A 57,671-nucleotide genomic window follows, 5' to 3' on the forward strand; every position below is an offset into this window, starting at 1 on the left:
GAAATAAGTTTGATTTTAGTTCTTGGAATTCTTTAAGATTAAAAATTTCAAAAGCTATAGACGATGATAAGGAAATTAGAATAATTCACAATAATAAAAAAAACTTATTAATTCTGAATATAGTTACTGTTGATGATTTCAAAAAAACAAGAAATGAAATTCAAGTTTTAGATGAATACATTAAAATAAAAGGCAAAGAAACAGCAATTTATAAAAATAAAAAAGAATGACTTGAATTTCAAATAGATATTAATTTGAAATTTATAAAATTCACAGATAATTATTTTGATGAAACAATTGAAACTTTTTTAACTTACATAAGAAAAAATAAAATTATATTTAAAAACTTTTTAAAATATGCAAAAATATAAAATTAAAATAAAAGGAAAAGAATAATGAAAAGTAAAATAAGAAAATTAAAATTATCAATAGGTTTTTTATTAGGTTTTGAAGCATTAATCATATTAGCAATGGTTATACTATCATTTAAATGATCATGATTAATCTTTTTAACAGCTGGAGTTGGATATATATTATTTGTATTACATAATTTAGTATTTGTAATTAGAAGAAAAGTTATTATAAAGAAATTTAATAATACAATTAAAGAAAATTTAATATTTAAGTCATACATAGAAAAAAGAAATTATATTCATAACTTTTTAATATTTTATACATCATTTTTTATATTAGTATTTGTAACTATTGCAACAATAGTATTTTTATTTGTAACTGATACAGATAATAGTATTGCACTAGATTTATTAAGTTTAATTTCTGCTGCTTTAGTAATAGTTTCTCCATTTTTAGGAGCATTTTATAAAAAGATAACAAACATAACACAAACTGAAGGTGATATGAAAAATGATGCGCTTAGAAAAGATATCAAATATGTAATAACAGGTAATACAAGTTTAAATAAGGCAATTAATGATATAAACTTAAATACTAAAACAATTGAACTATTAAAAAATGAAAAAGAGATTAATTCACAAAAAATAGTAAAAAGATTAAATAATCGTATTAACAATATTAATGAACAAATTTCATTATTTGAAGTGTATTTATTATTTGAGGCTTTCTTAAAAGAAATCGATGAAAAGGCTAAAATTAAAGAATTTAAAAACAATATTTTAACTAAAAAGAACTTATCTGAAATAGTAGTTATTTTAAATAAATAAAAGAAGGGAAAAACTATCATGAGCAATAGAGTGAATGACAAAATAAAAATGTCAGAACAAGAAATTAAGTATAGAGATTTAAAAATTCAAAAATACGTTATTAAAGATATTTTGCAAAAAGTTGTGAAAACTGGTTTTGACAAAACAAATCTTTATTTTGTTTCTCTTGGCTCTAAAGCAAGACAAGCATATAAATTTGTGATGTTTACTAAACAATGAGTAAGTTCTATTATTAAAGATGTTGAGTTACTACCAATAAAAGAAAAATATAAAATTAAAGCTATAAAAAAACTAATTAAATTAGAAAACTTTGAAATAGTTAAAGAAAAAAGATTAAAAACATATGAAATAGATCAAAAATATTTAGATTTAGTAATTCAAAAATTGCTATCAAAGAATAAATTAATAGCAATTAGAAAACTTAAGAAAAAACTTTTTATTTTAACTGATAATCGTAAAAAACAATATACTAATAATTTGAATGTTTTAAATACTATTAATTTTAAAACAGTAGAAGATCAAAAGAAGATGTATCAAAATTTATGAGATAAAGAAGTTAAAGAATATTTAAATGAAAGAGAAATAGCTTTAACTAGACTAAAAGACCCTAAAAGATACAATTTCTTAAATGATTATTATAAAAAAGATCCTAAGAATACATTATTAAAAGATTTTAAACCAGATAAAGAAAAATATGATATTTTTAAATCAATCATTAAAGGTGAGATAAATGTTTAGATATTTTGTTGAAATTAAAAAAGATAATAATTTTTTTATTATTAATAATAACGATGTACATCATATAAAAAATGTTGTAAAACTTAAAAATGATGAAATTATTGAGTGTGTTTATGAAAAAGAAGTTTATCAAACTAAAATTATTGATTTAACTATTGAAAATAATGTAATTGTTGAAATTATTAATAAAGTAGAAACAACAATAAGCAATGTTAAAAAAGTTTTAATAGCTGGAGTTTTAAGAGAACAAAAATGAGATTATTTATTACAAAAATCAACAGAACTTGGAGTTGATGAAATAATACCAGTTATTTTTAAGAGAAATGTAGTTAAAATTGATGAAAAAAAGATTGATCAAAAACTGCAAAGATGACAAGCAATTTGTGACACAGCTGCTAAACAAGCAAAAAGGACAACAATCCCTGTTGTTAATAATTTAATAACTAATCTAAAAGATTTAAAAAACAATTTATGTGATTTAAATCTTGTGGCTTGAGAAAAAGAAAAAAATATTGAACTTAAAACATATTTAACACAAGACTTTAATTCAATTAGTTTCATTATTGGGTGTGAAGGTGGAATTGAAGTTAGTGAAATTAAAATTCTGCACGAAATAGGTTTTAAGAATGTTAGTCTAGGAACTAATATATTAAGAGCTGAAACAGCACCAACTTATGTATTAAGTAGTTTAATTTATGAAAATAAATAATCTTAGTATTTAAATTAAAAGTCAATAAGTATATAATTATAACGTGTCTGGCACCGCCTTTCCTTAATTATCAATTATATTTTAGCCAGACACATCACCCTAACCGGTGATTTTTTTATGTTTAAAAGAAGGTGCGCTGTTTTTAAAAAATAAAACTGTTATAATAATTTTATGCAAATAAAAAGGGGTATTCATGGAAAAAATAAAAGTTTTCGAAACGTTTTCAGGTATAGGTGCTCAACATAAAGCTTTAGATATTTTAAAACAAAATAATTATATAAATTATGAAGTTGTTGGAACGAGCGAATGAGATATATGAGCCAATATAGCGTATAATGCAATTCATAATAAAAATATAGATCATACAAAAAATATTAGTGAGAAAGAGATTAATGACTTTTTAATTAAATTTACACATTCAAGAGATTCAAAAACTCCGCTTACAAATGAACAAGTAATCAAATTACCGATAATAATAAAACAAAATTTATATAACTCTATTAAAAATTCAAACAATTTAGGAAGTATAGTTGGCGTTACTGGCAATATGATATCATCTCAAGTAGGTAAGATAGATTTATTAACTTATTCATTTCCATGCCAAGATTTATCTACTGCAGGAAGCTTTCATGGGAAAAATCAAGGAATGAAAAAAAATAGTGGAACAAGATCAGGTCTTTTATGAGAAATTGAAAGAATATTAAAAGAACTTAAAGCAAAAAAAGAATTACCAAAATATTTGCTTTTAGAAAATGTTAATAACATGATTTCGGAAAGACATAAAGATGATTACTTAATGTGATTAGATTTTTTAAATTCAATTGGATATAATACTCAAACTTACGTATTAGAAGCAAACAAATATGGTTGCCCACAAAATCGTAAAAGAGTTTTTGCGTTGAGCGTTAGAAAAGATGTAACTAAAGAATTTAAGGATACTTTTTTAGAAAGTAAAAGAACAAGCATTAAAGAAGAAAAAACACCATTTGATATTTCTAAAGAAATAGGCATATATAAAAAAACACATGAATTGCTGAGAGAGGATTATTCAATAGAAAAATACAAAAATGAAGCAATAAATGCAATTCCTAATAGAACTGATAGTAGAAAAAGAATTTTTTTAAATAATAAAATGCTTTCAACACAGGAAAATACAAATATTGAAAAACATTCTAAAAATATATATATCCAAAATGGAAAAACGTATTCAAATTTTTCTTCAACTATAACAACTAAACAAGATAGAGATCCTAATGGCGGAATCATAAACTTAAAAGGTACAGATTTGCAAAATAGATATAATGAAAAAAAACAAATTAGGAAAGCAAATTTTAGACTTTTAACGCCTAGAGAGTGTTATATGTTAATGGGTTTTTCAGAGAATGATTTTGATAAAGTTTTATCAAAAGCTGAGCAAATTAATTTTAGTGTAAGTGTAAGAAAAAAAACTTTTACTGACAGTATACTTTACAGACAAAGCGGGAACAGTATATCTGTCAATGTTTTAACTTCTATTTTTAAAGTAATTGCAGATATAGAAAATAAAACATTTAAAGGATAAAAAGATATAATTTTAAAAAAGGGGTAATATGAAAAAAAGAATATTTAATAAATTTCAACCATATTTAAATGAATTTGAAAAAGAAAAAATAGCATTAGTAGAGGAAAAAATAACAGGTGATAATGAAAGAATAGCTAATGACGTTTCAGTGGATTTAATAATTATATTAGAATCAAAAATGATGAGCATATTAGAAAAATATGATATTTATTGTCCATTAGATGAAAGAGGAGCTAAAAATCTATTTGATAAAATAAGAAGTTTATATATACGAGAAAAAAAACTTGAGTCAGAAAAGTTTACAAATGTTAACATACCTAAAATTATATATTCAACTTTTGAATATATAAGAAATTGAAGAAATAATGATGGTGGTCATGCGTCTGAATTTGTCATAAACAGAAGTTTTATGGATACAATACATTTACTGAAGTGTTTTGATATAGTTTTATCATTTTTAATTAATTTTTTTGATGATTTAGACTTTGAAATAAATGAGTTTGATGAAAAAGGTTTACTTTCTTCATGAAATAAAAGGGGTCATTTTATAGATGAAATTTTAGAGGAAGATAAAAAATTAGATACAACATCTATAAAACTAGGGAAAATAAATTTAAGTTCTTTTGTTTTAAATTCAGAAATAAGTTTTTTTATACCATCGTATCAAAGAAAATATAGATGAGAATCAGAAACTTGCTTAGAGCTTATAGAAAATATCATTTCTAAAATTGATCAAATTGATGACGAATATTTTGGAACTATAGCAGTTACTATAGAGGAATCTAAACATAATGAAAAAATAAGAACAATAAGATTAATAGATGGGCAACAAAGAGTAACTACCTCTTTAATTATATTTAGAGCAATATATGATGTTTGAAATGATAAAAAAAATAATTCTTATGAAGAAACAGTAATGGATACACCTTTAGAATTAGAAAAAACTTTCAAAGAAATTGGGTGTGCAGAAAAATATAAAAATGTTACAGGAGTTAAAGAAGAAAATGAAGCTCTTAATTTTATATTAAATTCTAATGTTAGTTACGTCGAAAGATTAAAAACAATAAATTCTTTTGAGCTACATAATAAATCATTAGCAGCTAAAAATTACAATGCTATACACGATAGAATTAAAGAATTGAATCAAGATGAATTACTTTCTTTTTATAATAGATATGCATATAAGTTTCTAATTTCATGTGTTGATTTTAATAAAACTCCAGCAGAAGAAATGGAAATTTTTGAAACACTTAATTCTAAAGGGACTGAATTAGATTCGTTTGATATGATAAAAAACTTTTTATTTAATTTAGTAGATAAAGAAATTTATATAAATAATGAATTAGAAATAACTAGAATATTTAATGATTATATTTCTTTTAATGATATGAAGTTAGATGAAGCTAAAACGAGAAAGGTACAAGAAAACTTTTTATTTGGTTTTTGTGAATATAAGATGTTAAATTTTAAAGCATCAGATAATACTTTGAGCAAAAATAAAAAATCAATTTTAAAGCATTTTAAAAAAATTTATGAAGGTAAACAAAACTTATCTTTAGAAGAGTATAAAAAAATAGTATCAGAGATAGGTAAATATGTTTTTATAACTAAATCATTTATATCAAAAAGTTATGAAAATGACACAAATGATATTTTATACCCAATAAGATATAATGTTTCAAATATATCGCATAAAGAAGTTTCGATTTTTATTTTGTATTATTTTATTGACTTATATGCTAAAAATAATTGAGATTCTTATAATAAAACATTAAATTATTCAGAAAAAGTGAATTTAATGAAAGATACTTTATTTGAATTTGAAAGATGATTGATAGCTCTACTTCAAGTTTATGGAACTGGACAATCTTTAACAAAACCAATATTGAGATTATTTAGATTTTTAAATACATTCGACATTGATAATCATTCTGTACAAAGTGAAATACCAAATATGATTAGAAAATGATTAAATTTAGAAGCAACTGATGCGTTTGCATTTTTAAATAATGACCAAAGAAGATTATTATTAGAAAACAATGAATTGAAAATGCCTAATAAAGATTTATTTTTTGAAAACTTAATAAACAAAAAAGTTCAAGATAAAAATGTGGCAATGGTAATTTTAAAAAGATTGGAAAGTTTTTTAATCAATAATTGAGAAATTAAAAGAGATAAAAACTCTCTTGAACATATAATGCCTAGAACTATAAAAAAAACAAAATGAATTGAATACTTAAAGGAAAATGAAAGTTTGACTGAAAAAGATATTTTAGAAAAACATTCAGTTTATTTAGATAAATTGGGTAATTATATGATATTAGACAAAAGTAAAGAAAATTCAAAGATTTCTAATAATGATTTTGAAGAAAAAAGGAAGCAATATATACTTTGAAGTAATCCATTAGCTGAATTAATATTTGATTATAATGAAAAGAAAAATTTAAATAATATCAATAAGTTTGGTTTTGATGAGATTCAAGAAAGAACCGTTGCATTAGCTAAAATAATTTCTGAAAATATTTATTATAAATAATAGGAGTAGAAAAATGTCAAAAAATGTAACTTTAATACTTATAGCTGGTGGAACAGCATCAGGAAAAACAACTGTTGCTGATAGAATAGCTAATGAAATTTTAAAAGGTAAATCGGTAACTCATATTTCAATGGATAATTATTATAAAGATTTTGGTGAATTGACTTTAGAAGAAAGAAGGAAAATAAACTTTGATCATCCAAATAGTGTGGATACTGAACTACTTTTAAATGACTTGCAAGCTTTAAAAGACTATCAACCAATCAAGGTGCCGGTTTATGATTTTAAAACTTCTTCAAGAACCAAAGAAACAATTACAGTTAAACCTAGTGATGTTGTAATACTTGATGGAATTTTTGCACTAGCTATTAAAGAGATTAGAAAACTTGGAGATATCAAAATTTTTATAAAAACAGCTAATGATTTAAGGTTTATTAGACGTTTACAAAGAGATGTAAATGAAAGAGGGAGAACTTTAGAAAGTGTTGTTGAACAATACTTAAATGAAGTTAAACCAATGCATGATGCATTTATTGGGCCAAGTATTGAATACGCTGATTTAATAATTCCTTATAAAGAGGGGAATGAAGTTGCAGTTGATTTAGTAGCAACTAAAATATTAACATTGTTAACAGAGTAAAAAAACATAGATGTCTTTTTAAATAAGGCCTCTATGTTTTTTGATTAAAAATGAAATTGTTTTGCGATTTAATCAAAATGCTTGAAATGTTAAATTAGAATTTTCATATTTATTTTTGGCATTTGAATTTTTTGCTTTAGGTCTTAAATGAAAATCTTTGTCTTCTTTTTGTTTAGTTAGAATAAAATCTTCTTTTTTACCTTTATTTATTGTTTCAAAAGAAAGTTTTGTTTGCTTTCAAATGTTCTCTGCATTTTTATAAATTCTTTCATTAATATCTTTTTTTGAAATAATACCATCAAGCAGAACGACATCTTTAATGATTTTTTTACTAAAAATATTTTCATCTATTGTAACTATAATATATGGTTTTGTAAGCTCTTGATAAAATAAAGAATCCTCAAATTTGTTTTCTTTTAATATTTCATCAATTTTAATGTGATGAGACGAAATTGGCATACTTTCCTGTGTTATTTCACCAGATTTACTTAGTCTCATGGTTCTTACTTTTATTTGATCTTCACTAATTAGTTCTAAAATTGAATCATCATATTCTTCTAACATCTTTTTTAGAATTATTCCGTTTGCTTGTTTTGCAGAAGTATTGATATTATTTTTTTTAGCATAATCAGATAAATCTGCGTTTATAAAATTCTTTAAAAAGTTATAAGCTTTTAAACTAGAAGTATTAAAATAAGCATTTATACTTTCAAAATCACTTCCTGTTAAAATGTAATTTACATATCACTTTTTTAAAGCAAAAGCTCTACTTTTTGCTTTAAAATCACTATTTGGTTGATTTCTTAAATCTTTATTTTTACCTTGCCCCTTTGTTGTCGCTTCTAAAATTTTAGTGTCTGAACAAGAAAGCTCATGAGCAATTCCATTTTGTATTTTTTGATAAATTATTGAGTAATCATTTTCAATAATTTTTTTTTCATTTTCAGAAATATTTTCATACTTTCATAGTATAGATTTTATGATTTTTAAATTTTTACGATTTTTGTCCTTGTTGTATTCGTGACCTATTAAAAGTATATTTTTATTTTTATTAAGAACCTTTGAATCAGTAAAATCTTTTTCTATATTATTAAAATCAATCATTGAAAGAGAAACTCTTTCTTTTGCAATTCACTGTTTTTTCTTGTTTTGTTTTAAACCAGTAACTTTTAATTCTAAATCTAAACCTAACTCTTTAAAATCGCTTTCAGATCTGTTATTTATGTCAATATTGAAATAATACTTTTGAATTAAATTTCCTATTCTTCCTTTATCTTTAAGTTTATAATCAATTTCATCAAAATTAATTATTTCTCCTAATTGTTTATTTTCCGCTTCTTTTGCTCTACGAAATATATCATCTATTGTCTTATTCATATTATATTTTCTCTTCCTATTTTAGTGTATAATTTATTAATGTTATTATAAAATATTTTATGAAAGAGTGTGAAATAATGTCTGATAAAATCAAAGTCGTTGAATTATTTGCAGGAGTAGGTGGATTTTCTCTTGCATTGAAGAAATCAAAAGGTAATTATGAAGTTATTTTTTCAAACCAGTGAGAACCTTCAACTAAAAATCAATTTGCTTTTAATGCACTTAATAAAAATTTTAAAAAGCACATTTTATCTAATGAAGATATTCAGTTTGCAAAAGAAAAATTACCAAACGATTTTGATTTACTTGTTGGAGGATTTCCTTGTCAAGATTATTCGGTAGCAACTACAAACTCAAAAGGTATTGAAGGAAAAAAAGGTGTGCTTTGATGAGAAATTTCTTGAATTTTAGAAAAGCATAAACCAAATTTTGTTTTTCTTGAAAACGTGGATAGATTATTAAAGTCTCCCTCAAATAAAAGAGGAAGAGACTTTGCAATAATACTTAAAGATCTTGACGAAAAAGGTTATAACGTCGAGTGAATGAATATAAATGCTGGTGATTATGGCTATGTTCAAAGAAGAAGAAGAGTATTTATTCTTGCTTGAAGAAAAGAAAAATTAAATATTCAGAAGGAATTAAATATTTCAGATGCATTTCATAAAGGAATATTCAGAAAAGGTTTTAAAGTTAAAAAGTTTATATTAGAAAAAGAAATTGACTTAAATATTTTTTCAGATAAAGTTGATGTTACTGAAAATTATAATTATGGAAAATTTTTAAATTTTGGAGTAATGATAGACGGAAAAATAATTTCAGGAGATTTCGTTCCACTTTTTAAAGGAAAACAAAAAAAATTAAAAGATATATTAGAAGATAAAGTTGATGATTCATATTTTTTAACTGAAGAACAAATACAAAAAATAAGTATTTTAAAAGATAGCAAAAAAATTCCTAGAACAAAACCTAATGGTGAAAAATATTTTTACTCTGAAGGTAAGATGTCAATACTTGAAAATATAAATATGCCATCAAGAACAATGTTGACATCTGAAGGAACAATAAATAGAGCATCGCATTTTATTGAAGATACTAATTCAAAAGGAATTAAAGGTATTAGAAGGATAACACCATTAGAAGCTGAAAGAATAAATGGTTTTACCGATAATTGGACTTCTGACGTAATGACAGAAAGACAAAGATATTTTTGTATGGGAAATGCTCTTGTGGTTCCATTAGTAGCAAAAATAGCTGATTGTTTAAGTGAAAAAAATAACGAAATAAAAAAATAAGGAGATTATTATGGCAAAAGAAGTAAAATATGATGAATCGGCCATTCAGGTCCTTGAAGGTTTAGAAGCTGTTAGAAAACGTCCAGGGATGTATATTGGTTCAACTGATGTTAGAGGACTACACCACTTAGTATGAGAAATTGTAGATAACTCAATCGATGAAGCTTTAGCAGGATATTGTACAGAAATTAACGTAACTTTAGAAAAAAATGGAAGTGTTACTGTCGCTGATAATGGTCGTGGAGTTCCAATTGGGATGCACTCAACAGGAAGACCAACACCTGAAGTTATTTTTAGTGTACTTCATGCTGGAGGAAAATTTGGTGGAAGTGGTTATAAAACATCTGGAGGACTTCACGGAGTTGGGTCATCTGTTGTTAATGCTTTATCTAAAAAATTTAATGTTACAATTTATCGTGATAAAAAAGTTAATGAAATTGAATTTACTAATGGAGGAAAATTAAATATTCCTTTAACAGAAGTTGGAACAACTAACAAAACTGGTACTGTTGTTAACTTCTTACCAGATGATTCAATTTTTAATACTACAAAATTTAACTTCACAACAATTAGTGAAAGATTAAAAGAATCAGCTTTACTAAACTCAGGTTTAAAAATTACAATATCAGACAAAGTTAATGATAAGTTTGTTGAATATCAATTTGAAAATGGTTTAGTAGAGTTTGTTAAGGAATTATCAAGTGAATTTACTCATATTACTGATCCTGTTGTTATTACTGGAGAATCAAAAAGAATTGCTTCAGAAATTTGTATTCAATATACTGAAGATTTTAATGAAACTATTTTAGGTTTTGCTAATAATGTTAAAACTGGAGATGGTGGAACACACATTACTGGATTTAAAACTGGATTAGTTAGAGCAATTAATGATTATGCTAAAAATAATAAAATCTTAAAGGATAAAGATCCAAGATTAGATTCAAATGATTTAAGAGAAGGATTAGTAGCTATAGTTACTGTTAAAATTCCTGAAGACTTAATTGAGTATGAAGGGCAAACTAAAGGTAAGTTAGGAACACCAGATGCTAAAACAGCTGTTGAACAAGTTACTTATGACTTTATGAACTTCTGATTAATTGAAAATAAAGTACCAGCTACAAAAATTATTGAAAAAGCAATGTTGGCAAGAAGAGCTAGAGAAGAAGCTCGTAAAGCAAGACAAGCAATTCGTGATTCAAAAGGTAAAAAAACTACAAGAGCAATGCTAGGTAAATTAACTCCAGCTCAAGGAAGAAAAAAAGAAATTAATGAATTATATCTTGTTGAAGGGGATTCAGCTGGAGGAAGTGCAAAATCAGGAAGAGATCGTACATTCCAAGCTATTCTACCTTTAAGAGGAAAAGTTATTAACTCTGAAAAAGCTAAATTAACAGAATTAATGAAAAATGAAGAAATTCAAACAATTATTACTGCAATTGGTGCTGGAATTGGCCAAGACTTTGATGTTAGTGACATTAACTATGGAAAAGTAATTATTATGACCGATGCTGATACTGATGGGGCACATATTCAAACCTTATTATTAACATTCTTTTACAGGTATATGAAAGATTTGATTATTAATAAGCATGTTTTTATTGCATTACCACCACTATATAAATTAACTTTTTCAGATCGTAAATTTATTTATTTATGAGATGAACAAGAATTAGCTGATTTTGCTAAAACAGCTACTAAAAAATATGAAATCCAACGTTATAAAGGACTTGGGGAAATGAATGCTGATCAATTATGAGAAACAACAATGAATCCAGCACAACGTAAATTAATTGTGGTAACTATTGAAGATGCATTAATGGCAGAAAAATCATTCAGAACTTTAATGGGTGAAGATGCTGAAAAACGTAAAGTATGAATTCAAGAAAATGTTAAATTCACTTTAGAAGATAATGATGATGCAATCATCTTAAATGAGAAACAAGAAAATAACTAGAAAGGAGAAATATACATGGCAAAAAAAATAGATAATTCAAATATTGAATCTGAAAAAGGAATAATTAGTTATGCTTTAGAAGACTTAATGGGTGAACGATTTGGTAGATATGCTAAATACATTATTCAAGAACGTGCATTACCAGATGCTAGAGATGGTTTAAAACCAGTTCAAAGACGTATTTTATATGCAATGAATGAATTAAATCTAACTTATGATAAACCATATAAAAAATCAGCTAGAGTAGTTGGAGAAGTTATTGGTAAGTACCACCCACATGGTGATACATCAATCTATGATGCAATGGTTCGTATGAGTCAATGATGAAAACTAGGAATGCCTTTAATTGACATGCAAGGTAATAATGGTTCTATTGATGGTGATAATGCAGCTGCAATGCGTTATACTGAAACTCGTTTAGCTAAAATTAGTGATTTAATGTTAGATGACTTAAATAAAAATACAGTTAAGTTTGCGCCTAACTTTGATGATAGTGAAAAAGAACCAACTGTTTTACCAAGTTATTTCCCTAACATTTTAGTTAATGGATCAACAGGGATTGCTGCTGGATATGCTACAAATATGCCTCCACACAACCTTGGTGAAATTATTGATGCAACAATTAAATTAATTAGAACTCCAAACACTAGAATAGACACTATTTTAGAAATTGTTAAAGGACCAGATTTTCCAACTGGAGGAACTGTTCAAGGACGTAATGGAATTAAAGATGCATTTACAACTGGTAAAGGTAAAGTTATTGTTAATTCAAAATGACATGAAGAAGATAATAATATCATTATTGATGAAATCCCATATGAAGTTGTTAAACAAGATTTAGTTAAAAAAATTGGTGATGTTATTGATGCTAATCCCGGTTTAGGGATCTTAGAAGTAAGAGATGAAACTGATCGAAATGGATTAAGAATAGCAATTGATTTAAGTGATAAAGCTAATTTAGATACAGTTAGAAAATTCTTATTCAAATCAACTCCATTAAGTATTTCATATAACTATAACAATGTGGCTATTGTTGATTTACAACCAAAACAATTAGGAATTATTGAATTAATTCATGCATATATTGCTCACTATAAAGAAGTATTTACATTTAGAACTCAATTTGATTTAAATAAAGCTGAAAAACGTTTAGAAATCATTTTAGGTTTAATTAAAGCAATGAGTATTTTGGATCAAGTTATCTCAGTAATTAGAAGTTCAACAAACAGAAGTGATGCTATTGAAAACTTAATTTCAAAATTTGTATTCTCTCAACCTCAAGCAGCAGCTATTGTTGATATGAGACTATATCGTTTAACTTCAACTGATGTGGTTAAACTACAAAATGAAAAAGAAGAATTAGATGTAAACATTGCTAAATTAAAAGCTATTTTAAATAGTGAAGAAGTAATGGATAATGAAATCATTAACCGTTTAAGAGAAGTTAAAAAACAATTCCCAACTCCAAGAAGATCAATTGTTGAAGATAGTATTGAAAACTTAGATGTTGAGCAAAAAGAAGTATTAGTTGAACATGAATATAACTTATGAATTTCAAAAGATGGATATTTAAAAGCTATTGAATCAAAACTAATTAGTAAAAACGATCCTGCTGTATTTGGAAGAAAACCAAATGATATGTGAATTGCAGCTGGTGAAGTAAGTAACTTACAACATTTAATCTTAGTTACTAACAAAGGAACATATTATTCAATTCCTTTATATAAACTACCAATGAGTAAATGAAGAGACATGGGAGTTCATGTTAACACTATTGCTACAATGGATCCTAGTGAACATATTGTTAGTGCATTTGTAGTTAAAGATTTTGCTGAAGCTTTACAACAAATCTTAATCACAAGTAAAAATGGAAACATTAAACGTATACCAGTTAAAGATTTAGAAACAAAAATCTTTACACGTGCATTTAGAATAATGAAATTAGATGCAGTTGATGAAATTGTTAGTGCTAGTCTAATTACTTCAAAAACTAGAACTTGTGGAATTATTACAAGAAATGGTTATGGAGTAAGATACCATATTGAAGATATTCCAGTTCAAGGAACTAATTCAAAAGGTGTTAAAGCAGCTAATCTAAAAGAAGATTACATAGTTGCTGGTTTAGGATTAACAAGTGAAGATACTATTATGTATTTAACTGAAAAAGACGGAGTTAAAAAATTCAGAAATGAAGATTTACCAATCTATATTAGACCAAAACGTGGAATAAGAGTATTACCAGAACGTAAACGTGGAACAGAATACATTACATTTGCATTTAACTTTAATGCAAATGAAGAAAACATTATTAAAGCAATTGATACTCAAGATATGTATCAAGAAGTTAACGTTAATAAATATCGTCATATTGAATTAACTAGTGTAACTGGTGATTTTGATATTAAAGATGTTGCATTCGCTAGTTTAAGTGAAATTAATAAGGTTAAACCAAACGATATGCCCCCAGGTGCTTTAAATGCTGATGATGATGCTGAAGGATATGTGTCTAAAGAAGAAATTAGAGCACGTCAAGAAGCTAACAAAGGTAAAGTGTCAGCTAAAGTAGTGGTAAGCAAAAATATTAAAGAAGAAAGCGAAAAACGTATTCAATCGTTAACTGGTGGTTTAAGTGATTTACTAGGAGATATTTCTTCAGTTTTAGGAACACCAAGCAAATCAAAACCTAAAAAAGAAGTTAAAGATGAATTTCAATTAGACTTAAGTGATCTATTAGAGGAATAAGGAGTTACTATGGAGTCTTTAATTCATAAAATTGAAAAATACAAGAATCATGATGATTCTAAAATTCAATCAATAATTTCTAAAGTTCTTTACCAAAATTTTTTCAGTGGAAATTTTTTAACAATCAAAGAATTAGCTGAAGAATGCAATGTTTCAGAATCAACAATAACAGTTTATTCAAAAAATTTAGGTTATTCAGGATATAGAGAATTATTAATCTTACTTAAAATGGAAAATAATTTTTATAATAAAACTTTTCAAAGCGAAATTGGAGCAAAAAGTGATAAGCAAAAAATAAATAAGTATAGAGAAATTTTAAATGAATTTTTAAATGAACAAAAAAAAGAAGATGAAAAAATAATTAAATTAGTTGCTAACATGAAAAAGGCAAATAAAATTGTTATAAATTCTAGTTATCAGTTAGATGATATAGCAAATTATTTTAAAGATCTATTATCATTAAAGTTTGACAATGTTTTAAAAAATGAATTAAAACTTTTTGCTTATAAAAATGCTCAAAATTTAACTGAGAAAGATTTAGCAATATTTTTTGTTTCAGGTCAAGACAATGAAATGATGCAATATATTTTTGCTGTAACAAAAAAAATGACTAAAAATATTTTTATTTTTTCTTCAAGAAGTCAAATAGAAAAATTTGATATGCAAGAAAATGTAATTATTTTAGATGTTCCTAAATTAGGGAGCGATCATACATATAGAAGAATTATTTTAGATAACTATGTTTCAATAATTTCGTTATTATTGTAAAAACCACTTTAAAAAAATAAAAGTGGTTTTTTTGTTTGCTTTCTTTTAAGTTTTAAAAAGATTAAAAAATAATATTTAAGTGAAAGGAAAAAAAGTATGAAAAATAAAAAAATTATCATTTATGCTCCTGTAAATGGAGTTATAGGTAAAATTAAAGACTTAAAAGATGGTGTTTTTTCAGAAGGAATGCTTGGTGAAGGGGTTTATATAATTCCTGAATCAAAAGAATTTTATTCACCTATTGATAAAGGTGAGTTAAAACTTGTTACAGCTACTAAGCACGCTTATTATTTTGAACATGAAAATGGTCCTAATATTCTTATGCATATTAGTTTAGATACTGAAAAACATCAAGGTAAACCCTTTAAAACATTATCAAATGTTGGAGATAAGTTGACTTTAGCAACTAAAATTGTTTCAGTTGATTTACAAATGTGTAAAAAACAAGATGTTAATGTTGCAACACCTATATTAATTGACACAAAAGAGTTTTCTGAATGAAAATTTAAACCGTTAGACTTAAAAGGAAAAGTTAAAAGAGGCCAACCTATAGGAGAATTTGTTAAAGTTGAAGAGAAAAAAATAAATGAAGAAAGTAATGATCTAACTACTTTTGAATTTAAAAATAAATATGAAAAATCTGCAGAAAGTATATATGAATACATAGGGACTGAGTCTAATTATTCAAAAGTTTATAATTGTATGACTAGACTTCGTTTTTATGTAAAAGATAAACAAATTGTTAACACAGAAGCAATAAAAAAAATGCCAATAGTAAAAGGTGTTAATTGAAATGGAGAAGAAATTCAAATAATTATTGGAGGAGAAGTTCAAAAAGTTAAAGATGCTTTTGAAAATTATGTTTCAAATAAAAATATATCAAAAACTTCTAAAAAACAAGAAGGTTTTGAACAGAAAATAAAACCTAAAAAACCAATGAAAGAAGCTATTTTAGGTGCAATCTCTGGTATTATGGTTCCAACTTTACCTGTATTTATAACAGTTGGTATGTTAATGGGACTTAAAGCAATACTTGTGCAGGCAGGAGCAATGCCTGAAATAGTAACAGGAATAGCAAAAGAAGGACAAGTTTCTCTAACAGATGCAGATGTTTTTTCAGCAATATTTTTTATAATAACTGAAATTGCTTTTAAATTTCTAGGGATATTTATTGGTTATAACACCATGAAATATTTGGGTGGTAATACAATAATGTCAATATTAATAGGATTAGCATTAGCTAATCCATACATATGACAAGGAACTTCATGACCTTTATTTACAATTGGTTCAACTACAATTAAGGTTCAAGCATTTACAAGTTCTATAATGCCACATATAGCTGCAAATATAATATTCTTTTATCTAGACAAATGAATAAAAACGTGAATGCCTTCTGTAGTAGATATAATTTTTAGACCAATGATCGCATTTTTAACAACTATGTTATTAGCATTCTTTATTGTTGGTCCATCTTTATTTTTAGTTGAACAAGGACTTGCAGTTATTGTTGGATGATTAGGATCAATTCCGTTTGGAATTGGAGTAGCTATATATGCTATATTATGGCAACCTTTTGTTATATCAGGTATGCATATAGCAATAGCTATGCCTTTATCAATTGGATTAATGCAGGGTACACCTCAAGTTATTTCACCTGCTATTATGTATGGTTGTTACGGTCAACTTGGAGCAATGATTGGGGTTATGATAATGACTAAAAACTCACAACTAAAAGCAACTTGTATAGCTAATTTAACACCTGGTGTTATTGCTATTACTGAACCTATAATTTATGGAATTACTTTACCAAAAGGAAGACCTTTTATAGCAGGTTGTTTAGGCGCTGGTTTGGCAGGTTTATTTTCTGGAATTTTAAACGTTAGATTAATGCATTCAGGAGGATATGGTATTTTCTCAATAGTAGGTTATATCGCTGGTGGTCCAATGAATGTAGCAATGTTTGTTGTTTCTTTATTAATAGCTGCCTCATCTGCTGCAATTATTTGTTTGTTTATTTATCAAGAAAGACCTTCAGAATTAAAATCAATTAAAAAAATTAGCAGAGTAATTATTAAAAATTATGCATTAAAAACTGGTTTAAAAAATAATGAAGTTGAAAAATTGCTTGATGAAAAATTATCTTTAATACAAAATTTTGTTAAAAAAGATGATATAGAAAAAATCAAAAAAGTTGAAGATAGTTATATTAAAATTTCAAAACTAGAAGCAACAATAGATTTATTAAATTCTAAAGATGAAAAAGCTCAACAAAAATTGAATGAAAAAATGATTAGAGCAAATGAAAAAAATAACTTATTAAATGCTAAAAAAATTTATGACGAATTAGTAAACTTCAAACAAAATTCTAAAATTGAGAAATTAATAAATGAATTAAATGAAGTAAAAAAAGCCAATGTTAATTTGGAAAACTGATTAAAAGATCATCAAGATAAATTTATGGAGTTAACTAATGAAATTTTACTTAAAATATCAAAAGAAATAGAACTTAATGATATTAATGATTTAAATAGCAATTATTTTAATGCAATACATTCAATTGATATAAATTACTTAATAACTGAAAAACAAGAAACATTTTTTAATCAAAAAAATGTTAAAAAAAATCTTTTAAATAATAGATAGAGAGAATAAATATGGAAATTAAAAAACTTAAAAAATTTGATGATGATTTTTTGTGAGGCGCTTCAATTTCTGCTTTTCAGGCAGAAGGTGCTTCAACAAAAGATGGTAAAGGTTTATCAATTCAAGATGTTAAAAAAATTAGTGAAAAATATTCTGATTTTTCAGTAGCTGCGGATTTCTATAATAATTACAAAGAGGATATTGCTTTGCTTAAAGAAATGGGATTGTCATCTTTCAGATTTTCAATCTCTTGAACCCGTATTATTCCTGATGGAGATGGTGAAATAAATAAAAAAGGAATTATTTTTTATCATAACTTAATAGATGAGTTAAAGAAAAATGGGATTGAACCAATTGTTACAATATATCATTTTGACTTACCTTTTTCATTACAACAAAAAGGTGGCTGAAGTAATCGTGATATGATAGTAAAAGCTTTCTTAAAATATTCAAAAGTGTTATTTAATGAATATGCTAAAAAAGTTAAGTATTGGCTAACAATAAATGAACAAAATGTCATGATAATGATAGGAAGCAAAATGAAGTTTTTAAATGGAGGAGATAAAAAATTCAATCAAAATGAGCTTTATAATCAATCTCATAATATGTTTATTGCGCAAGCATTAGTTATGGAAGAGATGCATAATAATTTTCCTAATTGTTTAATAGCACCTGCTTTAAACATTGTTTCAATTTATCCCAATTCAAATAAACCTCAAGATTACTTAGCAGCAATGAATGCATCTGTTATGAGAAATTGATATTATTTAGATGCTATTGTTAGAGGCGAATATAACCCAATAATGTATAAATATTTAGAAGACAATAATTTTTTACCTGATTTTAGAAAAGGTGATTATGAAATTCTAAAAAAAGCTAAGCCTGATTTTATAGCGTTTAACTATTATACTTCTGCAACAGTAAAAAGTGAAATTAATAATTTTATTGAAGTTGAAGAATTAATTGATCAACAAAGATTATTTGATGTGCCTGGTATGTTTAGTTATTGTGAAAATCCAAATTTAGAAAAAACTGAATATGGTTGAGATATTGATTCAACTGGTTTTAGGGTAACAATGAGGGAAATGTATGAAAGATATAGACTACCTTTAATGATTACTGAAAATGGATTAGGACATTCAGAGCAATTAAACGAAAATAATACTGTAGATGATGATTATAGAATTCAATATTATGAAAAACATTTAAATGAATTAAGAAAATGTATTTCAGAAGGAATAAAAATTATCTCATATAATGCTTGAACAGCTATTGATATTGTTTCATCTCATCAAGGTTTTTCAAAAAGATACGGTTTTATTTATGTTGATAGAACAGAAAAAGATTTGAAGGAAATGAAAAGATATCCCAAAAAAAGTTTTTATTGATATAAAGAATATATTAAAAAAATAAAATATTAATTTTTTAATTCTAATTTTAAGTGTAGTACTTATGGCATGATTTCCTAAGTACTACATTTTTGTTTAAAAGTATGAGAAAATTAACAAAACATGGAGAACAAATGAAAGAAAAACTATTTACAAATAAAGATGAACAAAAATTACTAGAAGAAATAAATAATGAAATATTAACTTCTAATGAAGTTTATTTAATTTATCCTTTTATATCTAAAAGTATCCTTAATAAAATAGCTCCAACTTTTGAATTCTGTGCAAAAAACAATATTCAAATTAAAATTATCTCAACAACATTTGATGATCTAGCTCAATATAATAATTTGAATGAACTTAAACTATTAGCTGATAAGTATTCTAATATCAAAATAAAAATAGAAGATAACTTAGAAAGAACTAGTGAAAGAATTCATATAAAAGCTTCAATTTTTAAACGAAATCATGAATTATCAACTGCAATTATGGGTTCTTCTAATTTAACTGTTAAGGGAATGATTTCTGGAAGAGAATGAAATATTAAATTAACAGAACAAAATAATAAAGAATTAATTAATAAAATGATTAATGAATTTGATAATTTATGAAATGAAGAATTTGTTGATTTTTCAAATGAGTTTGAAAGAGAATTATTAATTCAAAAGATTAAAGAAAACCAGCAAGCAGTAGTTCAATCAAAAATAGAATTATTATCTAATAATTTAACTAAAAAATACTTATATAAATTTCAAAAAGAAATTATTGATAAACTAAGTTATCGAAGACATATTAATAAAAATAAAAACTTAGTCATTATGGCCACAGGAACAGGCAAAACACTAGTTTCTGCATTTGATTACAAAAGACAATCAGGACAAGCTAAAAAGGACCTTAAAATCCTATTTTTAGCACATCAAAGAGAAATAGTTGACCAAGCAATCAAAACTTATCGCCATGTGCTTGAGAATAATAAATTTGGTGAAGTTATGTATGATGGAAGTATTAATAGTGAAAAACCAATTCACCTATTTGCAACAATTCAAACCTTGTCCACAAGATTGAATAAATTCAAACCAAACGATTTTGACATTATTGTATATGATGAAGCTCATCATATAGCAGCAAATACTTTTGATAAAGTATTTAACTATTTTAAACCTCAACAAATCTTAGGTTTAACAGCAACTCCTGAAAGAGAAGACAATAAAGATATTAAAGCATATTTTGATGATGAATATGCTACTGAATTAAGACTATGAGATGCTATTGATCAAAAACTATTATGTCCATTTGATTATTATTGTATAGATGATACTAATACTAATTTACAAGGAGTTAATTTAAACTCTGATAAAGATATTTTTAAAGTAGTTAACACTGATTCTAGAAATGAATTGTTATTTAAAACAATTGAAAAATATTTAGGTGTTTATGCAAGACCAACAGCATTAATCTTTTGTGTTACAGTAGAACATGCTATTAATATATCAAATTACTTAAACTCAAAGAATTTAAAAGCAGAAGTTTTAACTTCACAAAATACAAAAGATCGTAAAAGAATCTTACATGAATTTAGTACAGGAAGAATTAACTATTTATGTGTTGTTAATATTTTTAATGAAGGAGTAGATATTCCTGAAATTAATACTATTATTTTGTTAAGACCAACAAATTCTAAAACAGTATATTTACAACAACTTGGTAGAGGTTTAAGAAAAACAGAACTTAAAAATAAACTAGAAGTATATGATCTAATTTCTAATATAGATAATAAATATGATATTACTTTAGGAATTAGAAATTTATTTAATCCTGCTATTAGAAGTAGTAAGTCAATTAGTGCTAAAGAAGGTTTACCTTATAATTGCACAATTAACTTAGAAAAGCATACTGAAGAAATTATTATTAACAGTATGAAGAGTTGATATTTAAATAAAAACTCAATGAAATCATATATTGTTGAATATTATGAAAGATTTAAAGAAAAAGCTCTTAATAATATATTGAAAGATTATGATTTAACTTTAATAGATTTTTATAATAATTTAGATAACTTATTTATACCAATTGCTAAACAAATTAATAACTTTAATCAAAATGAAAATAACACTAATAGAAACAAAAACATTTTAAAACAGTTTTTATTCTTAAATAATCATAAAATTATTGATTACTTTTATAAAAGACTATCAAACCAATTATCAAGTAATGAAATTAACTTAGACTTAGATAATTTATTAATTACTTCTTGTTTATATGAAATAACTAGTTTTGATAAATTTTTAGATATTTATCCTAACTATTTAAAAATTAATGATTTAGTAAAAAACTTTATTGATGAGCATAAAGTGATTGTAGAAGAGTTAGTAATGATTCTTAAATACAAATTAGATAATGAAACTTTAATTTTTGAAAACGAGTATGAAATAGGATTGAATATAAATTCAACTTATACTGTAAAACAAGTTTTATCATTAGTTAATCGTACTAACTTTTTACATTATCGAACTGAAATGAAAGTTTTGACATTTCAAGCAGGGTTTTTAACTTTTGATAACTCAAAACAAATCATTTTAGCTGATGAAGACAGTGATAATTATGGTAAAAAAACTAAATATGATGAATTGAATAATATATTCTATTGATCTTTACCTGAAAAAATGACAATTAAAAATAAAATAGTTAGTGATTTTGAAAATGAATATATTAAAAAATACTTGTTTATTCAAGATCAACAAAACGTCAACAAAAAGAACTTATATTTAAAGCTTTATAAATTTGTAGGTATTGGTAAATTTGAAAAAATGTTAATTGATGATGTTCTTACAGCTAAATTTAAGTTAAAATAAACTAAATTAAAGTATTAAAGGCGGAAACAATAATGGAAAATATAAATTACAAAAAAGCAAAGAAACAAATTAGAAAATATAAATATACTTTTTTAAAAGTTTTAGGAACAATTATCTTATTTCCTATAGTTTTTATTGTTAGTGCCATACTATCAAAATTCTTTACTCCATACTTATTCAAATATCCAAGGGCAGGTACTGATGAAAACGGACAAGAAGTAAATACTTTAAATCATTACTTAACAGATATAAAAGAAAAGAAACTAAAAAATTGAGAACTTACTAAAGATCAAATTGAAGAATTTGAAATAGGGTCAAAAGAAGCAAGTATAAGTTGTTTAATCTTGAAAAATAATTCAAATAAATGAGTTGTTGCATTACACGGATTTAAAAGAAATAAGTATATGGGTGTTAGAAACGCTATTCAATTTTATAAAAAGGGATATAACGTAATATCATTTGATGCATATGCTCATGGTAAAACATATGGTAAATATTCTGATCTTGGAGTAACAAATTCAAAAGTTTTAAATGAAGTTATTAATTGAGTTAAAAATAATAATGATGTTGATGAGTTAGGTATTATTGGGGTAAGTATGGGAGCAGCTACAGCTGTTTATTGAGCACAACAATATTATCAAGTAAATAAAATCGATTGATTAATTTCAGATTGTGCTTTAACTCAACCAGTAGAACAAATTAGATTTTTCTTAAAAAAATACTTTAAGTGATTACCTTGATGAATTTCATCATTTAAAATTAATTGATTCTTCAAAAGATATTCAAAAACTAATTTAAAAGATATGAATTTACAGAATAATTTAAATTCATTTAGAGATTTACCAGTTTTATTTATTCATGGTAAATTAGATTCATTTATTGATTATAATAATTCAATAGTTATGTATTGTGAAAAAAGTAAAGATTCAAATAATAATAAAATTAAAATATTTGATGATTCAGAGCACAGCAGTTCAATAGTTGATCATCAAGAAGAATATATATTAATAACAATTGATTTTGTAAGAGAAATAATGAGAAAAAATAAAAAGTAAATAAACACCAAATGGTGTTTTTTATTTTAACTTTAAAGGAATTCAATTTAATCATAAAATAAGTATAATGATATTAGAAATGAGGTTTTTTCAAATGGATCATGGTTATATATATTCTTACATTGAAAATAAAATACTAAGTAATGAATTTAGTGCAGACCAAAAAATGCTTTCAGAAAATCAAATATGCATAAAATTTAATGTTTCAAGAACTTTAGCTAGAGATGTTTACAAGGAATTAGTAGTTGATGGTTATCTGTATAGTATTCATGGTAAGGGGTATTTTGTAAATGACAAAAAATACTGAATGAAAAATATAGGATTAGATAAAAAGTATCCTCATTCAGAATATAAAAATGAAATTCTTGACTTCAAAATTGAATTACCTAATTGATTTGTTGAAAATTATAAATTAAATAAAAATGATTATAATTGTTTTACAAAAGCAAGATATTTAAATAATAAACAAAGACATTTATCATATGTTTTTTTGAATAATAAACTAATTTTAAATATGGATCTTAAAGAAATAAAAAAATCAGTTGTTAATTATCTAAAAAAAGATTTTGAATTTAAAAAATCATATAATTTTATCAAAATAGAAAAAGCTACAAAATTTGATGCTGATTTTTTTAGTATTAATGAAAATGATTTTATTGTTTGTCAATATTCCGTAATTTATCATAATGATGAAATAGTATTGCAATGCTCATTAGATAAAAGACCAATTGAATATTTAAATTTTGGATACATAGCAAACGTTTAAAATCTTGTTACTACAAGTTACACTCACTAAAACCAATTTTATAATAATAATGTGAGGTGACAAAAATGTCTATAAGAGATAATATAACAAAAAAACAATATGCATATAATTGTGTAGAACATGAAAGAATTTTTTCTATTGAGTCAAACTATGCTATTGCATTAAGATTAAGTGACGTTTGAGAAGAAGGCAATAAGCTTTATGTGGAAGTTACTTTTAATAATTTTCAAAAAGCTTATTTATCATTTGCTGAATATGAAAATGGAATAGTTAATATAAGATATTGACAAAAACAAATCCCAGTAAATAGATATTATGATAAAAACCATGAAAACATGGTCACAACAAAAATAAAATATAAAAATGATAAAAATGAAATAGTAATTTCATTAAAAAATGGTGAAAATATTATTATTACAAAAAATAAATTCCAATTAGCATTAGTAGACGTTAATGGTGAGATAAAAACAAAAACTTCTTTAAGACCAGGATGAGATCATTTAGAAGGATATTGCACACCACCTTTAGGATTTAAAATTGATGATAATATTCAAAAGCCATTTATGACAATGCAGTTAGCTAGTGAAGAGTTAATTTATGGGTTAGGTGAAAAATTTAACAATTTTGTTAAAAACGGTGTTCAATCAACTATTTTTAATGTAGATAATGAAGCTGTTTCAAATGGTGATTATGCTTATTCAGGAGTACCTTTAGTATATTCTTCAAGAAATTGAGGATTACTATTAAATACAGCTCATAAAACAGAGTGAGAAATTGGTTCACCAACAACCGAAAGTTTATCGTTTATGTCTACAGAAGAATGTTTAGATATAATTTTATTTTCAGGAGATTCATTAAAAGATTTAGTTAAACAATATACTTTATTTACAGGTAGAATAACTGGTGTTCCAGATGAAGCCTATGGATTATGATTAAACAGACTTTATTATCATAATAAAAAAGAATTATTTACTGAAATTGAAAATTCAATAAAAAATGAGTATCCAATAGATGTATTTACATTGGATCCAAAATGAATCAAAAATAGATATACAAAATCATGTAATTTTGAATTCAATGACGATCAATTTGGAGATTTAGAAACAATGCTTAGCGAAGTCCACGAAAAAGGATTTAAAATGTGTTTCTGAATAAACCCTTATTTACAAATAGATAACTCTGAAATGTGAAATGAAGTTTACGAAAAAGGTTATCATGTTAAAAAAGCTGATGGAAGTATTGCACATATTTGAAGTGGTTTTGGTAATTACCAAGAAACAGCTTCAGCTATAGATTTAACAAATCCAGATGCTGTAGTATATTGAAAAAATAAAATAAAAGATTTAATGTACAAAGGTGTAGATTTTATTAAAACTGATTATGGTGATAGTGTTGATGAAGACGCTGTAATGTTTAACGGTGAAAAAGGAACAAATTTTAAAAATGCTTATGCTGAATTATATCTAAGATATGTTTATGAAGCAACTCAAGAAGTGAAAGGTATAGATAAAGGTTTCTGTTTATCAAGACCTGGATATATTGGAACACAAAAATATGTTGGAAAATGAGCTGGAGATTCAGCATCAAGTTTTAATGAACTAAAAATGCAATTACTTTCTGGTTTATCAAATTCACTTTGTGGAACAGTAATGTGAGGAACTGATATAGGTGGCTTTTTAGATATTAACGCTAATGAAGAAGACTTGTATGCAAGATGATCACAATTTGGTTTATTGACACCTTTTTCAAGATACCATGGTGTTGGAGCAAGAGAACCTTGATATTTTGGAGAAAAAGACTTAAATATTTCTAGAGAAGCCGCTAAATTAAAAAGACAATTACTTCCTTACTATAAAATCTATGAAAAAGAAGCTATTGAATCAGGATTACCAATAATAAGACCTTTAGTTCTTGAATTCCCTAATGATACAATTGCTGCTAAAATAGATGATCAATTTATGTTGGGTGAAAATATTATGGTTGCTCCTATTTTAAGTAATAAAAAATATGAAAGACAAGTTTATTTCCCTGAAGGAAACTGAATTGATTTTTCAGATAAAAAAATTTATGAAGGTAACAAAAAATATAATATTGATTGTCCAATTGAAAAAATACTAATCTTTGTTAAAGAAAATTCAATTATACCTATGATTAAAAATCCTATGTATAAATTTAACAATATAGATAATGAAAAAATTAAATTAAGAATCTATGGAAATGTTTTAAATGAAACATTAAAATTTAGAATAAATGACAAAGACTACTCTGTTGAAGTGAGAGACAACAAAATAGTTAATGAAAATGAAAAATTCGAAGTAGAATAAGGTGAAATTTATGGCAGAAAGCAAAAACATCAAAATTTATGCTCCCGTAGATTGTCATGTAGAAGATATAAAAGAATTAAATGATGGGGTTTTTAGTGAAGGCTTACTTGGAATGGGTATTTTCTTTGAACCAAAAAACAATAAAATTTGTTCTCCAGTGTATGGAAAATGCGTTCAAATATTTCATACAAAACATGCTATTCATTTTGAAGATTCAAATGGTAATATTTTATTAATGCATATTGGTATTGATTCAGTTCAGTTAAATGGTGAAGGGTTTGATTTAAAAATACAACCTGGACAAACTGTTGAACCAAAAACTGAAGTTGTAGATGTTGATTTTAAATTATTTGAAAAAAATAATATTATAAAATCAACACCAATAGTTATTGAACAAGATCAAAAGTATGATTATAAAATAATATTCTTAAAACCTGGTGATTATAAAAAAGGTGATTTAATTTTAGAAATTGAAAAAACAATTAAAACTGAAACAAATATTGAAAAAGAAGAAATCAACTTATTGGATGAACAAGGTAATACATTACCTATAATTTTTCAAGATAAATGAGAAAGTTTATCAGCTGAAGTGTTAAAAGCGGTTCAATCAAAAGATAATGTTGTTAATATTAATAACTGTAACACTAGATTGAGATTACAAATCAAAGATACATCAATAATAAATACTGAAGAAGTTAAAAATAATAGATGAGTTAAAGGTGTTAACCTAAAAGGGAACGAACTACAAATAATTATAGGTCCGGATGCTTATAAACTTAAAGACGCATTCACAGAATTTATAAATAAAAAACAAGTTAGTTTAAAAACTAAAGCGCCTGCTGAATCATTTAAGTCAAAGTTTATTAAAATAGTTAATGGTGTTTTAGTACCTGTTGTGCCTGTTATTTGTGCAGCATCATTTATCACTTTAGTAAAAACTATATTAGAAACAACTGGAGTTATTGATAGTGTTTCATTGAACTATATTTTTAGTAACAATGAAAGCTTAATTAATGGTGGTATAAAAATACTGTCTGACTATGGATTAGTGACTGGTTTATTCTTTATTTTAAGTCAAACTGCTTGGGCCTTTGTTGGAATATATTTTAGTTATTCAACAGTTAAGTTTTTAAAAGGAAACGAAATAATGGGTATTTTAATAGGGCTTACTTTAATTTGTCCATTCTTATTTGGAGGAGCAAAATGAGATCTGTTCTCACTTGGAAATTGAACATTTAGTGTAACAGCTTATCCTTCATCTATTCTACCGCATATATTTGTTGGTGTAGTATATGTTTACTTTGATAGATGAGTAAGAAAATGAATGCCAGTTAGTGTAGATTTAATTTTTAGACACTCACTAACTTATGCAGTTTCACTATTATCAGTATTTTTATTTGCTGGACCATTATTGGCTTTAGTTGAAAGTGGATTATATTTTGTTATTATTGATGGTTTAGCTAATATACCATATGGTATTGGAACTGGTATATTTGGTTTATTATGACAACCACTTGTTTTAACAGGTATGCACGCAGCATTCTATATTCCTATTAATCAACAAATTGGTGAAGGAACACCTTTAGTTTTAGGAACTGTTAAAGAAATCGGTTCTCTTGGTCAATTTGGAGCATGTTTTGCATTATTATTTATTACTAAAAATTCAAATTTAAAACAAGTAGCAGTTTCAGCAGCTCCGCCTGCATTATTAGGAATAACAGAACCTGCAATTTATGGTTGCAACTTAGTTAAAGTTACACCATTTATAGCAGGATGTATTGGATCAGGAATTGGTGGTATTTATTATGGTGTAACTAACACCCAATTGTATGCAATTGGAAATGGTGTTTTATGTGCAATAGGTGCTATTCCTGGTGGAACAATGAATCTAGTTAACTGTTTAATTGGATTTGTAATAACAATATGTTCTGCATTTGTGATTACTTTATTTTTATATAAAGAAAGAGTTGATGAACAAAAAGGTATCAAAAAAATATATAAAAAAATATCAAGCTTAATTAACCCAAAAAATGAAGCAATAATATCATTTGATACAGAAATTTCTGAAATTTCAGAATTATATTCAAAAGAAACAAAAGAACAAATTAAACGTTTAGAAGATTTATTATACAAAAAAGGTATTATTGAAAATAAACTTGAAAAAATTAATGTAAAAGAAGATTTAAAAAAACAAAATTATTCTAAAAAAGCATTAAAAGCTTATAAAAAAGATAACAATGAAAAAGTTGTTAAATATAATACTTTATTACAAAATGTTAAATCAAATAAAAAATCTTTAAATGATAAGTTAGAAGAATATATTAGAGAAATTTTAGAATTAAATAGTCAATATAATAAAATTACAATTAAAGCAAAAGAAATAACTAATGAATCAGTTGATAGAGTAGTTATGATCACTAATAAGTCAGAATTTAATGAAATTAAAAACAATTTTAATCAGTTAATTATGGCCTTAGAAAATAATGCATTAAATTTACCTAAAAATAATGAAGAATTATTTAACTTTCATGCATTTGCTAAAAAGCAAAAAAACTCAAGTAAAGTTAATGCATAATAGAAATAAAAACTAGAAGATATTAACTTCTAGTTTTTATTTATCAAATTTAATTTTTACCTGATCAACTAAATCTATTTCATTACCTGCCATATTTATTTCATTTTTAAAATTAGATTGATAGTTTTTAGTTAAGTTATTGTATAAGAAATTGATGTTCATTTGATTTTCTAAAATATTGTCTAAAATGATTGGTTTAAAGTGAGAAATCTGATTTCTTAATTCACGTATACCATCAAATTCATTACGAGAAATGATAGGTCTATCATTGTATACACTTTGAATTTTATTTAAGTTTTTAAAATATAAATTTTGAGCTTCACTCATGTTAACGTTTTCTTTTAAAAAGAATTCTACATCTTTAACATCACAATTCATTAAAACAGCTCTTATATATTCTTCAAAGAAACAAATATAACGATAAAGAATATATTTAAGTCTTAGATCATATTGAATAACAGCAGCTATTTTAGCATATTCATCAGTATTTAAATATTTAGCTATGTATTGATGATATTCAACACCTTTAAGTTCTTTATATTTATTATATGAATCTATTTCATTCTGATTTTTAAATTTTATTTCAATCATAGTATCTCCGATATCATAATTATCACATATTAAAACAAAAGTAGATTAATCTTTTAAATAAAGTAATATAATAAAATAAAAAATGGAGGAATATATGAATAAAAAAGTTTTTATTTCTTATTGGCATTCTGGTCATCAAATACAAAAAGATGAATTAGAAAAAACAGTAAGAGCTTCTAGAAATATAAATAATTCTGTTCACATTGGAGATATTAATGAAAATCTACCAACTGAAAGAATTTATCAAATAATAAGAGATGATTATTTAAAAGATAGTCAGGTAACAATTGTTCTTCTAGGTTTACATACAAATCACCGTAAGCATATAGATAGAGAAATTGCTTCATCTATTAGAGAAACATTTTTAAATCCAAGAAATGGGCTTGTTATTCTTGTTATGCCTGAGATGGTGCCTTATGTTTCAGCAGGGACATGAAATAGTGAAAGAATATGTGGACCCAGAATTTCAAAAAATATAAAAAATAACTATGCAGTTTTTGATTATTATCACAACGTAATTAATAACCCTTCAAAATTAAACGAATTAATTGAAAAAGCTTATTTAAATAGAAATAATGTACTACCCAATAATTCTGATCCTTACAGAAGTAACAATACAAGCTGTACAATATGTGGGAGATAAAAGATGAAAATAGAGATTAATAATTTATGATATTTAGTAATAATTTTAATTATTATATTATTTTTTATTTTTATTCCTTTAATAATAAAAAGTATTAAACTAAAATTAAAAAATAATAAAAACTTAAAACAAACTAAACAATCATTTAAAAATCTTTTAGATAATAAAGATTTAAGTTTAAATAATAAAATCTTTTTTAAAAGAGAAGATAAAAAATTAAATTTACATCTTAAAGAACTTATTGGTTCAAGTTCACTTTCAAGTTCAGTTAAAACAAATTTAGATTTTAAAATAGTTACATTTGAGATTCAATCAAATTTACCTGAAAAAATAAATAATAGACAAATTTCTTGAAAAGCATTCACAGCGATTATAACTTCTGTTATAACAAATGATTCAAGAGGCGATACTGCAGAAGCAGTTAATTCAATTTATCAATTATTTAAATTTTTAAAAAAACTTGTAATTGAAAGTGAGAATTCACCAATCATTCCATCAATGTTACTAAAAATAATAAATACAGATTTAAGGCCAATATTAACTTTTACAAGAAGTTTTATGTTTTCTGATGCAGAAGGAAAAAATAAAGTTAAAAAAGATTTTGAAAACCAAGAAGAACAATTTTGAAATAAAATTAATGATTTAAAAATTACTTTATTAGAGAGAAATGATTTAAAAATTTTATGTTTATTTTCTCAAAATTACATAACAACTGATGAAATTTATAATTTACTAAATATTAGCGATGAGTTGAAAAAGCAACTTATGTCTAAAAATAAAGAATCAAAAAAAATTATAGACGAAGTTGAAAAAGAAATAAAAAATTCAAAAATTTAAGTAAATTTTATAAACAAAGAACTTATTTAAACAAGTTCTTTTTTTGTTTGAGATTTATTTGTTATAAAATATATAAATAAAAAGGGTGAGAAGATGAACGAATTATTAACTTTTAGAGGATATGTAGTTAAATATGGTTTTTCAAATGATGCTGGTTGAGGAACTGGTACATTTGCTAGTGAAGATAATTTAAAACAACATATGAGTATTAAAGGATCAATAACTAGTATGGATAAAAAAACTTTATATGAAATAACTGGATATTTTGAAGAACATCCTCGTTATGGTAAAAGTTTTAATGTTCAAACTTATCGAAAAGCACCTATTCACTCAACTAAAGAACAAATTAAATTTTTAGCAGGTCCTGCATTTCCAGGTGTAGGAGAAAAAACAGCTGAAATTATAATAAATCACTTAGGTGATAAAGCAATTACACAATTAGTTAAAAATATTGAATTATTAAATGAAATACCAGGACTTAATGCTATTTATATCCCAATTATTAAAAAAGGAATAGAAGAGAATATCAGACAAGAAGGTCAAGAAAGATTAAGATATATCTTTTTTGAAAATAATCTTAAAACTTCAATATTAGATTGAATGGATAATCACTTTGATCAAGATAATGACATTATTGAAAGCATTTTTTCAAATTCATTTTTATCTTTTGCAAAAGATAAAGAAATTGCTTCATTTGAAGAACTTGATAAAGTTGCTGTTCATTTTGGATTAGAATTACACTCACCTGAAAGAATAGCTTATTGAGCTTGAAAGTTAGCTGATGATTTTTTATTTGCATCTGGAGATACTTATACAAACAAAGATTATCTTTCAAGAAGTTTAATGCGTAAGTTAAAAATACAAGATACCGAATTACTTTTTGAAGGTATTTTATATGCTAAAGAAAAAGGTATTTTAAAATTAACTAAAAATCGTATTTATACAGAAGAATCTTGAAGAGAAGAGCAAATTATCGCAGATAATATAATAAAGCTTAATATACCCACTAAAAATGCCAATAAAGAAGGTATTTCATGAGAAATAAATCAAATTGAAGAAGAAATAGCTTATGAAAATAAAATTAAAGATTTTAAATTTGATGAAAAACAAAGAGAAGCATTAGAATTATTTGCCAATAATAAATTATCTATTATTACTGGTGGACCAGGAACTGGTAAAACAACATTGATTAAAGGAATAGTTAAATTGTTTAATCGTATGAGTGGTACTGAGGACTATGCAATAGCAACACCAACCGGAAGAGCTGCTGCTAGAATTAGAGAAACATACAAGAAATCATATGCAACAACAATACACAAACTATTAGAAGCAAAAGAACTTAATAAGTTTCAAATTACACAAAATAATCCATTAAATCAAAAACTTGTAATTTTAGATGAATGCTCAATGATAGATAATAAATTATTTGCAAGTTTTATACAATCTTGTGATCGAGTTAGAAAAGTAGTTTTAGTTGGTGATGCTAATCAATTACCAAGTGTAGGGTATGGAAATACATTTGCTGATTTATTAGAACTAGATTTTTTAAAAACAATTAAACTAGATACAGTTCATAGACAAAAGAATGGCAATGGTATTGTTGATTTAGCTTATAAAGTGTTAAATGAGACATTAGAGATAAGTGATTTAGAATCTATGAGTAATGTTGAAATAAACTTTGATTATAATAATCAAAACACCATGAACAAAGTTACTGAAATTGTTGGTCAACATTGAGATGATTTAGAAAAAAGAGCTAATCATTTACAAGTTATTTGTCCAATGTATGGTGGTGAATTAGGAATTGATGAAATCAATGCTCAAATCCAAAATGAATTTAATGAAAATGTTAAAGATAAAAAGAAAGTCTATGATCGAGGAGATTATCGATTTGTAGTTGAAGATAAAATCATGTTTTTAAAAAATGACACTGATTTAGATTTAGCTAATGGTGATGTAGGTAAAATAATTAAAATTAATTATGATGCTATAGGTAGATTAAAAGATGTTTTAACTGAATTTAATGATAAAGAGATATTATTACAACCAAAAAACTTTAGTGATGTAAAATTATCTTATGCAACTAGTGTGCATAAGACTCAAGGAAGTGAATATAATAATGTTTTATTAGTTATAGATAGTCCTAAATTTAATTCAGGCTTTATTAATAAAACATTAATTTACACAGCAGTAACAAGAGCAAAAGATAAAATAGTTATTTTAGGTGATAGTGATTTATTCTTTAATGCAATTAAAATAACACCACCTAGAAGAAATACAACACTTATTGAAACTATGCTAGAAAAGAGAGAAACAAATGGGTAAAAAACAAACGTATTTAAAATATTTAGCAACAGCTTCAGGATTATTCTTTTTAAGTTCATTATTGGTTAAATATTTTGATTTTAAAAAAGGTGTGTTTGAAGGAAATACAACAGCTTTATTAATAACAGAAATCATTTTATTTTTAATTGGTTGTTTATTATTAGGATTTTATTGATTTGTTAAATTTTATGATTTAAATAAAGAAAAAGAATATGTAATGACTAAAAAAGAAAAAATTTATTTTCTTAGTTCTTTAGGTTTATATTCATTAAGTTTAATTTTAACTATGATATTTATTATAGCTGCTCATAATATTGTTAATATAACTACATTGTTTTTTGTAATGATAGTATTTATATTATTAGGTTTAATAGTAGGATCTGTATTTGAAATGATTAGTCGTTTAGGATATCAAAGCTATGTAGCCAGAAAAGAATATGAACAAGCACAAATAATTAAAAAAGAACGTATCAAAAAAATGATTAGCGAAGATAAAAGTATAACTGAAGAAGAAGCTAAAACTATAGTTAGTACAAATAAAAAAAGAACAAAAGAAGCTGAAACATTATTGAAAGCTGATATTGTTAAAAAGAAAAAAGAAAAAGACACTAATCCTTTTAAAGATTAATGTCTTTTTTAAATTAATTTTTAATACTCATTGCTGATATTGAGTATTTGTTTTTAACTACTTTAATTGTTATTGTAATAGTTTTATTGTCTATAACATATTCAAAATTATTATCATCAATTTGTTTTTCATTTGAAACTTTAATTGAATCAAATTTTTCTTGCATTTCTTGTTTTAATTTTTCTTGTGATTCTTTAAATTCTTTTGTTTTATTATTTAAAGCAGTAAATAATCCATTGCTTCCTTTTGTATCGTTTAATATTTTACCTAAATAGTCAAAAAATGATCCTGATTTTATAAATTCTTTATCATCACCAATAGAAGGTCTAATATATCCTAATTTACTTAATAAATCTTTTGGATTTTCTTGTGCAACTTTAACAACACCTTGTAATTGATTTATTAAATTAGAAACATTATTAAAATCTATTTTTAATGGTTGATCATTTTCAGTTGTTGTTAAATCAGTTAAACGAGTTAGTAAAGTTTTAATTGTGTAATCACCACTAATCGGGAAACCTAAGATATTAACTTTCCCATTCTTATTTAATTTTTTATTTGTAAAAGGTATTAAAAATTTATTTCAAGTAACATCTCATGGTTTTGATAAAATTCCGTCATTAATTAAATCAATTAATAAGTTAGCAGTTTTTTCATCAATTGTTCCTAGCGCAGCAGCTGCTTTTAAAGCAGTTGTAATTAAAGGTCTAAGAATAGATTCACTTATTTTACCAACTATATTATTATTAGAACTTACTAATCCTAATCCTCCAACAAGCATACTTCCTATTGGTTTATTAGGCGTTGAAGTACCATTTAATAACGCTTTAAAAACTCCACTTAAACCAGCATCATCATATACTGTATTCGTAAAGTTATACATGAAACCATCTATATCAGGAATTAGCCCATTAGCTGCTGGTTTATATTTTTCATGCCCTCTAAATAAAAATTGTAATAAATTTTGTATTTCTTTACCACTTTCATCATTAAAAGTTTTATCTAAATATCTGATTAATTTTTTGATATCTAATTCATTTTTAACTTGAGAATATTTTGTATTTCTAATACTTTGTAAATTACTTCATGAAAGTGTTTCAATATTTGATTCTGATTTTTCTATAATTTCTAATCTTTGAGTAGCAAAGTTATTTAGATAGATAACTAATACTCTAGCAAAGTTAACGATTGAACATAATGAATCTCAATTATCTACAATATTTAGATTAACATTAGATTGTTTTGATAAATCTTGCATTGCTAAAACAGAACCATTTAACGCTGCTGCTCTTCATTCATTGGCTTCTTTTGCTGTTGAATTTTTGTATCTTGCTTCTTTACCTGCAAAAACATTTAAAGCATTACCAAAATCAACAATAGATGAGTTTAAAACTTCCTCCATTGTATAATTTTGATATTTTGCAGTTGAAGGACTTAAAGCATCAGCTAATTTTTTAATATTGGCATCTGGTAATAATGCTGCTGCATATTCTAATAATCCTTGATCAGAAATGATTTGTGGCATTAAAGTAATTCCTAAATCAACTAAAAATAAAATCATTTCAATTATTTGTCCGTTACTCATAAATGAAATTAATGTAGGATAAATATTTGAAATATTCATAATTATATTAGGATCTTTTGGTGCTGCTCCAGAAATAATTTGAATGTTACTCTTATCTTTTAATTTACTACTTATTAATTCATTACCAAAATATGTAGATTGAATGTCAGTAAAGCGAGAATTATTATTTATTCCATTAGTATTTGATGTTTCAGCGGTTGCATCTAATTGTTTTATTCATTTATTTTTAATCATATTTTCATATACATAATTAAAATCATAATTTGTAGATTTATTTGAATTTAAATAATATGCTTTAGCTACTTGTTTAAGCAAAATATTAATGTCTTGAGAATTATAAACAGCAGGTTCTTTTGCTTTAGGTTGTATTTGACCACAAGCAATAACAGAAGCTGAGGCTGAAGCTGTTAAAGTTACAGCAGCCAATAAAGAAATTAATTTTCTCATTTTTTACTCAACTCCTTTGCATGGTCTAAAAGAATTTCAGAAACCAATTCATGAACTTGTTTTGTTGGGTGAACAAAATCAGTAAAGAAAAATTTACTCATGTCTTTATCACGCTCATTATTGTTATATAAACTTCTTGAAGTTGATCTTGTTGCTGAAATTGTAATGTCTAAAGTATTTTTAGCTCCAAATACAATATCACTTTTAAATTCGTTTATTACACTAGAAACATTATCAAATAAATCTAATTTAGGATCTGTATTAAATGTCATTTTCTCGTTATTTAATTTTATTTCTATTGCTTGACCATCACTATATGCTTTATCAATAATTGCGTCTTGTCCTGCTATTTTTTTAAATTCATTTTCTAACTCATTAGTTTTTTTGTATAAATCATATAATTCAATTGAATCAGGATAGTATTGTTCAACTTCGTTAAGAACATTCATTATTTTAGAATAATATTCATCACAAATATTAATTATAAATTCAGCTGTTTTCTTTGCTTTAGAATTTCCTGCGTTAGCTTCATTAAAAATATCGCGATATCTTGGTGGAAAGTCCATTCTTGGAGGTGTCATAAAAATTATGTTTTTTATACCGTTGTTTAATAAATTAAATAAAGCTGTTCTTACTCTATCAATGCTATCATTCATAAATTCTATTTGTTTTGCTTCATTTCCTTCAAAACCAATTAATGAAAATAAATCATTACCACCAATTTCAAAAAACACTAAATCATTGTTGTTAATCTTATGTTGAGACAATAAAGCTTCAGTTTGTCTATCAATAGTTGCATCATTTAATAAAATACCAGTCGGTAAATCAAGTTTAGCTGCAGTAGCTCCACCAACAGAATAGTTTTTACCATAATTTGTGCTTTCTTTTTTAGATAAGAAATTACTTGGTTTCATTTCCCCAAAACCTAATTTTTCTGACAAAATTGTTCCAGCTGTCATTCCATTACTAAAAGCTGAATAATGCACATCATTTTTTTCATAACCATAAGCCCCTGATAGACTTACATTTAAATCAACCATTTGATTTGCAAACTTAGTTTTGATTAAATTTGAGATTCCATCAGTATCACTCAAACTATCACCAACTATATAAAAATTAGTAAAACCAAATTTACCTGGTTGACTATCATCGATTGCTTTTGATTTATCAATCCCTTTTCCAATCATTAATGGATTGTTAGTGAATGGTTCTTGATTTTCCCCACAACTAATAACACTAGTAACTACAGGGGTTATTAATGCTGTTGCCGCTAAAATTGCTAATAACTTTTTCATTTTATTCTCCTGCACTTTCAACTTTTTCAGATTTTTCTCATTTTTTATATTTTCATATTCCAAAACCTAAGCATGTAGGTGAAACTACAACAGCTGATAACATAAAAATAAATGATAATTGAGCCATTGTAAGACCTCTTGTAAAGTTTGGATGATATAAGTCGTCAATTGTTACATAATCAGCAACATCTTCAACTATTAAATTTTTGTCTACAAACGGATTTTGTAAACTTTGAATACTAATTGCATATTTGATTGAATCAATTTGTTGATTTAAAAATCATACCTTGTTATTCACTAGTTTTGTTCCTGGTGATTGTTTTACTGTAATTCCTGTCAAACCAGGACCAGTAGATTCAATTAAATCTTCATATTCATCTTGATCTCATACTGATTGTTGCTTAATTGCATTTTCTCTTAAATCGCTTGAAAACATTTCACTAATTCCATTTTTATGAAAAATTCATTGAGTACCAGTATTAACATAACCATATGATTGAAATTCTGATGCAATAGCTTGATCAAATTTAATCATATCTGTAGCAATGTCATAAAAATCAATATTTTGTTTTTGATCAATAACTGGTTGTCATCTTTCTGTATATCAATCATTTGTAAAATCAGTATATAAAGGTGTAAATTTGTCCTTTTCAGCTGCATTAAAAGAATCAATTGTTGAGATAGCATCAGCTAAATATGAAGTTCTTATAACGTTATGCATAATTGGTTCATATAATGGACTTTCTGCGTCTAAAACATACTTGTCTTTTGGCATAATAATTTGTAATTGTTTTTTAACTGAGTTAATAAATCTAATAGATTCAATTCCAAGTCCTGGTATAGTAGAGGCGACAGCACCAATACCGTATAAAGAAGATATCACAATAAGTGTTATCCCTTGTTTCTTAAGTCCAAACTTCATAAAAAATTTTCCTCTTTTATAACTTTCGTTTAAATAATATTAAGTATGATTATACATTAAATAATTATATTTTCAAAACTTTGTTGTTTTGCAAAACAATAAATTAAAGGTTGAAAAGTATTAAAGCTAATAAAATTTTTCTAATAATGGGAAACTCACATTTTTTAAAACTATTTTACTTTTAAGAATTTATAATAAATAAGAGTTTCTTAATTCGTTTCTTAATTCATTTAGAAGTAAGTCAATTATTATACTAATATAAAAAATTCAACATATTTATATTCTTTTCGTATTTCATTACATTTAAGATTATAAATTGATTCCTGTTTAACGATTTATTTTCTCAATCAAGATTTATAATTATTTAATAAAATTATATTTACTTTAAATTAAAGTATCAATAAAATTTAAAGTAAAGTAAAAAAATATGTTGTAAAAAATTAGACAAGAAAATATTAGATAAAATTATATATTTTTTCTTGCTATATTTTTTAAAATAGTGACTTTAAACTTACAAAAATATTTTAAGTTAACGAATAAAATAATAATTAAAAAAAGGAAAAATATATGAAAAAAGAATTTAACAAAGAAATCATAAAATTATCACCTAATAGAATAAATACGTTATTAGTAATTCAAAATAATCATTTTTTTGAAAGTGAGATTTTAAATAGACTAATTGACTTTATTGAAAAAATGCAAGTTTTTGAAAAAGTTTTTGAAAATGTTTTTGAAAAACATTATTCTTTGCATAAATTAATTAAACAATCATTTAGTTATTGCAATTCTTTATTTATTTTAAGGTCAGCAATAGAAAGTAATAAAATTGATGAAAAACTATTGTTTGAAAATTTTAGCAGTTTAACTTGATTATATTGTAAAAACATAATTTTCTTAATTAATGAAGAAAATGAAAATAATAAAGAAAAAAATTATAAATTAGGAAGTGATTTTTTAGAAGCTAATATTAATTTTTTAAGTTTTTTAAGAAATTTATTTTCTCATTTCTACTTAGATTCAATAACTATTCATAAACTTTTAAATTCTATATATGAATTTAATTTTTATAATAATAAAATTATTAATGATTTAGTTAATTCAAAACCAAATAAGTTATGTATGTTTGATTTGCTAAACTCAAATAAAAAAACAATAACACTTTGTAAAATACAAAATAAATATTTGGATGAGGCAATTTTAAATTTTAATAAAAATGATTTTGATGAAAATATGGAAGAAGTTTTATATGTAAAAGACGTAGATAAAATAAGAATTAAACTTTATGATGAAATCTTTAAGAATTTTCAAGAAAATAAAATAAATATTTTTAGTAATCCAGATCACTGAATAACATATTTAAGATTAAGTGATAATTATTTTTTAAGAATAGAAATGTACCCTTTTATTCATTCATTAATTGAATATTTTGAAATCTTTTATAATATTTTGAAAAAATAAAGTTGACTATAAGTTAAATAATTAATGAAAACAATAAAGTGAATAAGTTAATATTTTAGAAAATATGTTAAAGAAAAATAAGAAAAGTAATGCAATATTCTATTGCATATCTTATTTAAAGTAGATTTAATTACTAGAACTTGCATGAATGAAAAAGAAATTAAGCATCATAGTAAATAAAAATTTAGTTATTTTCTAAATAGTTTTATTAACTATCTTTCTTTTATGAAAAATACCAATAAAATAAAAATTAAATTATTTATAGTTTTAAATAATTATATTTTCAAAACTTTGTTGTTTTACCAGTTTATCCTTTTCGATTAAATTAGTTACTCCAATTCCAATTAAAGAAATAGATTCACCATCATAAATATCATCTAAAATAACTTTAACTCTTGAGTATAATTTTTCTAAACTATCTGTATATTCGTTAAAAGTTTCACTATATGTTCTTCTTTTTTTTTGTTCTTTTTTGTCAAAATTAATTTCTTGATTATAAAACTTAATTGACAATGTTACAGTTTTTGCAAGAATATTGTTCTTTTGCATTCTCAATACAACTTTTTCTGCTAAATTAAACAATATTTCTTCAATATCTTCAATTGCCATATTTTTCTTATCAAAAGTTTTTTCTTTAGATATTGATTTAACTGATGTTTCTCAATATGCTATTTCATCATTTTTAATTCCATGTAATTTTTGATACATTTTTTGTCCAGATAAACCAAAACTATCAGCTATTATTTTTTCATCAAGTTTCACAAAATCATTTACTGTTTTAACGTTTAATAACTCCATTTTTTCCAAAGATGAACTACCAACACCAATAACATCTTTGATTGATTTATTTCATATTAAAGTTTTAAAATTTTCTTTTGTTATTATTGTTATTCCATTAGGTTTTTTCATATCACTACCCATTTTTGAAAATAACCTTGTAAAACTAGCACCTATACTACAAGTTAAACCTGTTTCTTGATAAACTGCAGCTTGAATAGCTAAACATAAATTTTGAACATTTCCATATTTCTCTCAAATATTAGTAGCGTCAATAAAACATTCATCGATACCTAAAACCTCTACCTTATATGTAAACTGTTCTTTTATTAAATTAAATATTCTTTCGCTATATTCTTCATATAGATCTCTATTACCTTCTTTAATTATTAATTCACCATAAGCTAGTTGTTTTGCTTCAAATATAGGCGTTCCTGCTTTTATCCCATATTTTCTAGCATCATATGAAGCTGCAACAATAATACTTCTATCATTATTTCTTGCTACAACAACTGGTTTATTTTTTAAAGTCTTATCATGAGCTTGCTCACAACTTGCAAAAAAAGCATCCATATCAAGATGCAAAATTACTTTTTGATTCATGTGGATGCCTCCTTTTTATGTTAAGTATTTTCAAGATTGATTAACAACTTTGTTTAGTTCTTCATCTTTTCAATTCTTTTGTTTTTCTGTTTTTGTTAAATAAGCTAAATATTCAATATTTTGTTTCTTATTACCAACTATTGGTGAATAAGTTAATCTATCAACAGAGAAACCATTTTCTTTAGAATAATATATAAAATTTTTAATAACTTGTAAATGTGTTGATTTTAAATTAACTTTACCATTTTTAGCTAATTCACTACCTGCTTCAAACTCAGGTTTGATTAATACAACACCACTTGTTTGCTCTTGAATTAAATTGTTTAAAGTTGGTAAAATTTTATCTAATGAAATAAAACTTACATCGCAACAAAAGAATTCTATATTTTTATCAAAGTCTTCTTTTTTTGCATATCTAAAATTATATTTTTGCATATCTTTGACTAATTTATTATTTTTTAAAGATTCATCTAATTGATCAGTACCTACATCAACTGCATAAACTAAACTTGCATTATTTTCTAAACATACTTGTGTAAAACCACCAGTTGAAGCACCAATATCTAAACATACTTTATTGTTTAAATCAATTTTTCAATCCTTAATAGTTTTTTCTAATTTTAAACCAGCTCTTGAAACAAAAGTACTTTGCTTCAATCTAATATCGATTAAATCAGTTTCACTAACCATAAAACCAGCTTTTGTAATTAAAACATTATTTACATATACTTCTTTTCTATTAACTATTTGTTCTTTTGCCTTACTTCTTGTAGAAACTAATGCTTTTTCTACAAGAACTTCATCTAAACGCTTTTTCATTAATTAAATTCTTCGATTTTATTTTCTGCTAAAACTTTGTTAATAGTGCCTTTGTATTCAGTTAGCTTTTCTTTTGCTAATTGAATTCTTTTAATGTTTTCTTCAAATATCTTCATTGCTTCTTCCATTGATATTTCACTTGATGATAATTTTAATGTTTCTTCTTTTAATTCAATAATTAATTGATCGTATGTTTTATTTTCCATGTTTTTTTACTCCTTTTATGATAGTTTCTATTTCACCATCTTTTAACACAAGTTTTATTTCTTGATTTATATCTACTTTGTCAACAGAATTAATAATTTGCTTATCTTTACTCATAATTAAACCAAATCCTTTGTCTAATGGCTTTTTAGGGTCTAATAGAGCTGTTTTTGATTCTATGTTTTCTATAAACATTTCATTTCTGCTAATTATATTGTTTATATTATTGATAAAACTTTTTTCAATGTAATTTAAATCAAGTGATTGTAAGTCATATTTATTATTAATCTTTAAAATATTTTGTTTTTTAAATTCTTCAATTTTTAATTGTTGGTTGTTATAAACATTCTTAAATAAACGAATTTGATTTTCATAATTATATGCTAATTCTTTTAATAGTTCTTCTGTACTAATTGAAGCTAATTCAGCTGCTGCAGTTGGTGTTGCTGCTCTTAGATCAGCAACATAATCACTTAGTGTTATATCTGGTTCATGACCAACAGCACTAATTACTGGAATTGATGAATCAACTATGGCTTTTAAAACTTTCATTTCATTAAAAGTTCATAAGTCTTCATAACTTCCTCCACCACGACCAACAATTAAGATATCTAACTTAGGTTCAAATAAATTAGCTTGTTGTATTTTATTTGCTATATCAAACTTAGCAGTTTCACCTTGAACCATTGTTGGAAACAAGTAAATGTTTACAGAAGGCATTCTTCTTTTTAATGTTGTTATTAAATCTTTAATAGCTGCACCAGAATCAGTTGTTATTAAACCAATATTTTTAGCAAATCTATTTATTGGTTTTTTTCTTGATTCATCTGTTCAACCTAGAGCAGTTATTTCTTTTAAACGTTCTTCAAAAATTTCTTGAAGATCACCTTTTCCTTCAACACTTACATCAACAGCTTCAAAACTTACTCTTCCACTTGGAACATAATAAGTTAATCTACCATAACATGTAATTTCCATTCCTTCTTTTACATTTAAGTTTGTTAGTTTGTGTGCATTACTTTTTCATATCATTGCAGCTATTGTGCTTTGATTATCTTTTAAAGAAAAATATACATGTCCCGATTTGTTAAAAGTTAGATTGCCAACTTCCCCTCTGACATATATATTTTTAAAATAATTACTACCTTCAATAGCTTCTTTAAATATTTGACTTATTTCAGCTACTGAAAATATTTTGTTTTCCATTATAGTTTAATAACCTTATCCAAACACGCATTTACAAACTTGTAATCAAAATCAACTTCGTTTTCTTTCACCAAATTAACTAATTCATTAATTGTTACAGCTTTTGGAGTTGGAGTAAAAATAATTTCATATGCACCAATAATTAAAATTGATTGAATGTATGTTGGTATTCTTTCTCATTTTCAATTAGCACTTAAATGTTTAATAATTTCTTTTTTCAGATCTGAAAGCTTTTCAGCAATATTATTTGCTATTAGTGTTGTCTCAACATCTAATTTTTCTTGTGTTTCATCTAATATATCTTGTTTGATGTAATTAACATCATTATTCATTAATAAATATCTATAAAACATTTGAACTAGATATGTACGTCTTTTTGTCATACTTAATTTTTGTTCACTCATAATATCACCTGCCCCTTGATTTATTAATTATCTCATATTTTATTTAACTTTTTTGGAAAAATTTTTATTAATTAGGTTTTCAATTTCTTCTTTATATGGAGGTTTATCTTCTACATAAGGTGTTTCTAAAATTTTTGGAATATCTATATATTCTTCATCTCAAAGTACTTTTAATAAATTGTCAAAACCAATGTAACCATAACCAATATTCTCATGTCTATCTTTATGAGCTAATAACGGGTTTTTTGAATCATTTAAATGGAAACATAAAACTTTATCTTTACCAATTGTTTTATTAATTTCTTCTTTAATTAATTCTCAATTATTAAAATCATAACCAGCATCATGCATATGACATGTATCTAAACATACAGCAACTTTTTCTGGTTCGTTTACATTATCAATAACATATTTAAAATCATTTAAAGATAAACCAACTTCAGTACCTTTTCCAGCCATTGTTTCTAATGCAATAATTACATTAGTTTGACTTGACGCAACAGCATTTAATCCTTTTACTAAAGCATTTAAAGCATCTGTATAATCACCTTTTAATCTTGCTCCTGGGTGTAAAACTAAAATCTTAACTCCGATATCTTCACAACGTTTAATTTCTTGTTTTAAAAAATCAACACCAAAATCTCAAGTTGTTTGATTAACTGGATTTGAAATATTAATAATATAAGGTGCATGAACTACAATGTGATCTTTGTTAATATTATTTTCTTTTAATAATTGATTAAATTCTTCAATATACAACTTATCAGTTGCAGTACGAACTGAGTTTTGTGGTGCACCAGTATAAAACATTAAAGTATTAGCTTCATAACTTAAAGCTTCTTTTACACTTCCGATTAAATATTCTCCATGTTTATTTGATTTGCTCATACCAACATGGCTACCTAAAATTGGTTTTTTCATTTTTTATTCTCCTTTAAAATGTTTTATTGCATATGCTTTATCTTGATTTAATAAATCTTTCAGTTCGTCTAAGTTATTTACTTTAATACTTTCACGTATAAAATCAATAATTTCTACATCGATTCCTCATCCATAAATATCTTGATCAAAATCTAAAATATGACTCTCAAATACATTAACTCCATTTTTATTAGTTCAATAAGCGCTAATACTTGGATATGCTTTTTCGTCATTTGGTAATTTAGTAGTTGTTAAATAAACAGCTTCTTTCAAAATCAACTCATCATTAATAATGATATTTGCAGTTGGATAATTAATTGTTCTCCCAATGTGGTTACCATGCTCAACAAAACCTTTAAAACCAAAATTAAAACCATTTAAATTTTTATATTCTTGAATTTTTCCTAATTTTAAAAACTCTTCACTCTTTTTAATATCATTATTAAGTTTTTCATCATATTTAATAATTGTTTTATCTTCAAAAGCTGTTTCAATTTTGGCTAGATCTGAATTGTTATCAAATAAATAAACTTTTTGAATATTTAAATCTTGTTTAATTCTTTCATAATTATATTCTTGATTAAATGAATGTCATAAAACAAGTTCACAATCTAAATCTTTGGCTTTTTGCTCAATTCCTTTATTTGGAATTATATTTTTAAAGTTACTAATTTCTTTTTGAATCAAAATAACTTTTAAATTGTTCTCTTTCGCTTTTTTAATTAAATTAGTTTCATTTTCATCTCATTTATCAAATTCTGCAAATACAGCTACTGTTTGAGGCAAATTTCATAGCATCATTAGCATTTCATTATAGTGTATAGTCATTTTGTTTCTCCCCCACTTAATACAATTTAATTTAATTATATTTTTAAAATTCAAATTAATGTTGTACTAAATTATTAATTTATTTCTATTTTACATTATAATTATAAAATGTGAAAAGGAGAAAATTATGGCTGAAAAAAAAACAAGCTAAAAGCAAAATTAAAATTGTTAAACCACTAAAAAAAGAAACCAAAAAAACAAAAGAATTACTTTCTGATTTAAACGTTAAAATTAACAATAGCGAAGTTTCAGAAAAAGAAAAAAGATTGACTTTAATTAAAACTCATAAAAAAATTACAAATCTTTTATTAAAAACTATTCCATATTTATTATTCTTATTTATTTTAGATGTTGTAATGTTGAGTGTCATTACAGTACTATTTATTCTTTCAGCATTTGTGCTTGATAGAACAGCAGCTAATATTGTTAGATACATATTATTAGGTGTTTCAGCTTTTATGTTAGCAAAATTTACTTACATGAATTGATTTTCAAAAAATTTATATTTCAAAAAGATTATTGTATTTAAATATAAATCAAAAGTTGATAGACAAAAATTTAGAGCAGTTAGAGAAATTTCATTTACACCAATATGATTCTTAATATTCTTTGTCGCATCAAATTTTTACATTACTATTTTAGTAAACTTTGAAATTCAACAAAACTTTGTGTCAACTGGTGATAATAAAGTTTTAATCTGAGCTATTTTAAGAACCACAATTGATATGATGCTTCTTCCATCATTCTTGAACTCATTTAATAAAATTGCTGATAAATCTAAAGCAATTGATGCAAACTATGTTAAATTGATTAAAGATCAATATTTCTCAAATAAATCATTATTTGAGGATGTCGAATTTGAAGATAATTACTTAAACTTAAAATTTAGTAAAAACAGTTTAACTTCAAAAAATGGATTATTTATTTTAGTTAATAAAGATGATTTAACTAGACCTGATCAAGGTAGAATGATAGAAATAAATAATGAAATATTAGATCGTTATAAAGAAATATGAGAAAGTTATGTCGATTTATTAGAAAATAGAATGAAAGCTAAATTTAATAAAGCAACAGTTCACAAACTTTTCTGATTAGAAAGAATATATGACACAATTTTCTTAGATTTATTCGAAATTTAAAATTGATATTAAAAAACCTTATGTTAATTCATAAGGTTTTTTATTTTTTATCTTCAATTAGTTTTTCGTTATAAACAACTTGAAATTCATTTCTTGCTATTTTCTCTTTAATAGGTAAAACTTGATTTAAGTATTTAGGGTTTGCTTTTCTGCCAGCCATAATAGCATTATAAATAACTCATCCTAAAATTGGGATAAATCATAATAACCTTAATCATCCAGCTGTTTTATTATCAATTTTACTTACATGTTTATAAAGATCTTTGTTTTCAACTTTTAGTTGAGCATTTTGCTTTACCAATTCTTCAACTGTTAAGTCTAAATTTCTTTTTAGAATTTGTTCACTCATAGTTTCTCCTATATTTAGTAATTTAACTACAATAAATTTTAACACAAAAATCTAATATACTATTTGATATAATAAATTTGTTACTGAAAGGATTTGATTAAATGTTTCCCTATTTAGGAATTATTATAGCTTCAATCTTTGGTTATTTATTGGGTAGTGTTCTCTGATCAGTTCCTATTACTAAATGAGTCAAAGGTGTAAGCATTTATGAAGTGGGTTCAAATAACCCTGGGGCCACTAATACAGTTAGAATATTAGGTAAAAGATGAGGTTTAGCTGTAGCTTTACTTGATGGATTCAAAGTATTAATCACAGCTGCATTTGCAATTGGATTATCAATGATACCAAATGAATTATTTAGTAAAACAAGTTACTTTATTCCATGTATCTTTGTTTTGATTGGTCATTGCTGACCAATTTGATTTAAATTTAAAGGTGGTAAAGCTGTAAGTTGTTTCTTAGGTCTATTAATTGTTGTTAATTACTTATACTTTTTAATTTTCTTTATCGTTTGATGAATATTTGCATTTAAATATCGTAAAGTTAGTTTATCTTCAATTATTGGAACTGCTACAATCTTATTATTAATGTGATTACCTTGAACATATGGTGTTATGGGTTATAGTTTATTCAACGGATATGATTCTTTCATTGTTGCTTGAGATAAACACATTGTATTTAGTTTTTATAACTTATTTCATAAGTTTTCTTCTAATATACATGGTTCAAACTTTGCTGATGGAATGTTAACAGGGCAAATTGTTATCTTAATTGGAATGGTTATTTTAGTTGTTAGACATAAATCAAATATTGTTAAATTAAAAAATAAAACTGAACAACCAATTTATCCTAAAAAAGAAAAAAACGTGTAGACATAAGTCACACGTTTTTTAAATTATTATAAAGTGTAATTAAATGTTACTGATGTACCTAAATTAGTTCAACTTTTTCCACTTGAAAATGATCATATAGGATTAATATAAGAACCTATAATAAATTCAAACTCATATTTATCACCAGTGTCATAAGTATAATTTAAAGCTGAAAATTCATTATATTGTAATCTAGCTGAACCTGATTGTCAATAATAATTTGAGATTCTGTTTAATCGCGAATTAATTATTTCTTCGGGTAGTGTTGTTGGAGGCATTGGTCCTTTTTTAACGTCACAAATAGAATGTGGTTTTTTTGCAAAAGCACTAGTTGGATAGAAAACATCTCCTCCTCAAGTTATTTGATTAGAATTTTTAGTATTGTTATTTTCAAATCTATTTTCAGCAGATAAACTGTTTAATTCGACCAATTCTCATTCGTTAGGATTTTCAGTCGGCTTAAAAGCGTCAATATCTGTTTGAATTCTGTAAATTTTATAACTTAACACTGGTGCTGATGTTGCACCAGTTTCATTATAATGAAATAAATTTTTACCATCATTAGTTAAGTTTAATGTAATACTTCCACCTTTATCATTATTTACATATTCAATTTGATCTTTAGTTATATCAATAACTTCTGAAACAACTTTAATTTCTTTTGTTTCCTCTTTAGAAGATGGAATATTGACAGCTGCAACTGTACCACTAGAACTAACCAAAGTCATTCCAGTTAAAAATGTTAATATTTGTTTCATTTTAACCTCACAATGATGCTCTATCAAACACTCATGTTGTTTCCATTCATGTGTTAGCGTTTGTTGTTTCTGAGTTATCTAAATCGATAATTCCTTTGTTAGAAAGGGTTACTCTATTTGTTGCAGGATCTATATTAATGTTTAATGTTAAATTTAATGAAGAGTTTCAATTTCCAGTTGATTCATTAATTCCAATTGTTTCATAGTTAGTTTCAAAAACTAAATTGTATTCAGTTGATAGCTCCTCATTTTTTATAAAATCAATAGAATCAAGCATAATATTTGAATTATATCCTGCTTGTTGTATACTTCTACGCATAGTTCCATAGAAAGAAACTCTTTTTGTATTTTGCAAGTTAATTCCTTGAGTTGAAACAGTTGAGCCTGTTAGGCCTGAGATGCTTTGATTAATTACTCTATCTTTTGTAGTTACAACAGCACTATTTGAAGAACTTATATTAAATATTGTAGCTAAAAGTTCTGTTCCCATATCTTGTTCAGTTGAAACAGTATTATTAATGTAATAATGTGTACGTTCTGTTTTAAAAAATATTTTAACACCTACTTCTCCAGTTAAAGAATTAGTATATCGATATCCATCAACTACTGTTTGATTTAGTTTAATATCAGCAAATGCATTACCTTTTGAATCAATGTAATAAGTTAGTTCTAAATCAAGCGATCATCCTATACTTGTAGCTGAATTATTTTGGTGTATATTTCCCATAAATACAGCCTTATCTTTTGTATTTTGACTAGGATCTCTTTTTAATAAAATAGCTGTAAATCTTTGATTTACTGAAGCTGCTTCAATATTGAAAATACCACCATAATTTATTGTGTCAATTTTTGAATCATTTAATATATCATTAACTGTTATTGCGTTAGGCAATGGCACAGTGAAATTTGATTCAACTGTTTCAACACCTCTACCGCTAAACTTGTTCATAGTTGTAGCTCTTCTTAAATAATTGTCGCTAAAATCATATGGAGTTAATGAATTTGTTCCATACTCCAAATTTACTTTGTCATTTTTAATATCTTTTATATTTTCTTCTGTTGATAAACTAATAATAGGAGATGCAGCAGTTGCACTCAAACCAATAGCTCCCAAAACTGATAATAATGTTTTCATATTTGTTCCCCCTTCTGTGTAGAACCGTTAATATTTTTTATTAACTACTTTTATTTTTAATCTAATTTTTTATAAAGTCTATTTTTTAAATCATGATTTGAAACTTTAGTAATGTATAATTTTAGTAAATAACCCTAATTTTTACCACTATTATAATTTATATTAAAAACAAAGGAAAATTTATGAATAAAGCTTTAATAATAGTTGATTATCAGTATGATTTTGTTGATTCAAATGGAAAATTGTATGTGCATGCAGCTGAAAGTAAAAAAACTTATATAGAATATTTAATTAAAATTTTCAATGAAAACAATGATTTAGTTGTTGCTACAAAGGATATGCACCCACTTGATCATTATTCTTTTGCTCAATGAGGACCACATTGTGTTGTTGGAACTAAGGGTACTGATTTATACTTTGATTCTTCTTCAATTGATAAGATAATTGAAAAAGGCAAAAATAAAAAAACTGAAAGTTATAGTGCCTTTTTTGATGAAAAAGGGAATTCTAACTTTCTTGACGAATATTTAAGAGAAAATAATATTCAAGAATTAACTATTGTGGGAGTTGCTTTAGAAGTTTGTGTTAAAGCAACTTTTGAGCATGCAATTGAGTTGGGTTATAAAACTAATTTAGATTTAAAAGGTTGTGCAGGATTTCAAGATAAAAAATAAAAATACTATTTTATTTAAAACTAATTGATATAATAAAGTTAGTATTTGAACAAATCGAATCTTAAAATTTTAACTTTTAGTTCATAATTTTATCCATTTGATCAGTATTATAGAAAGTAGACGACAAAATGAACAAAGTTATCTCAGTTAAAATTTCTGATATTGCTCCTTTTGGTGCATTTGCTATTTTTGAATTAGACGGTAAAGAATACAAAGGTTTAATCCATATTAGTGAAATTGCTAACACTTTTGTAAACGACATTAACGATTTCGTTAAAGTTGGTCAAGACGTTGAAGTTCTAATTTTAGAATTAAACGATGAAAAAGCTCAAGCAAAATTATCAATTAAAAAAGTTAACGCTTAATTAATAATTAAACGAACTAAAAAAGAGAACTTACAGTTCTCTTTTTTTCTTTGCAAATATTTTAACATTTATTGTTGAATATAAATACAACATTAATATATAATAATTCAAATAATTAAATATAAAAAACTTATACATGACAACATATTGGGTTGTCGACCTGCCTCTGGACCTATCCTTAGACTATAAGCGTGAGGTTTTTTTACACAAAAAAGCCTCTTTTTTATTTAGAAGGAGATTAAAATGAAAAATACTCAAATCTTGATTTTAGATTTTGGAAGTCAATATACACAGTTATTAGCTAGAAGAGTTAGAGAAGCTAATATTTATACAGAAGTTTTACCTTTTGATACATCAATTGAAAAAATTAAAGAATATCCACTTTTAAAAGGTATCATTCTTTCTGGTGGGCCTTCAAGTGTATATTTACAAAATGCTTATAAAATAGATTCTGAAATCTTAAATTTAGATATTGCTATTTTAGGTGTATGTTATGGTATGCAATTATTAACTCAATATTTTCAAGGTGCTGTTGAATTGGCTGATGAACAAGAATTTGGTAAAGCAATCATAACTATTGATGATAAAAAAAATCCACTTTTTAAAAATGTAACTACTGAGTCTCAAGTTTGAATGAGTCATGCTGATCATGTTACAGAGTTACCAGTAGATTTTAAACAGATTGCACATTCTAACGCAAGTATTGCAGCTATTGCTCATAATACTAAACCAATTTATGGTATTCAATTCCATGCTGAAGTGACTCATTCTTTACAAGGTAAAGAAATGTTAGAAAACTTCTTATATGATATTGCTAAATGTAATAAAGACTGAAATCTTGATGACTTTATTGATCAACAAATCAAAGAAATCAAAGAAACTGTTAAAGATAAGCAAGTTATTTTGGGTTTAAGTGGTGGAGTTGATTCATCAGTTGCTGCTGCTATTATTGGTAAAGCTATTGGTAAACAACTTACTTGTATCTTTGTTGATACTGGTTTATTAAGAAAAAATGAAACAATTGAAGTTATGAAAGCTTATGAAACTAATTTTGATATTAATATTAAGTTAGTTGAAGCAAGTGATCTTTTCTTTTCTGAATTAAAAGGAATTAAAGAGCCTGAAGCTAAAAGAAAAATTATTGGTAAATGTTTTATAGACGTTTTTACAGATGCGGCTAGACAACATAAGGATGCTGATTTCTTAGCACAAGGAACTATTTATCCAGATGTTATTGAATCTTCTTCTCATGGAGCTAGTTCTAAAACAATTAAATCTCATCACAATGTTGGTGGATTACCAGAAGATTTAAAATTTAGATTAATTGAACCTTTAAGAAACTTATTTAAAGATGAAGTAAGACAAGTTGGTTTTAAATTGGGATTACCTGAAGAAATGATTAATCGTCATCCTTTCCCTGGACCTGGGCTAGGAATTAGAGTTATTGAAGAAGTAACTAAAGATAAAGTTGAAATTTTACAAGAAGCAGATGCTATATTTATTAAAAAATTAAGGGAATGAAATTTATATAATACAGTTTCACAAGCCTTTGTTACATTATTACCAGTTAAAACAGTTGGTGTAATGGGTGATAATCGTACTTATGATTATGTTGTTGCTTTAAGAAGTGTTAATACAATTGATTTTATGACAGCAACTAGCACACATCTTCCTTGAGAATTTTTAGATGAAGTAGTAAATGAAATAATAAATAAAGTAGATAATGTTAACCGAGTAGTTTATGATGTTACATCTAAACCTCCAGGAACAATAGAATGAGAATAAATATGAATAAAGATTTAAATGGAAAAATTATAAATGAAGCAATTACTTTTGATGATGTACTATTAGTACCTAATTACTCAGAAGTTTTACCTCATGAAGTTTGTTTAAAAACTAAATTAACTAAAAATATAGAATTAAATATTCCTATCATTTCTGCTGCAATGGATACAGTTACTGAATCTGAGTTAGCAATTGCAATTGCAAGTATTGGTGGTATTGGTATTGTTCATAAAAATTTAACAATTGAACAACAAGCAAATGAAATTAAAATAGTTAAATCAATTAAACCTACAGATGAATTTCCAAATGCTTGTGTTGATGCTAATGGATTTTTAAGAGTTGGTGGTGCTGTTGGAGTTAATGATGAAACTCTAACACGTGTAGAAGGTCTAATTTCAGCTGGTATTGATGTTTTAGTAGTTGATTCAGCACATGGTCATAGTAAAGGTATTATTGATGTTGTAAAAGCAATTAGAGTTAAATATCCTAACTTAGATATTATTGCTGGTAACATTTGTACAGTTGAAGGTGCTGAAGCTCTTTATAAAGCTGGAGCTGATTGTGTTAAAGTTGGAATCGGTCCTGGAAGTATTTGTACAACTAGAGTGGTTGCTGGAGTTGGAGTACCTCAAATTACAGCAATTAATGATGTTTACAATTGATCTATTAATAAAGACGTAACTTTGATTGCAGATGGAGGAATTAAATACTCTGGTGATGTTGTTAAAGCTTTAGCAGCTGGTGCTCATTCTGTAATGTTAGGAAGTATGCTAGCTGGAACTGAAGAAGCACCTGGTCAAGAAGTTATTATTAATAATAAAAGATATAAAACTTATGTTGGCATGGGTTCTTTAGCAGCAATGAAACGTGGAAGTAGTGATCGTTACTTCCAAAAGGGAGCTAAAAAATTAGTTCCTGAAGGAATCGAAGCTGTTGTTCCTTTCAAAGGGACTTTAGAAGAAGTCATTTTTCAATTAGTTGGTGGTTTAAGAAGTGGAATGGGTTACACTGGTTCTAATACAATAGAAACTTTAAGACACAATGCTAAATTTGTTAAAATAACTGGAGCTAGTTTAAAAGAATCTCATCCTCATGATGTAGAAATTTCAGCTGAAGCTCCAAATTATAAATAAGAAAATAACTCACTTTTAAAACAAAGTGAGTTTTTATTATTATGTTTTTCTATTAATAATATAAAATATTAGTATCTTTAAGGCGGATACTATATGATTGAATTTAATAACACAAAAAAATATTTTAAAGTAATGATTAAACGATTAGTAATTTTTGACATACTCTGTTTTATATATTGAATGCCGGGATTAGTTTTATTAATACTTTCAGTTTTATATGATGAAAGCAGTTTTGTTAAAAAACATGAATGAATTATAATATTTAATTATTTCACAACAATTTTTTGTTTCTTTATTAGTTTTTGATTGTTCTTTTATATATTGAATGTTTTGAGTTTAATAAAGAATACCGAGATTTCAGATAATGAAAAATATTTATCTATATTTGCTTTATTTTTAAACCATAAAAATTTTAAAAGAGTTTTTATAGATCAGAATAAACAATTTTCAAACTACATTAAAATTTTTTGAAAAAAAGATGATAGCAAAAAAATGAATACAAAAAAACATGGTTTTTTATACATTACAGGCGATATTCTCTTTGAAATATTTACTTTTTGAGGTGTTGGTACCATTTTACTTATTTTATTTTTTATTCTATTTTACCCAATATTTTTAATTATTTATGTGCTTGTTTATCTATTTTCAATAGATATAAATATTAAAATTAACAAAGAATTAAATAAACAGCTAATAGAAAACAAAAAAATCTAAAGTGATTTAATTGATGTAATGATAAAATGTAAGTGTGATATTTTTTTATTACAAAAAGGAAAGACAAAGGCAAATAAATTCAATGAAAAAAGAAGAAAATAAACAAATTCTTGAACTTAATGAATTTGTAAAAAATAACTGTAGTATTTTCTTATTTTATAACTTCTTTAATTAACTATTATTTAAAAATAGAAGTTTAATTCAAATGTTTTGAAGTATTTTATATTTTATATCATTAACGCCTTGTATTATAGGTTTAATACAAATACATAATTTAGAGATTAAAAAAGAAAGCAACGATTATAATGATCATGATGAAATTAAAATTTATATTGTTTTAGTTTCTATTTTGGATCTTTTCATAACTTTTTGACTAATTTTAAATTTAGCTTTACTGATGGTTATTGTTTTAGATAGTAATTCAAAACCACCAAGTCCTGGATTTTATTATTCAATAATTTTTAAATTTTTAAATATCCTATTTATTTCAATTAGTAAAACATTTAAAAATAAATTTGACAATCAAAGCTTATTTAATCAAAAAAACAGAAAAATAATCTTTAATTTATTATTTCTATTACCTTTAGTCAACGTTATTTGATTATTTATTATACTTGTACCAATAATAAAAGAAGAAGGAATAAGAAAATAACTGTTTATATTAAAAAAACTCATTTTAAATGAGTTTTATTTTTTAATTATTAATTACTTGCTCTTAGATTTTGTACTTTATACATTATCTTGTAATTTACCAAAACTTTCATCAAATCATTTACTATATGATCACCTATATCACATAATTTTTGGTTCTGTTCCACCATAAGTATCTGGTATCATACCTTCAAATGCATCAAAAAGAATTGATCATGTCATTAATCCTCTAATCTTAATTCCATCAGAATTTAATAAATTGTAAGCTTTATTGAAAGCTTCTTTTGAACCTGCTCCTCTTCCAGCTGGTTCATTTGTTGAAGCACCAATAATGAATTTATCTGCTGGTATTTGATAAAAACCATTTTGATTATTAGGCTTTGAAGTAATATATTTTGACATTAAATAATAAAATTCACCACGCTTGTCAACATTATCATTTGTAATATATGTATTTTGTTGAACACCTGTTTTTTTAGCATCTTCACTTGTTTCTACTAGAACACCATCCCCTCAACCATTATAAAATTGGGGATTTATTCAGTCATAATAACCATCAAGACCATCTAAAAATTCTTTATAGTTACCATCAGCTTCTTTGATTTTTCTAAGGTAAGGAAATTCAGGGGCCATAGTTATAATAAAATCTTTTCCTTCAGATTTATACTCATCTTTTAATTCTTTAAGAGCTTCAGCTGTTACATTTTTACTTTCTGAACTTTTTAAAGATTCAGATTCTCAATCTATGTCTAATCCATCAAAACCATATTCGTTAATTACACTTTTAATTGCTGTTTTTAATTGATCTTTTTGATCATTTCTAAATTTCATATGTTCAGCAGTAGCTCCTCCCATTGATATAAGTACTCTTTTACCTTGAGATTGTAATGCTTTAACTCCTTCTTTTATTGCGGCAGGATTATTAGGACTATAAGTTGGCATTTGATATTCTACAGTAGAATATAAAAATGATAAATTAATAACATTATAAGAAGAAGTTAATAAATCTTTATCATTTAATGCAATTTTATTTTCAAAATTTCCTCCTCAATCATAATGATACCCAACTAGGGTTTTTACTTCATATTGAACTTGTACACTACCTTTATATTTGGCTAAATTATTAGATTGAATCGTTGCTACTTCATTTGTTTTATTAATTACTTTTAAATCTTTTTCTTGAATTGTTGTATTTGGGTTAAATTTTAAAATGTTTCTAATTATTCCTGAATCTAAATTATCAGATATACCTTTTAAATTTCTTTCTTTTATTAAAGTGCTTAAATCAACTGCATTCGATGTATCTATAATATATTCTATTTTAACTGAACCACTATATTTTGTTGGATCAGTTGATTTAACCAAGGCGTTTGATATAGTAATTGATTGTGAATCAATCCCTATTGCATTAATATCTATATTTGGATTTTTTGATTTAATAACTTGTTTGATTGTATTTTCATCAGTTGAGCTTAATGTTCCTAAATTAGTTTGTTTTAATACAGAAGAAAGAGGAACAGCTTTTGAAGTATCAAGTTTAAAAGTTATGTTTACACTTCCTTTATATTTGCTTGGACTATTTGATGTAACTATTGCTGATGTTTCAGTTATATTGTTAATATCTACGTAATTAACTTCTAAATTAGAATTCAATTTTGATAATTGACTTTTAATAGTTATTTCATCTAATTTATTTAAAGTACCTAAATTTGTATTTGTAATTACTGATGCTAAATCAATAGCTAAAAGATTTTCATCTACTTCAAAAGTTAAATCAAGATAACCTTCTTTAGGATTGATATAAACATTTTCATTAGTTGAAGTAACTCTAGCTCAACCTCAACCACTTGAAGAATTAAAACCAGCATCATATATTCTTACATAATTAGAATTTAACTTAGAATTATCTTTTACTAAAGCATTTAATATTAAATCAGGATCTGCATTTGGTAAAACAGTTGTAATGTTTTTATTAGTTATAACATTTGTTAAATTAGTTTTTTCTGGTTTTGTTCCATTGATAGTAAATGTTACATTTACAGAACCTGTATATCTTCCAGAAGCTGATGAATTAACTCTTGCTGATGTTTGAGTTATATAATCAATTGAAATATCAGAAGCTAATAAATTTGAGTTTTTTGCTAAAATACTTGCTTGAATTGTTGAAGCATTATTATCTTGTAAACTACCTAAATTAGTATTAACTAAAACTGAACTTAAATTTTGTTTAACAACTTGAATAGTAAATGAAACATATACAGAACCTGTATATCTTCCAGAAGCTGATGAATTAACTCTTGCTGATGTTTGAGTTATATAATCAATTGAAATATCAGAAGCTAATAAATTTGAGTTTTTTGCTAAAATACTTGCTTGAATTGTTGAAGCATTATTATCTTGTAGATTACCTAAATTAGTATTAATTAAAACTGAACTTAAATTTTGTTTAACAACTTGAATAGTAAATGTTACATTTACAGAACCTGTATATCTTCCAGA

At 25.0% G+C, this 57,671-nt stretch carries 47 protein-coding genes (2 of these 47 running past the window's edge); 31 read left to right on the forward strand and 16 right to left on the reverse strand.

What is annotated here, in order from left to right:
• From MFL_RS01575 to udk, 7 genes are all read left to right on the forward strand, one after another.
• A protein-coding gene (locus MFL_RS01575; RefSeq protein WP_011183197.1) for a hypothetical protein crosses the window boundary here: on the forward strand, positions 1 to 371 show its 3' end. Its footprint begins 538 nt before the window's first position; 371 of the gene's 909 nt are visible here — the last part of the coding sequence; its start codon lies off the left edge, out of view; it ends in the stop codon at positions 369 to 371.
• Between the two features lie 24 nt (positions 372 to 395).
• Complete coding sequence (locus MFL_RS01580; RefSeq protein WP_011183198.1) at positions 396 to 1,181, forward strand: hypothetical protein; 786 nt, start codon at positions 396 to 398, stop codon at positions 1,179 to 1,181.
• An 18-nt stretch (positions 1,182 to 1,199) separates the two neighbouring features.
• Positions 1,200 to 1,919: a hypothetical protein gene (locus tag MFL_RS01585; protein ID WP_011183199.1), complete on the forward strand. Its 720-nt coding sequence runs from the start codon at positions 1,200 to 1,202 to the stop codon at positions 1,917 to 1,919.
• On the forward strand, positions 1,912 to 2,628 hold the full coding sequence (locus MFL_RS01590) for an RsmE family RNA methyltransferase (protein WP_011183200.1): 717 nt from the start codon (positions 1,912 to 1,914) through the stop codon (positions 2,626 to 2,628). The genes MFL_RS01585 and MFL_RS01590 overlap by 8 nt, the downstream gene beginning before the upstream one ends.
• 193 nt (positions 2,629 to 2,821) lie before the next feature.
• On the forward strand, positions 2,822 to 4,189 hold the full coding sequence (dcm, locus tag MFL_RS01595; RefSeq protein WP_011183201.1) for a DNA (cytosine-5-)-methyltransferase: 1,368 nt from the start codon (positions 2,822 to 2,824) through the stop codon (positions 4,187 to 4,189).
• 28 nt (positions 4,190 to 4,217) lie between these two features.
• A complete protein-coding gene (locus tag MFL_RS01600; RefSeq protein WP_011183202.1) occupies positions 4,218 to 6,725 on the forward strand; it encodes a DUF262 domain-containing protein in 2,508 nt (835 codons plus the stop codon).
• Positions 6,726 to 6,738: 13 nt separating this feature from the next.
• Positions 6,739 to 7,365 (forward strand): uridine kinase, encoded by a 627-nt coding sequence (gene udk, locus MFL_RS01605; RefSeq protein WP_011183203.1) that lies wholly within the window; start codon positions 6,739 to 6,741, stop codon positions 7,363 to 7,365.
• A gap of 18 nt (positions 7,366 to 7,383) precedes the next feature.
• Here the strand turns inward: udk and MFL_RS01610 are convergent, their stop codons facing one another.
• Positions 7,384 to 8,742 (reverse strand): MutH/Sau3AI family endonuclease, encoded by a 1,359-nt coding sequence (locus MFL_RS01610; protein ID WP_011183204.1) that lies wholly within the window; start codon positions 8,740 to 8,742, stop codon positions 7,384 to 7,386.
• A gap of 77 nt (positions 8,743 to 8,819) precedes the next feature.
• Here MFL_RS01610 and MFL_RS01615 point away from each other — a divergent pair, with 77 nt between their 5' ends.
• The 11 genes from MFL_RS01615 to MFL_RS01665 all read left to right on the forward strand — a co-directional run bounded on the left by MFL_RS01615 (position 8,820) and on the right by MFL_RS01665 (position 29,104).
• Positions 8,820 to 10,034: a DNA cytosine methyltransferase gene (locus MFL_RS01615; protein WP_011183205.1), complete on the forward strand. Its 1,215-nt coding sequence runs from the start codon at positions 8,820 to 8,822 to the stop codon at positions 10,032 to 10,034.
• Positions 10,035 to 10,044: 10 nt separating this feature from the next.
• Positions 10,045 to 11,988 carry a DNA topoisomerase IV subunit B gene (parE, locus tag MFL_RS01620; RefSeq protein WP_011183206.1) on the forward strand — a complete coding sequence of 648 codons (1,944 nt, stop codon included), beginning with the start codon at positions 10,045 to 10,047 and terminating at the stop codon, positions 11,986 to 11,988.
• 15 nt (positions 11,989 to 12,003) lie between these two features.
• Positions 12,004 to 14,730, forward strand: coding sequence for a DNA topoisomerase IV subunit A (parC, locus tag MFL_RS01625; protein ID WP_011183207.1), 2,727 nt, complete (start codon positions 12,004 to 12,006; stop codon positions 14,728 to 14,730).
• A gap of 9 nt (positions 14,731 to 14,739) precedes the next feature.
• Positions 14,740 to 15,498: a MurR/RpiR family transcriptional regulator gene (locus MFL_RS01630; RefSeq protein ID WP_011183208.1), complete on the forward strand. Its 759-nt coding sequence runs from the start codon at positions 14,740 to 14,742 to the stop codon at positions 15,496 to 15,498.
• Between the two features lie 96 nt (positions 15,499 to 15,594).
• Complete coding sequence (locus MFL_RS01635; RefSeq protein WP_011183209.1) at positions 15,595 to 18,144, forward strand: PTS glucose transporter subunit IIA; 2,550 nt, start codon at positions 15,595 to 15,597, stop codon at positions 18,142 to 18,144.
• Between the two features lie 11 nt (positions 18,145 to 18,155).
• Entirely contained in the window at positions 18,156 to 19,565 is a 1,410-nt protein-coding gene (locus tag MFL_RS01640) for a glycoside hydrolase family 1 protein (RefSeq protein ID WP_011183210.1), read from the forward strand.
• A gap of 101 nt (positions 19,566 to 19,666) precedes the next feature.
• Positions 19,667 to 22,384, forward strand: coding sequence for a DEAD/DEAH box helicase family protein (locus MFL_RS01645; protein WP_011183211.1), 2,718 nt, complete (start codon positions 19,667 to 19,669; stop codon positions 22,382 to 22,384).
• Between the two features lie 32 nt (positions 22,385 to 22,416).
• Entirely contained in the window at positions 22,417 to 23,439 is a 1,023-nt protein-coding gene (locus MFL_RS01650) for an alpha/beta hydrolase (RefSeq protein WP_011183212.1), read from the forward strand.
• A 94-nt stretch (positions 23,440 to 23,533) separates the two neighbouring features.
• Positions 23,534 to 24,205 (forward strand): GntR family transcriptional regulator, encoded by a 672-nt coding sequence (locus MFL_RS01655; RefSeq protein ID WP_164919782.1) that lies wholly within the window; start codon positions 23,534 to 23,536, stop codon positions 24,203 to 24,205.
• Between the two features lie 65 nt (positions 24,206 to 24,270).
• The gene (locus tag MFL_RS01660; protein WP_011183214.1) at positions 24,271 to 26,529 is read left to right on the forward strand and encodes an alpha-xylosidase; all 2,259 of its coding nucleotides are present in this window, start codon (positions 24,271 to 24,273) and stop codon (positions 26,527 to 26,529) included.
• Positions 26,530 to 26,539: 10 nt separating this feature from the next.
• Complete coding sequence (locus MFL_RS01665; protein ID WP_011183215.1) at positions 26,540 to 29,104, forward strand: glucose PTS transporter subunit IIA; 2,565 nt, start codon at positions 26,540 to 26,542, stop codon at positions 29,102 to 29,104.
• 36 nt (positions 29,105 to 29,140) lie between these two features.
• On the opposite strand, the gene MFL_RS01670 is transcribed toward MFL_RS01665, so the two are convergent.
• Positions 29,141 to 29,695 (reverse strand): hypothetical protein, encoded by a 555-nt coding sequence (locus MFL_RS01670; RefSeq protein WP_011183216.1) that lies wholly within the window; start codon positions 29,693 to 29,695, stop codon positions 29,141 to 29,143.
• 94 nt (positions 29,696 to 29,789) lie between these two features.
• On the opposite strand from MFL_RS01670, the gene MFL_RS01675 reads away from it, so the two are divergent.
• The 4 genes from MFL_RS01675 to MFL_RS01690 all read left to right on the forward strand — a co-directional run bounded on the left by MFL_RS01675 (position 29,790) and on the right by MFL_RS01690 (position 34,128).
• Positions 29,790 to 30,338: a TIR domain-containing protein gene (locus tag MFL_RS01675; protein ID WP_011183217.1), complete on the forward strand. Its 549-nt coding sequence runs from the start codon at positions 29,790 to 29,792 to the stop codon at positions 30,336 to 30,338.
• Between the two features lie 3 nt (positions 30,339 to 30,341).
• Positions 30,342 to 31,175, forward strand: coding sequence for a hypothetical protein (locus MFL_RS01680; RefSeq protein WP_011183218.1), 834 nt, complete (start codon positions 30,342 to 30,344; stop codon positions 31,173 to 31,175).
• Positions 31,176 to 31,268: 93 nt separating this feature from the next.
• Positions 31,269 to 33,500, forward strand: a complete 2,232-nt coding sequence (locus MFL_RS01685; RefSeq protein WP_011183219.1) for an SF1B family DNA helicase RecD2 — start codon at positions 31,269 to 31,271, stop codon at positions 33,498 to 33,500.
• On the forward strand, positions 33,493 to 34,128 hold the full coding sequence (locus MFL_RS01690; RefSeq protein WP_011183220.1) for a substrate ABC transporter ATP-binding protein: 636 nt from the start codon (positions 33,493 to 33,495) through the stop codon (positions 34,126 to 34,128). The genes MFL_RS01685 and MFL_RS01690 overlap by 8 nt, the downstream gene beginning before the upstream one ends.
• Before the next feature lie 13 nt (positions 34,129 to 34,141).
• On the opposite strand, the gene MFL_RS01695 is transcribed toward MFL_RS01690, so the two are convergent.
• From MFL_RS01695 to MFL_RS01705, 3 genes are read right to left on the reverse strand one after another with little or no spacing between them, the layout of a single operon-like run.
• The gene (locus tag MFL_RS01695; RefSeq protein ID WP_011183221.1) at positions 34,142 to 36,160 is read right to left on the reverse strand and encodes a lipoprotein; all 2,019 of its coding nucleotides are present in this window, start codon (positions 36,158 to 36,160) and stop codon (positions 34,142 to 34,144) included.
• Complete coding sequence (locus MFL_RS01700; protein WP_011183222.1) at positions 36,148 to 37,455, reverse strand: SGNH/GDSL hydrolase family protein; 1,308 nt, start codon at positions 37,453 to 37,455, stop codon at positions 36,148 to 36,150. Before MFL_RS01700 ends, MFL_RS01695 begins: the two co-directional genes overlap by 13 nt.
• A 1-nt stretch (position 37,456) precedes the next feature.
• A complete protein-coding gene (locus MFL_RS01705; RefSeq protein WP_011183223.1) occupies positions 37,457 to 38,377 on the reverse strand; it encodes a hypothetical protein in 921 nt (306 codons plus the stop codon).
• A 567-nt stretch (positions 38,378 to 38,944) separates the two neighbouring features.
• On the opposite strand from MFL_RS01705, the gene MFL_RS01710 reads away from it, so the two are divergent.
• Positions 38,945 to 39,835, forward strand: a complete 891-nt coding sequence (locus tag MFL_RS01710) for a hypothetical protein (protein WP_011183224.1) — start codon at positions 38,945 to 38,947, stop codon at positions 39,833 to 39,835.
• A 267-nt stretch (positions 39,836 to 40,102) separates the two neighbouring features.
• On the opposite strand, the gene MFL_RS01715 is transcribed toward MFL_RS01710, so the two are convergent.
• The 7 genes from MFL_RS01715 to MFL_RS01745 are packed head-to-tail and all read right to left on the reverse strand — an operon-like array spanning position 40,103 to position 45,597.
• On the reverse strand, positions 40,103 to 41,215 hold the full coding sequence (locus MFL_RS01715; protein ID WP_011183225.1) for a Y-family DNA polymerase: 1,113 nt from the start codon (positions 41,213 to 41,215) through the stop codon (positions 40,103 to 40,105).
• 15 nt (positions 41,216 to 41,230) lie between these two features.
• Positions 41,231 to 42,034 (reverse strand): TlyA family rRNA (cytidine-2'-O)-methyltransferase, encoded by an 804-nt coding sequence (locus tag MFL_RS01720; protein ID WP_011183226.1) that lies wholly within the window; start codon positions 42,032 to 42,034, stop codon positions 41,231 to 41,233.
• Positions 42,034 to 42,240, reverse strand: a complete 207-nt coding sequence (xseB, locus tag MFL_RS01725; RefSeq protein ID WP_011183227.1) for an exodeoxyribonuclease VII small subunit — start codon at positions 42,238 to 42,240, stop codon at positions 42,034 to 42,036. The genes MFL_RS01720 and xseB overlap by 1 nt, the downstream gene beginning before the upstream one ends.
• On the reverse strand, positions 42,230 to 43,444 hold the full coding sequence (xseA, locus tag MFL_RS01730; protein ID WP_011183228.1) for an exodeoxyribonuclease VII large subunit: 1,215 nt from the start codon (positions 43,442 to 43,444) through the stop codon (positions 42,230 to 42,232). Before xseA ends, xseB begins: the two co-directional genes overlap by 11 nt.
• On the reverse strand, positions 43,444 to 43,848 hold the full coding sequence (gene nusB / locus MFL_RS01735) for a transcription antitermination factor NusB (RefSeq protein ID WP_011183229.1): 405 nt from the start codon (positions 43,846 to 43,848) through the stop codon (positions 43,444 to 43,446). The genes xseA and nusB overlap by 1 nt, the downstream gene beginning before the upstream one ends.
• A gap of 39 nt (positions 43,849 to 43,887) precedes the next feature.
• Entirely contained in the window at positions 43,888 to 44,769 is an 882-nt protein-coding gene (locus MFL_RS01740; RefSeq protein WP_011183230.1) for a deoxyribonuclease IV, read from the reverse strand.
• Between the two features lie 3 nt (positions 44,770 to 44,772).
• Positions 44,773 to 45,597: a riboflavin kinase gene (locus tag MFL_RS01745; RefSeq protein WP_011183231.1), complete on the reverse strand. Its 825-nt coding sequence runs from the start codon at positions 45,595 to 45,597 to the stop codon at positions 44,773 to 44,775.
• Positions 45,598 to 45,707: 110 nt separating this feature from the next.
• Here MFL_RS01745 and MFL_RS01750 point away from each other — a divergent pair, with 110 nt between their 5' ends.
• Positions 45,708 to 46,736 carry a hypothetical protein gene (locus MFL_RS01750; RefSeq protein ID WP_011183232.1) on the forward strand — a complete coding sequence of 343 codons (1,029 nt, stop codon included), beginning with the start codon at positions 45,708 to 45,710 and terminating at the stop codon, positions 46,734 to 46,736.
• Between the two features lie 40 nt (positions 46,737 to 46,776).
• Here the strand turns inward: MFL_RS01750 and MFL_RS01755 are convergent, their stop codons facing one another.
• Complete coding sequence (locus MFL_RS01755) at positions 46,777 to 47,085, reverse strand: hypothetical protein (RefSeq protein WP_011183233.1); 309 nt, start codon at positions 47,083 to 47,085, stop codon at positions 46,777 to 46,779.
• Positions 47,086 to 47,186: 101 nt separating this feature from the next.
• Here MFL_RS01755 and MFL_RS01760 point away from each other — a divergent pair, with 101 nt between their 5' ends.
• The gene (locus MFL_RS01760; RefSeq protein WP_011183234.1) at positions 47,187 to 47,957 is read left to right on the forward strand and encodes a glycerol-3-phosphate acyltransferase; all 771 of its coding nucleotides are present in this window, start codon (positions 47,187 to 47,189) and stop codon (positions 47,955 to 47,957) included.
• A 26-nt stretch (positions 47,958 to 47,983) separates the two neighbouring features.
• Here the strand turns inward: MFL_RS01760 and MFL_RS01765 are convergent, their stop codons facing one another.
• Positions 47,984 to 48,715, reverse strand: coding sequence for a hypothetical protein (locus tag MFL_RS01765; RefSeq protein ID WP_011183235.1), 732 nt, complete (start codon positions 48,713 to 48,715; stop codon positions 47,984 to 47,986).
• 1 nt (position 48,716) lies between these two features.
• Positions 48,717 to 49,850, reverse strand: coding sequence for a hypothetical protein (locus MFL_RS01770; protein ID WP_011183236.1), 1,134 nt, complete (start codon positions 49,848 to 49,850; stop codon positions 48,717 to 48,719).
• Between the two features lie 182 nt (positions 49,851 to 50,032).
• On the opposite strand from MFL_RS01770, the gene MFL_RS01775 reads away from it, so the two are divergent.
• From MFL_RS01775 to MFL_RS01800, 6 genes are all read left to right on the forward strand, one after another.
• Positions 50,033 to 50,524: an isochorismatase family protein gene (locus MFL_RS01775; protein ID WP_011183237.1), complete on the forward strand. Its 492-nt coding sequence runs from the start codon at positions 50,033 to 50,035 to the stop codon at positions 50,522 to 50,524.
• Between the two features lie 128 nt (positions 50,525 to 50,652).
• Complete coding sequence (locus MFL_RS01780) at positions 50,653 to 50,889, forward strand: S1 RNA-binding domain-containing protein (RefSeq protein WP_011183238.1); 237 nt, start codon at positions 50,653 to 50,655, stop codon at positions 50,887 to 50,889.
• Between the two features lie 243 nt (positions 50,890 to 51,132).
• Positions 51,133 to 52,674: a glutamine-hydrolyzing GMP synthase gene (guaA, locus tag MFL_RS01785; protein WP_011183239.1), complete on the forward strand. Its 1,542-nt coding sequence runs from the start codon at positions 51,133 to 51,135 to the stop codon at positions 52,672 to 52,674.
• Complete coding sequence (locus MFL_RS01790) at positions 52,665 to 53,807, forward strand: IMP dehydrogenase (protein ID WP_011183240.1); 1,143 nt, start codon at positions 52,665 to 52,667, stop codon at positions 53,805 to 53,807. Before guaA ends, MFL_RS01790 begins: the two co-directional genes overlap by 10 nt.
• A 93-nt stretch (positions 53,808 to 53,900) precedes the next feature.
• Complete coding sequence (locus MFL_RS01795) at positions 53,901 to 54,521, forward strand: hypothetical protein (RefSeq protein ID WP_011183241.1); 621 nt, start codon at positions 53,901 to 53,903, stop codon at positions 54,519 to 54,521.
• Between the two features lie 205 nt (positions 54,522 to 54,726).
• Complete coding sequence (locus MFL_RS01800) at positions 54,727 to 55,173, forward strand: hypothetical protein (protein WP_011183243.1); 447 nt, start codon at positions 54,727 to 54,729, stop codon at positions 55,171 to 55,173.
• 77 nt (positions 55,174 to 55,250) lie between these two features.
• Here MFL_RS01800 and MFL_RS01805 read toward each other — a convergent pair whose 3' ends face one another.
• A protein-coding gene (locus tag MFL_RS01805; protein ID WP_164919783.1) for a glycosyl hydrolase family 18 protein crosses the window boundary here: on the reverse strand, positions 55,251 to 57,671 show its 3' portion. Its footprint extends 906 nt past the window's final position; the window shows 2,421 of its 3,327 coding nt (coding positions 907-3,327); its start codon lies beyond the right edge, outside the window; its stop codon occupies positions 55,251 to 55,253.

This window comes from Mesoplasma florum L1 (assembly GCF_000008305.1).
Lineage (GTDB): Bacteria > Bacillota_I > Bacilli_A > Mycoplasmatales > Mycoplasmataceae > Mesoplasma > Mesoplasma florum.